Source organism: Amycolatopsis sp. NPDC051061, assembly GCF_040682935.1.
Taxonomy (GTDB): domain Bacteria; phylum Actinomycetota; class Actinomycetes; order Mycobacteriales; family Pseudonocardiaceae; genus Amycolatopsis.
In genome coordinates this window covers 111,548-169,218 of sequence record NZ_JBFBBZ010000009.1, presented here as the reverse complement: position 1 = coordinate 169,218, position 57,671 = coordinate 111,548, and the positions used below count along the sequence as shown (strand labels likewise).

Here is a 57,671-nt window from a genome sequence, read left to right as displayed (position 1 = left end):
CCAGTCGAAGCGCTTGGACGAAGACACCTACGGGATCCGGATCTTCGAGACGGCCGATGTCGACGCCGTGCTCCAGCGAGCTGACATCCAGCGCGGGTACACGCTCGTGATCTGGCGCAGGCGTCACGTCGTCGAGCCGTTCGAGCTGAGCGACTCGGAGGCGCAGGCGTACTGGAAGGCGACGTTGACCGTGGCGAAGGCGCTGGCCACGTTCTACCGGCCGCTGAAGATGAACTACGAGACGCTGGGGAACACCGTCCCGCATCTCCACACGCACCTACTGCCGCGCTTCGTTGAGGACCCCGCTCCGGGGAGGCCGTTCCCGCTGCTGCCGCAGAGTGGCGACGAATCCCAGATCGACCCTGCGCAACTCGCCAGCGACGCCGCAGCGCTTCGGGCTCTCCTCAGTTGAGCCGCGGGCCGTGAGGCGGAGGCTTGGTGAGAACTTTCTCTACAGGATCAAGGGGGCCCCTCCGGGGCCGCTCGGCCCCAGCCCTTTGCGCCGGCAAAGCCCTCGCGGGGGCGTGCGGCCTGGCGGCCGGTCCCCCGCGAGTCGTCCGGGGCGAGTAGGCCGAAGGTTCGGGTAAGCCGCCGATCGGAGAAGAAGTGTCCTCGCCGGACGGGCAGGTCTCCGAGATGGCCGGCAGGGCTCGCACGTTGCGTCCGTGGGTGGCCAGACGGCATCTCGTCGACCTCCCGGAGGGCTATCACGCCGCGTCAAGGGGGCGGTTTCGGAGCTCAGTCACCGAGGCGCAGAGGTGCCCCCTTGACCCGGCATGATCGGGCTGCGCCAGGTCGACGAGATGCCAAGAGGCCACCCACTTGTAAGTGAGCCCGTCGCGCTAAGCGTTCGCATCGCCAGCTTCACGGAGGACGTGATCCCAGTCAGTGGCGCTGAGCCACGACTTCTCCATCAGGTGGGCAGTCCAGCCAATCAACTTGGCCGCCGTACCGATCCGCCCGATAGGAATCTCGTATGCATTCGCGTCCGGTTCCGGGTCGCATGCGAGATGGTGAGCCTGCCACGCCGCCGTGTCCGGCATCTTGGCCAACTCATCAAGCGACCATCTCGTCTTGTCTTTCTTGGCTTCCCATACTTCCTCAACCTGCGCGACGATCCGGAGATTGACCCAAATGTGTCCATCGGCCGTGATCCGCTCACCGCAGACCTGGCAGAAGGCTTCGACCTTCGCACCGTTGAGCTTGAGGATCGGTTTGGTCGTGGTCACTCGGGGGCCTCCTCTGTGTTCGCCTAGGCGGAAGGTCGCCGGACGGTCATCAAGTGTGACAGTAGCGCTCCTCCTGGGTACAAATCCGGTACAGATGGCACCAACCAGCGACGACCGACGACGACCGCCAACGGGCACAAACCCGCAGCTCAGAGCCCCATACCTCGCCATCACCCCAGGCAGGACGCAGTTCACCAACTACCGGTGACGCCGCCGCGGGCACCCGAACCTCGGGTGCCCGCTCAGGACGGCGTGATCGTCCAGCTCGCCTCGTAGCCCTCCACCTTGAGGTACGCCGGCCCGCGGACCTCCCGGTCCACCTCGACGTCGCCGACCTCGTTGACCAGCAGGTCGCTTAGGTCCTCCGACCGGAGCCACAGCGCCACGTTGCCGCGGGTCTTCGCCGTGAACCGGACGCGCGTGGCCCCCTCCGGGACACGCAGGATCGCGTCGCCCTTGCCTGAGGCCGTTGCGCCCGGCGAGGCCGTTGGCACGCTCCGGTAGTCCGCGATCGTCGCCGTCCAAGCCGCGTCCGCCAAGACCGTCACCTTCGTCGTCGGGCGGTCCGGTTCCGTGTTGAGCCACGTCGTGCCCTTGTACGCGCCGATCGCGTTGACCAGGCTGAACTCGCCGCCGTCGGTGCTGATGATCACGTTCGCCGAGCACTTCGGGCAGTCGAACGTGAAGAAGCCGAGCTGGTCCGCCGGCCACGTCACCGCGAACTGGCCTTCGCCCTTGCCCGTGTGCGTCTCGGTCGGAACATCCCGCGGCACCGGCGCAGCGGAAGAAGTAGGTGTAGGCACCTCGGCCGAGGTCGAACCGGAAGCTCCGACGATCGTCCCGAACCCCGTCGCGGGAGCAGGCGCGCACGCGCACGCCGACGCCAAGACCAAAACCAGCAAGCAGGCGAGCCGGAGTTTCATCGTTCCCCCTCGGGACCACCACCGGCCCCCACGTGATCTTTCGGTGCTCTTTGCCGGAGCGTTACGTAACCGGTCACCCGAAAGCGCACAGCAAACCCTCGAACGCGCGAATGCCCCGTGTGACTGTCCACGAAGGACCCGGCCCGCGTGCTGTAATCGCGCGGTCACCGTGTGGAGAGGGTCAAGATGCGCCGCTTGCTCGCCTTCGTGCTGTCACTCACCGTGATCGGGGCGACACTGACCCCCGCGAGCGCCGCCGAGCGCAAGCTGCTCCTGCCCGGCCTCGGCTCCTACGCGCGGCTGGTCCGGCTCGACCACTCGATCTTCGGCCGCGGGCACATCATCGCCGCGCTGACCAGCGAAGACGCCAGTGGCAAGTACACGCCCGTCCTGGAGAGCACTGACGAGGGCGAGACGTTCCAGCAGATCGGTGCCGTCCGCGACCCCGACGGCCGGTACGGCATGTGCTGCGGCACGCTCTACGAGCTGCCGCAGCGGGTCGGCCGCCTGCGCGCGGGCACCCTCCTCTGGGCCGCCTCCTACCGGCAGGACGCCGGGGCGCAGCGGCGCGTCGGGATCAAGGTCTGGGCCAGCAAGGACGGCGGCCACTCGTGGGCCTTCCTGTCCGAGGCCGCCCGCTCGCACAACATCGACGGCATCTGGGAGCCCGAGTTCACCGTCGACGCCGGCGGCACGCTCTGGCTCCACTTCGCCGACGAGACGCAGGCGCCGAAGTACGCGCAGGTCCTCAACCGCGTCGCCTCGACCGACGGCGTGCACTGGGGCACCAAGCAGCTCACCCTGGCCATCCCGCCGGACCGGGTCCGGCCCGGCATGCCGATCATCCGCAGGCTGCCCGACGGCCGCTACTACTTCGCCTACGAGATCTGCAACTTCCGCGACCGCTACTGCGACCCGTACTTCAAGATCTCCCCCGACGGCGCCAACTGGGGCAGCCCCACCGACCCCGGCACGCGCGTCGACACCGCGAACGGCAACTACTTCCAGCACGCGCAGACGATCACGCTCTTCCCCGGCGGCCCGAACGGCGTCCGGATCGTCATGGTCGGGCAGATCTACACCGACGCGAAGGGCCGGCCGCTGCCGCAGAACGGCCAGGTGCTGCTGGCGAACGACGACTTCGGCAGCGGTACCTGGTACGAGCTGCCCGCGCCGGTGCACATCACCGGCATCTACAACAACTTCTGCCCGAACTACTCCTCGACGCTGCTGCCGGTCGACGACGGCCGGAACGTGCTCGAGATCGCCACCGAGGACAACTCCGGCTGCAAGGCCTACTTCGGCAAGGGACCGGCTTTCTGATCCCGCCCGGCCCGTAGGGTGGGGCGGACTCAGCAGCCCGGTTCCGAGGAGGCAGTTCATGAAGGGCATCGTGCTGGCCGGAGGCAGCGGGACACGCCTGCACCCGATCACCCAGGCGGTGTCGAAGCAGCTGCTGCCGGTCTACGACAAACCGATGGTCTACTACCCGATCTCGGTGCTGATGCTGGCCGGGATCCGGGAGATCCTCGTCATCTCCACCCCCGCTGACCTGCCGATGTTCCGCAAGCTGCTCGGCAACGGCGACCAGTTCGGCGTCTCGTTCTCCTACGCCGAGCAGCCCAGCCCGAACGGTCTGGCCGAGGCCTTCGTCATCGGCGCGGACTTCATCGGCGGCGACGACGTGGCGCTCGTGCTCGGCGACAACATCTTCTACGGCCAGGGCTTCTCCGGCCGCCTGCAGACGGCCGTGAGCGAGCTCGACGGCTGCGTCTTGTTCGGCTACCCGGTGAAGGACCCCGAGCGCTACGGCGTCGGCGAGGTCGATGCGGGCGGCAAGCTGGTCTCCATCGAGGAGAAGCCGGCGAAGCCGCGCTCGAACAAGGCGATCACCGGGCTGTACTTCTACGACAACCAGGTCGTCGACATCGCCCGCGCGCTGACGCCGTCGGCGCGCGGCGAGCTCGAGATCACCGACGTCAACCTCACGTACGTGCGCCAGGACCGGGCGTCGCTGGTCGACCTCGGCCGCGGCTTCGCGTGGCTCGACACCGGCACGCACGACTCGCTGCTCGAAGCCGGCCAGTTCGTGCAGGTGCTGGAGCACCGCACCGGCGTGCGCATCGCGTGCCTCGAGGAGATCGCGCTGCGGATGGGCTTCATCGACGCTGACGAGTGCTACGCGCTGGGCGAGAAGCTGGCGAAGTCGGGCTACGGCGACTACGTGAAGGCAGTCGCCGCAGCCGCGGGAGCTTCGGCCTAGAACAGCTGCTCGCGCAGCGTCGGCCCGGTGTACTCGGTCCGGAACACACCACGTTCCTGCAGGTGGGGGACGACCTTCTCGACGAACTCGTCGAGCCCGCCCGGCGTCAGGTGCGGCACGAGAACGAACCCGTCGGCCGCGTCGGACTGGACGTAGGTGTCGATCGTCTCGGCCACCGTCGACGGCGTTCCGACGAACTGCTGGCGCGCGGTGGCTTCGATCACCAGCTCGCGGATGGACAGCTTCTTCTCCTCGGCGAGCGCCCGCCATTTGCGCGCGAGGGCCAGAGAGTCCTTCTCGTGCCGGACGCGACCCCAGGTCAGCGGCTCGGCGTCCGGGTCCGGATCGACCTCCGGCAGCGGCCCGTCGACGTCGTAGCCCGACAGGTCGCGGCTCCACACCTGCTCGAGGAACTGGATCGCGGTGGCCGGCCGGACCTGCTGGAGCCGGATCTCGCGGGCGTGCTCCTCGGCTTCGGCGTCGGTGTCGCCGAGGACGAACGTCGCGGCCGGCATGATCAGCAGCTCGCCGTACTCGCGGCCGTAGGCGGCCAGCCGGCGCTTGACGTCGTGGAAGAACGCCTGGCCGTCCTCGAGGGTGCCGTGCCGGCTGAAGATGACGTCGGCGGCCTTCGCGGCGAACTCGCGGCCTTCGTCGGAGTCGCCGGCCTGGATGACGATCGGCTGCCCCTGCGGGGTCCGCGGCAGCGTGAACTGCCCGTGGATGTCGAACTGCGGTCCACTGTGGACAAACTTGCCGGGGTCGCGGGCGAAGACGCCGTTCTCCTTGTCCCCCACCAGGGTGCCGGGCTGCCAGCTGTCCCACAGCTCACGCACGGTGGTCAGGAACTCTTCGGCGCGCGCATAGCGGTCCTCGCGCTTGAGGAAGCCACCGCGGCGGAAGTTCTGGCCGGTCCACGCGTCCGGGGACGTCACGACGTTCCACGCCGCGCGCCCGCCGGAGAGGTGGTCGATGCTCGCGACCTGGCGGGCGACCTCGTAGGGCTCGTTGAACGTCGAGGAGAGCGTCCCGGCCAGGCCGAGGTGCGTGGTGACGGCGGACAGCGCGGCCAGCACGGTGGTCGTGTTGGGCCGCCCGACGACGTCGGAGTCGAGGATCTTGCCGGCGTGCTCGCGCAGCCGCAGGCCCTCGGCCAGGAAGAGGAAGTCGAACTTGCCGCGTTCGGCGGTGCGGGCGAAGTGCTCGAAGGAGGCGAAGTCGATCTGACTGCCCGACGCGGGGTCGCTCCACACCGTCGTGTTGTTGACGCCGGGGAAGTGCGCGGCGAGCTTGATCTGCTTGGTCATCTCAGGCTCCCGGGGTGACGGCGTAGGCGTTGACGGCCCGGCCGAGGCCGAGGTGCTCGCGCAGGGTCGTGCCGCGGTAGCGGTCCCGGAACGCGCCGGCCGCGCGCAGCGCCGGGAGCACCTCGCCGGCGAGCAGGTCGAGGTCGTCGGGCAGGACGGCGGGTCGCAGGTGGAACCCGGCGACGCCGGTCTCGGCGGCCCAGCGGGGCAGCTCGGCGGCCAGCTGCGCGGGAGTGCCGGCGAACGACAGCCCGGCGGGTTCGAACGGGACCAAGGCGTCCAGCTCGTGCTGCCGGTCACGGGCGCCCTGCTCGGTCTCGGCGAGCACGATCGACACCGTCGCGAGGACCTTCGCGCCGGGGAACCGGGCGGCTTCGGCGCGCACGGCGTCGAGGTGGTCCGCGCGGGTGATGACCAGGTCGGCGCCGACGGCGTGGGGCGAGTCGCCGTAGATCGCGGTCACGGGGTGGCCCTGCGGAGGCCGCGGGGTGATCGACGGGCCCTTCACGCTGAAGAACCGGCCGTCGAAGTCGACGTAGTGCAGCTTCTCCCGGTCGATGAACCGGCCGGACGCGGCGTCGCGGATGATCGCGCCGTCCTCCCAGCTGTCCCACAGCCGGGTGATGACGTCGAGGACCTCGGCGGTCTCGGCCTCCCCGTCCTGCGGTGAAGGAGCCGGGCGACGGCCGAAGTGCGCGGCCTCGGCCTCGGTCGACGACGGCACGGCGAGCACGCCGGCGCGGCCGCGGCTCGCGTGGTCCAGGGTCGCCACCGACGTCGAGATGTGGAACGGCTCGGTGTGGGTGGTGGTGACCGTCGGGACCAGGCCGATCCGGCTGGTCGCCGGCGCGAGGGCCGACAGCGTGAGCAGCGCGTCGAGCCGTCCGCGCACGACCTCTTCGCCGCCGGACTGCAGCGCCAGCGAGTCGTCGAGGGTGACGAAGTCGAGCGAAGCGGCTTCGGCCAGCTTCGCGTACCTCAGGTAGTGGCCGGAGGTGAACAGCGCGGCGGGCTCGGCCGCGGATATCCGCCAGGCGGCCGGGTGGTACCCGGCCCCGTCGATGGCGACGCCCAGGTGCAGCTCTGCGGAGACCATGCCGGGAAAACTCCGCCGGCGAGAAGTCGATTCCCGCTCCCACCAGTTGGGAAGGCCGAGCGGGGGTCAGAACTGGCGGCGGGCCATCTCCTCGAGCCGCGCGATGCGGTCGGCGATCGGCGGGTGCGTCGAGAACAGCTTGCTCAGGCCCTCGCCGGGGCGGAACGGGTTCGCGATCATCAGGTGCGACTGCGACACCAGCTGCGGCTCGGCGACCAGCGGCCGCGCCCGCGTGCCGGCCTCCAGCTTCCGCAACGCCGAGGCCAGGCCCAGCGGGTCGCCGGTCAGCTCCGCGCCGGACGCGTCGGCCTGGAACTCCCGCGAGCGGCTCACGCCCATCCGGATGACGGCGGCCGCGATCGGCCCGACGAAGATCAGCATCAGGCTGACCAGCGGGCTGCCGTCGCGGTTGTTGCCGCCGAAGAACAGGGCGATGTTCGCGAGCACGCTGATCACGCTGGCCAGCGCGCCGGCGACGCACGAAATCAGGATGTCGCGGTTGTAGACGTGGGACAGCTCGTGCCCGAGCACGGCCCGCAGCTCGCGCTCGTCGAGCAGGTCGAGGATGCCGGTGGTGCAGCAGACGGCCGCGTGGCGCGGGCTGCGGCCGGTCGCGAACGCGTTGGGCGCGACGGTCGGGCTGAGGTAGAGCTGCGGCATCGGCTGGCGGGCGACGTGCGCGAGCTCGCGCACGATCCGGTACATCGCGGGCTGCTCGACCTCGGACACCGGCCGCGCCCGCATCGCGCGCAGCGCCAGCTTGTCCGAGCTGAAGTACGCGAAAGCGTTCATCCCGAGGGCGAGGACCAGGCCGATGACCAGGGCACCCCGGCCGAACAGGCCGCTGATCGCGATGATGATCGCGGACAGCAGGCCGAGCAGCATCGCCGTCTTCAGTCCGTTCTGGTGCCCGTGCATTCGCGCTCGCCTCCGTCCGCTCGTTCCCGGTTGTTACCCACAGGAAACAACGCGATCGGGGGACGCGAAGTTCCTTCACGTGGCGCTCGCGCGGGCTAGGCTCGACGGCGAGTTGATCACGAGCGGAGGCGCCGGTGCGAGGTCGCCCGATAGGCCGGAGGGCTCTGTTCGCCCTGGTCACGGCGGGCGCCGGGGCCGTGGCCCTGCCGGGGGCCGCGCGGGCGCAGGACGTCCGGTCGATCGAGCTCGGCGGAGCGCCCACCGCGGTCGCCGTGAATCCCGTCACCGGGCTCGCGTACGTCACGGATCCCGAGGCCGGGACGCTCTCGGTCATCGACCCGCGCGGCGCCGCGGTCGAGGCGGTGCTCCGCGTCGGGGGCGCCCCCGGCGACGTCGCGGTCGACGCGAAGGCCGGCCGGATCTACGTCGCGAACCCGCCGTCCGGCACGGTCGTGGTGCTGGACGGCCGCACCCACGACCTGGTGAGCGTGATCGGCGCGGGCGCCGGCGCGTCCGCGCTGGCCGTGGACGAGCGAGCCAACCGCGTCTACGCCGTCAGCGGCGGCACCGGCATGCTCGCCGTGCTCGACGGCGTCAGCTGCACGCTCGCCGCGCTCGTGCCGGGCCCGAAGCCGAGCCTCGGCGGGATCGCGGTCGACACCGGCCGCAAGCTGGCCTACTGCGCCAGCACCGGCACGGACTCGCTCGAGGTGTTCTCGATCGACAGCGGGAAGTTCGTCGCCAGCGTGAAGGTCGGGGCGCGGCCGACCGCCGTCGCGGTGCACGTCGAGAGCGGTTCGGTGTACGTGGCCAACTCCGGCATCCACCACATGTCCATTGTGGACGCGGCGACGCGCACCGAGCGCAAGACCGTGTTGCTGCGCAGTGAATCGTCCGCGCTGGCCGTGCACCAGGGCACGAACACCGTGTACACCAACGGCGGGCAGAACGGGCTGAGCCGGATCGACGGCGGGAGCGGGACGCTGACCGGCGAGCTGTCGCTGGGCGTCAACCCCGGCGGCGTCGCGGTCGACCAGCGCACGCGCACGGTGTTCGTCACGGATCCCTTGCACGGCAGGGTTTCCGTCGTCCGGGATTTCTGAGCACGCAGCTGGGGTAACTCCAGGTATACGGTCGGAGACTATGAAACTCGGACTGCAGATCCCCGACTTCACCTGGCCGAACGGGGCGTCCGCGCTGGGCGCCGACCTGGCCGCCGTCGTCCGCACCGCCGACCACGCGGGCTTCGACTCCATCGCCGTGATGGACCACTTCTTCCAGATCGGCGGGGTCGGCCCCGTCGAGAACGACATGCTCGAGGCGTACACGACCCTCGGCTTCATCGCCGCGCACACCGAGCGCGCCAAGCTGCTGACCGTCGTCACCGGCGTCCTCTACCGGCACCCGGGCCTGCTGGCCAAGGCGATCACGACGCTGGACGTGCTCTCCGGCGGCCGCGCGATCCTCGGCATCGGCGCGGGCTGGAACGAGGACGAGTCCCGCGGGCTCGGCTTCCCCTTCCCGCCGGTCGCGGAGCGCTTCGAGCTGCTGGAGGAGAACCTCCAGTACGTGCTGGGGATGTGGGCCGACGGCGATGAGCCGTTCAAGAGCAAGCACTTCGACGCGGCACGGCTGCTGAACGTGCCGCAGGCGCTCTCGGACCCGCGCCCGCCGATCATGATCGGCGGCGGTGGCGAGAAGAAGACGCTGCGGCTGGTCGCCAAGTACGCCGACCAGTGCAACCTCTTCAACAGCCTCGAGCTGGAGCACAAGCTCGACGTCCTCAAGCGGCACTGCGAGAACGAGGGCCGCGACTACGACACGATCACCAAGACCGTCTACCACATCCTCGACATCGGCGAGAACGGTGAGAAGACCGGCGAGCTGCTGAAGGAGCTGGAGCGGCTGCACGGGCTCGGCATCGACGTCGCCCTCGGCATGGTCCCGCACGTCCACAACCCGGCGGTGCTGGAGAAGTTCGGCACCGACGTCATCCCGGCCGCCGGCAAGATCGGCTGAGCAACTCCCGATCGGCACCTTGCCCGAGCCCTCTCCGCCATTCGGCGGGGAGGGTTCAGCCGTCTTTGGCGACCGCTCGGGTCAGCGCCGCGACGCCGATGCCGGCGACGGCCAGCACGACCCCCGCGATCAGCCAGCCGGCCAGCGCGAGCACCACGCCGGTCGCCGCGAACAGGGCGAACTCCACCAGGAAGCGGGCCGGTTCCGGGAGCCGGCGGCGGCCCCGCGGCGCGATGAACAGGCCCCAGATCGCGGCGGCCACCAGCGGCAGCAGGACCGCGTCGACGATCGCCAGCGTCACCCCGCTGCCGAGCTGGGTGCCGGCCAGCGCCAGCCCGCCCAGCAGGGCCAGCTCGGTCAGGAAGCGGATCGTCAGCACCACGCCCGCGACCCCGCTCAAGCGGGGACCCGTTTCCGAAGTCATCGGGCCAGCCTAGAACCTCGGTCCACTGTGGACGTTACGGGTCCGAGCGGGCACCGTCCGTGATCTCTGCCACATTCCCGCGATCCAGGTTGCGGTTCCGAATCGGTCCACGGCGCCGCCACGGCTCGCTGTAACGACGGTCCACCCCTGCTCGACGTGTTAAGCGCACATCGCGACCGCGAGCCAAGGAGCCTGGGTAGATGACCACATGTCGACTCTGCGGTTCGACAAACACGGCCAGCGTCGTGGACCTCGGGGCCACTCCCCCCTGTGAGCGATTCTTGACCGCCGAACAGCTCGACGAGCCGGAAGCCACGTTTCCGCTCCACCTCCTGGTGTGCACCGACTGCTGGCTCGCCCAGATCCCCCCGCTGATCGATCCTGACGACACCTTCACCGAGTACGCCTACTTCTCGTCGTTCTCGACGTCGTGGGTCGAGCACGCGAAGCGGTTCGTCGACGGGTCCGTCGAGCGGCTGGGACTCGGCGAGAAGTCGTTCGTCGTCGAGGTCGCCAGCAACGACGGCTACCTGCTCAAGCACGTCGTCGGGCACGGCATCCGGTGTCTGGGCGTCGAACCTTCGGTGAACGTCGGGCAGGCGGCGCGCGACGCCGGCGTGCCCACCCTGACCGCGTTCCTCTCCGAGGAAACCGGCCTGCAGGTGCGCGAGGAGCACGGCCCGGCCGACCTCGTCGCCGCCAACAACGTCTACGCGCACATCCCCGACGTCCTCGGCTTCACCAAGGGCCTGCGGGCACTGGTCGCCGACGACGGCTGGGTCTCCATCGAGGTCCAGCACCTGCTCACGCTGATCGAGAAGAACCAGTACGACACGATCTACCACGAGCACTTCCAGTACTACACGGTCGAATCCGCGCGCCGGGCCCTCGCGACCGGCGGCCTGACGGTCGTCGACGTCGAACTGGTGCCGACGCACGGCGGGTCGATCCGGCTCTGGGCGCGTCCCGACGAGGTGGCGGGCGAGCCCAGTGAGCGGATGACCGACGTGCTGGAGCAGGAGAAGGCCGCCGGGCTGCACGAGCTGTCCGGCTACACCGAGTTCGCCGAGCGCGTCACCCGCGTGCGGCTGGACCTGCTGAAGTTCCTCATCGAGGCGCGCAACGACGGGAAGACCGTCGTCGGCTACGGCGCCCCGGGCAAGGGAAACACCCTGCTGAACCACTGCGGCATCCGGACGGACCTGCTGCAGTACACGGTCGATCGCAACCCGTACAAGCACGGCCGGTTCACCCCGGGCACCCGGATCCCGGTGCTGCCCCCGGAGCGGATCGAAGCCGACCGGCCCGACTACGTGCTCGTCCTCCCGTGGAACCTCCGGGAGGAACTGACCGAACAGCTGTCGTTCGTGGGTGCCTGGGGCGGAAAGCTCGTGTTCCCCATTCCCCGCCTGGAAATCGTCGAGGTGTCTTGAAGTGAAGGTCGTTCTCTTCTGCGGTGGCTACGGGATGCGGATGCGCAACGGCGCGGCCGACGACGTCCCGAAGCCGATGGCGATGGTCGGACCGAGACCGCTCATCTGGCACGTCATGCGCTACTACGCGCATTTCGGCCACACGGAGTTCATCCTGTGCCTGGGCTACGGCGCGGCGCACATCAAGAACTTCTTCCTGAACTACCAGGAAACCATTTCCAACGACTTCATCCTGCGCAACGGGCAGCCGGAGCTGCTGTCGACCGACATCGCCGACTGGACGATCACCTTCGTGCAGACCGGCATCGAGTCGCCGATCGGTGAGCGCCTGCGCCGCGTCCGCGACTACCTCGACGGCGACGAGATGTTCCTCGCGAACTACGCCGACGTCCTTTCCGACGTGCCGCTGCCGGACATGATCGACCGGTTCTCGAAGTCCGACACGGGTGCGTCGATGATGGTCGTGCCGCCGCAGTCGTCGTTCCACTGCGTGGAGATGGACGAAGGCGGGATGGTCGGCTCGATCACCGCGGTCAGCGAGATGCCGCTGTGGGAGAACGGCGGGTACTTCGTGCTGCGCCAGGAGGTCTTCGACCACATCCCGGAAAACGGCGACCTGGTTGCCGACGGCTGTGGCGAGCTGGCCAAGCGCGGCCGGCTGCTGGCCTACCCGTACCGCGGGTTCTGGAAGCCGACCGACACGGTCAAGGAGCGGGCGGCGCTCGACGACGCGTACACCCACGGGCAGCGGCCCTGGGCGCTCTGGGAGCGCCCCGCGGCGAGCATCGCGTGATCGGGCTCCGGCCGGGGCGGCTCGGCGGCGTCGTCGCGCTCGGCGCGCACTGCGACGACATCGCGATCGGCGGCGGCGGCACGCTGCTGACGCTGTGCGCGTCGCGGCCGGGCCTGAAGGTCGACGCACTGGTCCTCTCCGGCGGCGGCACGCCCCGCGAGGACGAGGAGCGCGCGGCGCTCGCGGCGTTCTGCCCGGGCGCCGAGCTCGACGTCACGGTGCTGAAGCTGCCGGACGGGCGCTTCCCGGCGCACTGGGAAGAGGCCAAGAACGCGCTGGAGGAGCTGCGGCGGCGGACCGACCCGGACGTCATCCTGGCGCCGCGCACCGACGACGCCCACCAGGACCACCGCGGGCTCGCGAAGCTGGTGCCGACGACGTTCCGCGACCACCTGGCGCTGGGCTACGAGATCGTCAAGTGGGACGGCGACCTCGGGGCGCCTTCGGTCTACCAGCCGCTCGACGACGACGTCGCGGAATCGAAGGTCCGGCTCTTGCAGGAGCACTACGCGTCGCAGCGACACCGCGGCTGGTACGACCGCGAAGCGTTCCTCGGGCTGGCGCGGATCCGCGGGATCGAAGCGGCCGCGAAGTACGCCGAAGCGTTTTTCGTCAAGAAACTCACTCTCGACCTGAAGGGCTGATCCGATGCGGGTGTTGCTGACGGGGCACAAGGGCTACCTGGGGACGGTGATGGCCCCGGTCCTCGCCGCCGCCGGTCACGAGGTCGTCGGCCTCGACTCGGGGCTGTTCGAGGACTGCCTGCTCGGGCCCACGCCGGCCGACCCGGCTGGGGTGGCCGTCGACCTGCGCGACGTCACCGTTTCGCACGTCGAGGGCTTCGACGCGGTCATCCACCTCGCCGCGCTGTCGAACGACCCGCTCGGCTCGCTCGCGCCGGAGCTGACCTACGACATCAACCACCACGCGTCGGTGAAGCTCGCGAAGCTGGCGAAGGAGGCCGGCGTCGGGCGATACCTCTACGCGTCGACCTGCTCGGTGTACGGCGCGGGCGGTGCCAACCTCGTCAACGAGGACGCGCCGCTGAAGCCGGTGACGCCGTACGCGGAGTCGAAGGTGCGCGTCGAGGCCGACGTCCACGAGCTCGCCGACGACGACTTCACCCCGGTCTACATGCGCAACGCGACCGCGTTCGGCTACTCGCCCCGGCTGCGCGGCGACATCGTGCTGAACAACCTCACGGCGCACGCGCACCTGTCCGGCGAGGTGCTGGTGCTCTCCGACGGCACGCCGTGGCGGCCTCTGGTGCACGCCCAGGACATCGCGCGCGCGTTCGCCGCCGCGCTGACCGCGCCCAAGGAGGCCGTGCACAACAAGGCGTTCAACATCGGCACCGAGGACAACAACGTCACCGTCGCCGAGATCGCCCAGGAGGTCGTCGAGGCCGTGCCGGGCTCGACGCTGAACATCACCGGCGAGGCCGGCGCCGACCCGCGCTCGTACCGGGTGGACTTCTCGCGCTTCCGCGAGGCCATCCCGGGCTTCGCCTGCGAGTGGTCGGTCAAGGACGGCGCCGTCGAGCTGATCGAGGCCTACCGCAAGTTCGGGCTGACCCGGGAGTCGTTCGAGAAGCTGTTCACCCGGCTCGCCTGGCTGAAGAGCGAGGGCGAAGCCGGCCGCGTCGACGACACGATGCGGCGGCGCTAGTGGGGGGCCCGCAGCTGCGGACGGGGGCGGAGCTGCACGCCCTGGTCGAGCGGCTGTACCCGATCTGCCGCAGCATCACCGGCGACGGTGTGCGGCAGACCTTGGACATCATCGGCGAGCACATCGCGCTGGAGCGGCACGAGGTCCCGACCGGCACGCAGGTGCTGGACTGGACGATCCCGCAGGAGTGGAACATCCGGGACGCGTACGTCGCTGCTCCCGACGGCTCGCGCATCATCGACTTCCAGGAGTCGAACCTGCACGTCGTCGGGTACAGCGTCCCGGTGCGGCAGCGGATGCCGCTGAGCGAGCTGCGGGAGCACCTGCACACGCTGCCGGACCAGCCGTCGTGGGTGCCCTACCGGACAAGCTACTACGCCCCGGCCTGGGGTTTCTGCCTGGCTCAGGAGAAGCTCGACGCGCTGCCCGACGGCGAGTACGACGTCGTCATCGACTCGACCCTGGCCGACGGCTCGCTGACGTACGGCGAGCACGTCGTGCCGGGCCGCGTCACCGACGAGGTCATCGTGTCGTGCCACGTCTGCCACCCGTCGCTGGCCAACGACAACCTGGCCGGCATCGCGGTGGCGGTTTCGCTGGCGCAGCAGCTGGCGGCGTCGCAGCCGCACTACACGTACCGGTTCCTCTTCATGCCGGGGACGATCGGCTCGATCACCTGGCTGGCCCGCAACGCCTCACGGATCGAGAAGGTTCGTCACGGCCTGGTGCTGGCGTGCGCGGGCGACCCGGGATCGTTGACGTACAAGAAGTCCCGCCGCGACGACGCCGAGATCGACCGCGTCGTGCAGCACGTGCTGCGCTCGCGCGAACACCGCGTGGTCGACTTCTCGCCGTACGGCTACGACGAGCGCCAGTTCTGCTCGCCGGGCTTCAACCTCGGCGTCGGCTCGCTGACGCGGACGCCGTACGCGGGCTACCCCGAGTACCACACCTCGGCGGACAACCCGAGCTTCGTTTCGCCGGCGGCCATGGAGGACACGCTCGGCGCGCTTCGCGACGCTTTCGGCGTCCTGGACCGCAACCGCCGGTACGTCAACCTCAGCCCGTACGGCGAGCCGCAGCTCGGCAAGCGCGGGCTGTACGACTCGCTCGGCGGCCGCAGCGACGCCAAGCAGGCCCAGATGGCCATGCTCTGGGTGCTCAACCTCTCCGACGGCGAGCACTCGCTCCTGGACATCGCCGAGCGGGCCGGGCTTCCCTTCGACATCGTCGACGTCGCCGCCCGGGCCCTGCACGACGCCGGTCTGGTCAAGGAGTGAGCGACGTGGCCAACCATCGCCGGGCCCCTCGCTCGCTGCTCCGGAACGGCGCCGTGCGCGCCATGGCCGGACGGCTGAGCTGGGGCCTCGGCGACCAGGCGGTGTCCAGCCTGACCAACTTCGCCGTCGGGCTGTACGTGGCCCGCTCGCTCGGGACGTTCGCCTTCGGCATCTTCAGCCTCGCCTGGGTCACCTACGGCGTGGTGCTCAACATCTCGCGCGGCCTGGCGACCGATCCGCTGATGGTGCGGTTCAGCGCGGTGCCGGAGGACCGCTGGCGCCTGGGGGTCGCCAGCGCGTCCGGCACCGCGATCGGCGTCGGCTGCGTGACCGGGCTGGTCAGCCTGGTCGCCGGGCTGGCCGCGGGCGGCCCGCTCGGCAACGCCTTCGTCGCGCTCGCCGTCGTGATGCCGGGCCTGCTGCTGCAGGACGCCTGGCGGTTCGCCTTCTTCGCTCGCGGCCAGGGGAAGAAAGCGTTCCTCAACGACGTCGTGTGCGGCGTCGCGCTGATCCCGGCGCTGTTCGTCGCCGCCGAGGTCGGCACGGTCGTCGCCTTCGTGCTCGCGTGGGGCGTCGCGGCCGCCCTCGCCGCGGTCTTCGGCTGGTTCCAGACCGGGATCCTCCCGCACCCGCGGGAGCTCGTCGGCTGGCTTCGCTCGCAGCGCGATCTGAGTGTCCGGTACCTCCTCGAGAACGTCAGCAACAGCGGCGCGTCCCAGCTGCGCGCGTACGGTCTCGGCGCCATCGCCGGCATCACCGCCGTCGGCGCGGTCCGCGGTGCGGAGCAGTTGCTCGGCCCGTTCCTGGCCCTGCTCATGGGGCTGTCCCTGGTCACCGTCGCCGAGGGCGCGCGAGTGCTCCAGCGGGCGCCACACCGGCTGAAGCACTTCTGCGTGATCCTCGGCGGCGGCCAGGCCGCCGCGGCGCTGTGCTGGGGCCTCGGCCTGCTGCTCCTGCTGCCCGACAGCGCCGGCCGCTGGGTGATGGGCTCGGTGTGGGACTCGTCGTCCCCGCTGATTCTCCCGGTCACCCTCGCCGTGGTCGGCGCGAGCTTCGCCACCGGCGCGGCGGCCGGCCTCCGGGCCCTGGGCGCGGCACCGCGGAGCCTGCGGTCGCAGCTGATCGCCTCCCTCTTCTACGTCACGTTCGGCATCACCGGCGCCTTCCTCGGCGACGCGGCCGGGTCCGCCTGGGGCGTCGCGACCGCGACGCTCACCGGATCGGTCGTCTGGTGGTGGCAGCTGCGGCTCGGGCTGCGCGAGTACGTGCCGCCGGTCCCGGCCGACGCCGGGGTCAACGAGACGACCGTGGTCTTCGCCCCGATCAGGGAAACGCACAACGAGATCACCGTGGTCTTCGAGCCGATCAAAGAGCCGATCAAGGAATGAGGACTCCATGACCACCGTCCCGCGGCTGAGCCTCGGCCTCCCGGTGTACAACGGCGAGGAGTACCTCGCCGAGTCGCTGGACGCCCTGCTCGGCCAGACCTACGAAGACTTCGAGCTGATCATCTCGGACAACGCCTCCACCGACGGCACCGACGAGATCTGCCGCCGCTACGCCGAGAAGGACGCCCGGATCCGCTACGTCCGGCAGCCGAAGAACATCGGTGCGACCCCGAACCACAACTACGTGTTCGACGTGTCCCGCACCGAGCTATTCAAGTGGGTTTCCCACGACGACCTCTACGCCCGCGACCTGCTCAAGCGGTGCATCGAGGCCCTCGACGAGCGCCCGGACGTCATTCTCGCCCACTGCGACCAGGCCATCATCGACGGCGACGGCCGCATCGTCCAGCCGCTCGAGTACACGCTGGACACGGCGTCCCCGCACGCCCCGGACCGCTTCCGCAGCATCCTGTTCGAGCCCGGCGGCGACGACTTCTACGGCGTCATCCGCGCCGACGTCCTCCGCCGCGTCAAGCCGCTCGACAGCTACCACCACGCCGACCGGACGTACTCGGCCGAGATGGCCCTGCACGGCCCGTTCCACCAGGTGCCCGAGCTGCTCTACTTCCGCCGCGACCACCCGGGCCGCGCGGAACGGGCCAACCCGACCATCCGGAGCCGGTGCGCGAATCTGGACCCGCGGCGCGCGAACCGGCTCCGGAACCCCACCGTCCGCCTGCTCGGCGAGTACGTCTTCGGGTTCGCGGACCTCATCCGGCGCGCGCCGATCTCGGCCGCCGACAAGCGCGAGTGCTTCGGGCACCTCGGCGCCTGGCTGACCAACCGCGCGAAGTCCGGTCACGGCGAGCGCGTCGAGGACCGCGCACCGACCGCCTCCGACGTCGCCACGGTCAACACGATCGTGGCCGGCCGCGAAGGCAGGCTCGCGTGAAGCGTGCCCCGCGCGTCGGCGTCTTCGGCCTGCTCGGCTCGGGGAACCTCGGCAACGACGGTTCCCTCGAAGCCGTGCTCGGCTACCTCCGCGCCGAACACCCGGACGCCGTCCTGACCGGCCTGGTGGGCGGTCCGGACGTCGTCCGCGAGCGGTACGGCGTCGACACCACGCCCCTGCACTGGAACCAGGCCGAGTACGAAACGGCGTCCGGCCTCCGCTCGATCGTCCTCAAGGGACTCGGCAAGCTGGTCGACATCGGCCGCACGGCCGCCTGGGTCCGCCAGCAGGACGTCGTCATCGTGCCCGGCATGGGCGTCCTCGAAGCGACGCTTCCGTTGCGCCCGTGGGGTTTCCCGTATTCGCTGTTCCTCCTCTCCGCCACCGGGCGGCTCTTCGGCACCAAGGTCGCACTGGTCAGCGTCGGCGCCAACGAGATCAGTGCGCGGGCCACGCGGGCGCTCGTCCGCTGGTCCGGCCGGCTCGCCGCCTACCGCTCCTACCGCGACGACATCTCCCGCGACGCCATGCGCGCCATGGGTGTCGACACCAGCCGCGACGAGGTCTACCCCGACCTCGCGTTCTCCCTCCCCACTCCGGACGCCGCCGGTGCGCCGGGCACCGTCGGCATCGGCGTGATGGCCTACTACGGCGGCAACGACGACCGCGCCGACGGCGACCGCATCTACCGCCACTACGTGGACACGATGAACTGGTTCGTCGCGTGGCTCGTGGACCGGGGCAGGCCCGTCCGGCTGTTCATCGGTGACCAGATCGACCGGCAGGTCGTCGACGAGATCATCGAGAAGACCGCTTCCCCGCTGGTGACGGCCGCTTCGGCGGAGACCCTGGACGAGCTGATGCACGAGATGGCGGCGGTGGACAGCGTGGTGGCCACGCGCTACCACAACGTGCTCTGCGCCCTGAAGGTCGCGAAACCGACCGTCGCGATCGGGTACGCGCCGAAGAACGACGTGCTGATGGCGGAGATGGGCCTCGACGGTTTCACCCAGCGGGCGAAGGACGTCGACCACGACCGGCTCCTCGAGCAGTTCACCGAGCTGGAGAACCGCTCGGCGGAACTGCGCCAGACGCTCCTGGAACGGAACGACATGAACGCGCAACGGCTCAAGGACCAGTTCGCCGCCCTTTCGGCGGCCCTCTTCGGGGGTGGGCGATGAAGGCCATTCCGGTGCCCGAAATCCAGGGCGTGTACCTGTTCGAACCGACTCCGCACGGTGACGAGCGCGGCTTCTTCAGCCGGACGTTCGACCGCGACGTCGTCGCGTCGGTGGGAATCGACCCGGACGGCTTCGCGCAGGACAGCCTTTCCCGTTCCCGCAAGGGAGTCGTGCGCGGGATGCACCTGCGGGGCGGCGCCGGCGAGGCGAAGCTGGTGCGGTGTTCGCACGGCGCGATCTTCGACGTCGTCGTGGACCTCCGACCGGATTCGCCGACATTCCGCACTGTCAAAACATTCGAACTTTCCGGTGAGACACAGGTTTCCGTGTACATCCCCGCGGGGTGCGCGCACGGATTCCAGTCACTCACGGATCCCTCGGACGTCGCGTACCGTATCGATCGCGCCCACGATCCGTCCGAAGACATCACGATTTCGTACAAAGACCCTGAATTGGACATTTTGTGGCCACTGTCGGTCACAATGGTCAGTGACCGGGATGAGCGCGCGCCGTCTCTCGGAGAGGCGTTGAAACCAACGAGGTGACCCCCATGGGAACGAACTTGCCCCGCTCCACGGAGGCGAACGAGCGGCTGCACCGGGTCATCCCGGGCGGTGCGCACACCTACGCCAAGGGCTCGGACCAGTATCCCGAAAGGATGGCTCCGGTCATCTCGCACGGCCTCGGCGGTCACGTCTGGGACGTCGACGGCAACGACTACATCGAGTACGGCTCCGGGCTGCGAGCGGTCAGCCTGGGTCACGCCCACCCGCGGGTCCTCGACGCGGTCCGGGCCGAGCTCGGCAAGGGCAGCAACTTCATCCGCCCCTCGATCATCGAGGCCGAGGCCGCCGAGCGGTTCCTGGAGAACGTGCCGACGGCCGACATGGTGAAGTTCACCAAGAACGGCTCGGACGCCACGACCGCCGCGGTCCGGCTGGCGCGTGCCGCCACCGGCCGCCGGCTCGTCGCGAAGTGCGCCGACCACGCCTTCTTCTCGACCGACGACTGGTTCATCGGCACGACGGCGATGAACGCGGGCATCCCGGACGAGACGACGGAAGCGGTCGTGTCCTTCCCGTACGGCGACCTGAAGGCCGCGGAGGAGCTGCTGCAGCGCCACGACGGCGAGATCGCGTGCATGATCCTGGAGGCCGCGGCGGCGGTCGAGCCGCCACCGGGGTACCTGCAGGGGCTGCGTGAGCTGACCAGCCGCCACGGCGTCGTGCTCGTCTTCGACGAGATGATCACCGGCTTCCGGTGGTCGGCCCACGGCGCCCAGGGCCTCTACAGCGTCACGCCGGACCTCTCGACGTTCGGCAAGGCCCTCGGCAACGGCTTCGCCGTGTCCGCGCTCGCGGGCAAGCGGGAGCTGATGGAGATCGGCGGCCTGCGCACCGACCGCGAGCGGGTGTTCCTGCTCTCCACCACGCACGGCGCGGAGACCCACTCCCTCGCCGCCGCGATGGCGGTGATGGACGTCTACCGCGACGAGGACGTCATCGGCCGGCTGCACGCCCTCGGCGACCGGCTCGCCGCCGGTGTCCGCGAGGTCGCCGCCGGGATCGGGGTCGGCGACCACGTGGTCGTCCGCGGCCGGGCCAGCAACCTGGTCTTCGGCACGCTGGACGAGCACGGCAAGCCGTCGCAGCCGTACCGGACGCTGTTCCTGCGCGAGCTGATCAGCGGTGGCGTGCTCGGACCGTCCTTCGTGGTCAGTGCCGCGCTCACCGAGGCGGACATCGACCAGACCGTCGACGTGGTCACCCAGGCCTGCACGGTCTACCGGAAGGCCCTCGACGCCAACGACCCGGCGCCGTGGATGGGCGGCCGCCCGGTGCAGCCCGTGTTCCGCAAGTTCTCCTGACGCGGCATCGGCGCCGGCCGGCCGGGGAGCCCGCCCGGGTCGCCCTTCGCCGTCGCCTCCCCCCACGGACGGGCCGGATTCACCCCGTAGGTCCGATGAGGACACTTGAGGGTGACTGTTTTCCGGCCCGTTCGTGCGTAACTTCCATCCATGGGCAGATCTCGTGTTGTACTCGTCGCCGCTTGCTCGCTCCTGATCGCCGTGGCTTGCCCGGCGCTCGCGCGGGCCGCCGACGGGCCCGGGCCGGTGTGCGACCACCAGCCCACGCAGTACGAGGAAGTGCCTCCCGGGGCCGTCCCCGTCGATCCGGGCGTCGACGGGGACCTTTCGACGAAGACGGCGGCGAACCCGCCGGGCACGACGTTCTGGCTCCGCCCCGGCACCCACACGCTCGGCACCGACCAGTACGGCCAGGTCGCCCCGAAGGACGGCGACGTGTACCTCGGCGCGCCGGGCGCGGTCGTCGACGGCCGCGGCGTCAACCAGGCGGCCTTCACCCAGCGGGCCCGGGACGTCGAGCTCCACGGGCTCACGATCCGCGGGTTCGCCGCGCTCCAGGACCAGGGCGTGGTGAACCACGACTCCGGCGACGGCTGGCTCATCGCGGACACGACCATCGAGGACAACGCCGGCGCGGCGCTGATGGCCGGGGCGCGCCAGGTCGTCCGGCACAGCTGCCTGCGCGACAACGGCCAGTACGGGCTCAACGCCTACCAGGCCGGTGACGGCATCACCGGGCTCGTGCTGGAGGGCAACGAGATCACCGGCAACAACACCGGCGACTGGGAGGCCAAGGTGCCGGGCTGCGGGTGCAGCGGCGGCGCCAAGTTCTGGGCCGTGAACGGCGCCGACATCCGCGGAAACTGGGTCCACGGCAACCACGGCGCCGGCCTGTGGGCGGACACGAACAACAACGACTTCCTCATCGAGGACAACCTGTTCGAGGCCAACGACGCCGAGGCGCTGTTCTACGAGATCAGCTACAACCTCGTGCTGCGCGGCAACACGTTCCGCGGCAACGCCGTGGTGCAGGGCCGCGCGTTCGCGTCGCGCGGCGACAACTTCCCGGCAGCGACGGTGTACCTGTCGGAGTCGGGCGGCGAGCCCCGCGTGCCGGCGCGGACGTCGGCCGTCGACATCAGCGGGAACGCGTTCGAGGACAACTGGGCCGGGATCACGTTGTGGGAGAACGCCGACCGCTTCTGCACCAGCCCGGCGAACACGTCTTCGGGCTACTGCACCAAGGTGACTTCGAGTTCGTCGTGCGCGGCGGGAACCATCGCGACCCGGCCGGCGTACGACGACTGCCGCTGGAAGACCCAGCGCGTGGAGGTCCACGGGAACACCTTCCGGTTCGATCCGGGACGGGTGGGGTGCACGACCCTCTGTGGGCGGATGGCGCTGCTGTCGAACTACGGGACCTTCCCGGACTGGTCCCCCTACAAGGGAACCGTCGTGCAGGAGGCGATCACCTTCCGGCAGGGCAACCGGTGGCACGACAACTCCTATGCCGGGCCGTGGACCTTCGTCGTGCATGACACCTCCAGGACGGTCGACGCTGCGGGCTGGCGGGCGGGGCCCTACTCGCAGGACGAGTGTTCTTCGTTCGACGGTGGGACCGCCGGCTGCTGATCGGAAGCTTGCCGAGGGGGTCCGACACTTTTCGCCGCGACGGTCGCCCCAAGCGGCATTTTTCGTTGCAGCCGAAGGGAAAAGTCGCGAACGGAGAATTCCGGACAGCGGCACTTCACCCGTTTCAGCGATGGCGTTCGCACGAGTGTTCGGTACCGTCGGAGACATGTCCACCATCCCTGCCCCGCTCGACCGCGACGCGATCGACATCGTCCTGTTCGATGCGATGGGCGTCCTCTACTCCTCCGCCGACGACGTCGGCGAGTTGCTCGTGCCCTACCTACGCAGCCACGGCTGCGTGCTGCGCCGGGACGAAATCGCCCAGCTGCATGAGGAATGCAGCCTCGGCAAGATGTCCTCCGCGGACTTCTGGGCGAACGCCGGCGCATCCGGCGCGTCGGACGAGGAGTACTGCCGGAACCACCGCCTGACCGAAGGCGTGGTCGCGGTCCTCGCCGAACTCGAGACGACCGGCGTGCGGCTCGGTTGTTCGAGCAACGACGTCAGCGAGTGGTCGAAGCTCCTGCGCGAGCGGTTCGGCCTCGGCGAGTACCTGACCGACTGGTTCGTCAGCGGCGACACCCGGGTGCGCAAGCCGGATCCCGAATCGTTCACCGGCGTATGCCGGCGTCTCGACGTGATCCCGAACCGGATCCTGCTCATCGACGACCGCGCGGAAAACGTCGCGGCCGCACGTGCCGCCGGGCTGCAAGCACTGCGGTACGGCACCGCGTCACTGTCCACAATGGATGATCTGCGGAAGGAGCTCAGACCGTGGTGAAGCGCGCGCTCGGCTCTCCCCGAAGACGGCCCACCGGCAGCCGCCGGTTGCAGAGGACAAGGAGAAGATCCTGGGCCGAGCCGGTGAGCGGGGTCCCGGTGCCGTACGACCAGTCGAGATCGTCGGCGCGCAGGCAGACGCCGGTCAGGTGGGTGCCGAAGTACTTCACCAGCTTCGGCTTGACCCCGCCGAGTACCACTTCCAGCCGTTCCCGGGGCACGCGGCGATCCAGCCCGAGAGCGGTCGTGATGTCGAGGCCGTGGATGACGTCGTGGCTCAGAGCCCCCTCCGGCCCGCCACCGGGCGGCTGCCACGGGTGGTCGGCGTTGTCCCGCAGCGAGGCGACGAGGGTGTTCCGCGAAAGCTCGACAGCCTCTTGGCGAGCGACGCGATCGGCCATCCGGTTGAAGCGGCCGCCGGACTTCACCAGCTCGCGCACGAACCGCCCGGTCGAGAAGCGGAAGGGCATGGTCACGTGCGCGACAACCTCGGGAACCCGCCAACCGGCACACAAGGTGGGCAAAGCCCAGTCGGCCGGCGCCAGCCCCTCAAGCACGGCGGCCAGCTCCCGCCGTTCGGCGGCGATCAGGTCTTGGATCATCGGACTCTCCTTCGCGGGTAGGTCACCCCACCGACGAACGGAAATCGCCCGGACCGACACCAAGACCGCAGCCGGCCGGACCGGGTTCACCAGCTGGTCGCACCAACCGGCCGACCAAACCTGCTTCATCGGCAAGCGAGTCCCAACGGCAACGACAACGGCAGCCGTCAGCTCTGCGCCGACCCTGGCGTCACAGCCGTTCGGCTACGCGATCCACCAGCCATGCCGTCGCCGGGACCGCCGCCAACGCGGCACAGAACCCACCCACCGCATCCGTCGGGTAGTGCGCCCCCAGCGCCACCTCGGCCCACCCCATGGCCACCCCGGCCAAAAGAGCCAGCCCCACCACCAAAACCACCGCGGCCACCCGGCCGAGCTCCAGCCGATCGGCCACCACCAGCCCGATCACCAAGGCCAACGCGGTAGCCAAAGCCGTGTGCCCACTCGGATAGGAGAGGAACTCGCCATGGATCGTGCGGCCGACGATCGGCTTCACCGCCGTCGTCACCGCCACCGCGACCACCACGCCGAGCACCGTCACCACCGCCGCCCGGACACGGTGGACCACGAAACACACCACCGCGATCAGCGCGACCAGGATCGTCGACCCCACCGGCTCACCGCCGAAGTCGAAGACCAGGGCCACGTACCGCCACGGCGGCTGGACCCCGTCGATCGACGGGAGCACCGCCGCGTCGATCCCGGTCAACCCCGAGTCGTGGAAGTGCAGGATGCCGAGCGCGACCAGGACCGCCGTAGCCAGGGCAGCCGTCATGGCCAGGGGGGCGCGCAACACGGCCGGCAGGGCCGCGGGCGCCTCACGGACCAGCTGCCTCACCCGCGCGCCTCGATCGCCGCCTCGTACCCGGTGATCAACCGGTCGAGCCCCACCGCCGGGGTGAAGTCCTTCTCGTACCGGACCCGGGCCGCGTCGCCCATCTCGCGGTTGCGGTCGCCGACCACCGCCCGCAGCCGGTCCGCCAGCGAGTCGGTGTCGTTCGGCGCGTGCAGGAGGCCGGTGACGCCGTCGTCGACCAGCTCCGGGAACGCGCCGTGGGACGCCGCCACCGTCGGGACGCCGGCGGCCATCGCCTCGACGACCACCAGGCCGAACGCCTCCAGCCACGTCGAGGGCGCCACCACCGCCACCGCGTCGGCCGTCAGGGCACGGCACTCCGCCTTGTTCTGCAGGCCCACGTACGACACGTCGGCGCGGCGGGCCGCCCAGGTCGCGACCTCGTCCTGCATCGGGCCCGTACCGGCGATGACCAGCGGGATCCCCAGGGCACCGCCGAGGCGGTCCCACGCCCGCATCAGCAGGCCGACCCCCTTCTCCTCGGTGACGCGGCCGAGGAACAGCACGTGCTTGCCGTCGCCGGTGCGGCGGACGCCGGGGTCGGTGACGAAGTTGTGCTTCACCGCCATCCGCTCGCCGGGCATCCCGGCCGACACCAGGAGGTCACGTTGAGCCGCCGAAATGCAGAAGAACCGCGCGATGCCCGTCCACCACCGGCGCCGGTTCGCGGCCGTGCTCGCTGCCATCGGGAGCGTCGCCACGCGTGAACCGCGGTAGCAGCCGTGCTTCACCGCCGGCAGCGGTGCGCCGCCGACGCACTCGGTGCAGATGTGGCCGTCGCGGTGGAGCGTGCCGGGTGGGCAGACCATGCCGTAGTTGTGCAGCGTCGCGACCGCGGGTACCCCCGCGTCCGCGCAGGCCGCGACCACCGATGGCGACAGCAGCGGGAACGTGTTGTGGATGTGCACGACGTCCGGGCGCGACGCGCGCAGCCGGGCGGCGAGCTCCTTCCGGACCGCCGGGTTCCACGGCACCGTCAGCGGCACCGCGGCCTTGCGGGCCACCGGCATGGACGCGATGTCGTCGCTGCGGCGTTCGAACAGCGACACCTGGTGCCCGCCTTCGGCGAGCAGCGTCACCTCGGCGTCGACGACGTTGTTCTCGCCGCTCGGCTGCTCGGACCGGTACCGGTTGTGCACCACGAGCACCTTCACGCGCTTGTCCCCTTCGCCGGGATGAATGCTTGTTCGTCGGACTGCGGCGTCCCGCGGACCAGCAGCGACGCGGCGATGGCCAAGTGCAGCAGGTACGGCGACGCGTCGCCGAGACCGGCTTCGGTGTAGGAGGCCGAAAGGCAGTAGGTGATCAGGAAGATCGCGCACGCGCGAGCCAGCGACGGCGGCCGCAGCACGGCCACCACGACCAACGTGAGGAGGAACCCCGCCACCAGCGCGATCCCGACGAAGCCCTGCTCGTGGTAGATCGCGAGCCAGCTGTTGTCGATCGGCAGGCCGTCGTAGGACTTGTCCGTCAGCCCGACCCCGAAGATGTACTCCGATGTCGTCCGCGGGGCCTCCAGCAGCGCGTCCCACACCTTCGCGCGGCCGGTCAGGCTGGAGAAGTTGTCCGCGCTCTGCCCGCGGAGGAACCACGCCTGCAGCGCGCCCGCCAGCACCACGCCGGTGACCCCGCCGACGCCGACCGTCCAGGCGAAGACCTTCCGCGCGCGGGCGCTGGTGAGCAGCATCGACAGGAAGGCCACGGCCAGTCCGGCGACCAGGCCGAGCGTCGCCGTGCGGGTGTGCGTGAGCAGCAGCAGCCCCAGTGCCGGCACCACGATGGACAGCGCGCTGCGCCACGTCGTGCGGCGCCCGAACCAGAGGAGGAGCGTGAGCCCGGCGATGACCCCCGCGTACTGGCCGATCTGCGGCGGCGTGAGCGGCCAGATCGCGCCCGAGAGCCGGCCGCCGTACTCCTCCGGCATCGCGTTGCCGGGCGAGACCACCAGGCCGATCGCCACCGACGCGAGCACGACGGCGTACGTGCGGATGTGGGCGCGGACGAACGTGAACCCGCCGTCCCACCAGCGGGTCAGCAACCAGAGCGTGGAGACGAACACCGTGAGCCGGAAACACCGGAACAACGCGCCGGCGCCCTCCTGCAGGTCGGCGCTGGACAGGATGCTCGACACCAGCAGCAGCGTCAGCAGCAGCAGGTACGCGCTCGGCCGGATCCGCAGGTGCTTGTTCAGCACCAGCGCGATCACGAACGCCGTCATCAGCGCGCCCATGGTGACCAGCTGGCTGACCGACCGCGGCAGCGGGATGACCGTCTTCGCGCCGGTCGAGCCGAGCGTGTTGAGGATCAGCAGCGCCCACGCCACGGCCGCCCACTTCGGCGTCGCCGACGCGGGTGCCACCGCGGCGTCGCCGCGGATGCCCGCGATGCCGGTGTGCGCGGCCATGTCAGCCCCCGGCCTGTGCGGTGTACGTGCTGCCGGTGTCCTGCGAGTACGGCGAGCCTTCCCACTCGCCGATCTCGAGGATGCGGTCGGTCGTGTACGCGATGAAGGTCCACGGGCCGGCGTAGCTGTTGTCGTGCCAGCGATTGTCCTGCTTGTACGTGATCGCCTCCTGGACCACGTCGCCCTTGTACGGCGACCAGTCCGGGTAGGTGCCGAAGTTCGAGAGCAGGCCCATCCGGCCGCACGAGGCCTGGCAGCCGACGACGGCGGGGTCCAGGACGAATTTGTTGTCGTGGATGTCGACGTGCTGGGTCTTCCAGCGGCAGTCGCTCAGCAGCGGCCCGCTCGTGATGGCCGGGTCCGCGCACGTCTTGACGGCCGGCACCAGCCGGGTGCAGTCGCCGGAGCTGGTGTTGGCCGGGCTGTTGCAGTACCGGTCGGCGTTCTCCCACAACGTGATCCCGGACCAGTTGTTCTCCAGGTAGTTGCGGGAGATCTCGATCTTCGCCGTCCGCGCCTTGACCCGCGGCTCGCCGCCGGACTCGGAGATGTAGATCGCCGGAGTCGGGAAGTTGTCGCCCTTGTCGGCGTACTTGCGGCCGTCGACCCAGTTGTTCTTGCGGATCGTGTTGTCGCGGATGATCGCGTTGTAGCTGATCTCGTAGATCAGCGCGGCGCTGTCGTTGTTCTCGATGAGGTTGCCCTCGATGAGGAAGTCGTTGTTGTTCGTGTCGGCCCACAACCCGGTGCCGTGGTTGTCGTGCACCCAGTTGCCGCGCACGTCCGCGCCGTTGACGTCCCAGAACTTGACGCCGCCGGTGCAGCCGCAGCCGTCGATCTTCGCTTCCCAGTCGCCGGTGTTGTTGCCGGCGATCTCGTTGCCCTCGACGACGAGCGCGGTGATCGGGGTGCTGCCGGAGAAGGCGTTGATCCCGTACTGGCCGTTGCGACGCAGGCAGTTGCCGCGCACCTGCTGGCGCGCGCCCGCCATCAGGCCGGCGCCGTCGTTGTCCTGGATGGTCGAGTGCTCGATCACCCAGCCGTCGCCGGAGTCGTGGTTGACCACGCCCTCGTCGCGGGGCGCGGCGAAGCCCTGGACGGTCAGGTAGGTGAGCTTGACGTTCGTCCCGTGGCCGGTGAACGCGTACTGGTTGATCTTCCGGCCGTCGACGACCGCGCCGGGGGCGCCGATGTAGATATCGCCGTCCTTGGGCGAGATCTGGTCGTACTTGTCGTCGCCGAGGATGTGCTTGCCCGGCTTGAGCCAGAAGGTCGTGCCGGTGCCGGCCGAGCGCGTCTTCGTGGCGAGGTCGCCGGGCACCGCCGGGTCGACGACGACCGCGCCCGCCGGGGCCGTCGCCGGACCGGCCGGCTCCTTGTCGCACACCGCCGCGACCGACCCGCTGGGGGCCGGGGTCGCCTGGGCGGGGCCGGTCGTGTCCGGGCCACTGGAGCACGCCGCGACCGTGAGGAGGACACCGAGCAGCGGAGCGGCACGGCGGAGTCGGAAGCGGCGGGCTGTCACGGGCGGGTCCTAACTGAAGCGGAGCATGGTGGCGAGGAGTCCGGCGGTGCCGGAACCGACGAGCGTGGTCGAGGGCTCCTTGCGGCCGAAACCCGCGGAGTACCAGCCGAGGGGCGGGTCGAGCTCACCGCGGTGGGCCGTCCACGACAGCTCGGGCGGCAGTTCCATGACCGCGGTGTGCACCGGGGCCACGGAACCGGTGGAGGTGCCCTGCCAGCGCAGGTGGGCGACGTTCCCCGCCAGCTGGACGGTGACCGCCGGGCCGAGGTGGAACGCCAGGCGCGCGGCCGGGCCGGGGTCGCCGAGCACTTCGTCGACGATCTTGAGCACGTCGCCGTCGAGCTCGACCGTGCGGCGATGGACCGCCGGCGCGTAGCCGTCGTGGGCCGCCGTCCAACGGGAGGGGCCTTCGTCGGGGGTGCGCACGTCGAGCACCTTCGTGACCGCGTGCCGCGTCCAGAGGAACGGCCCGCCGGACACCGACTGGTCGGTCCCGCCCAGCTCGAGGGTGTTGTGGCCGAGCGTGGAGCGGAAGTACGACCGCCACCGCGGTTCGCCGTGGTAGCAGAACGTGCCCGGGTCGGCCAGGACGTCGACGCCGTCGTGCCGGACTTCCACGGACAACGCGTCCGCGTGGGCGTGCGCGGCGATCGACAGGAAGCCGTGCGGCCCGCCGTCGCAGCGGACCCAGATCCGGCCCGACCGCAGGATGGTCATGCCCGCGTCGCGCAGGTGCGCGGGACGGCGGCCGGCGCGGACGCCGGTGGCCCGCGGGGTGCGCGAAGCGAGAGACGCGAGCAGCGGCGTGCGGACGTCGTCGCCCGGGATCGGCGGCCACCAGTCGAGGCGGCCGAACAGGGCCTCACCGGTCGCCGGCAACGACGCCCAGCGGTCGGTCTCGAGCCCGTCGACGATCAGGCCGAAGCCGTCATCGGCGTCGCCCTGCCGCGGCGGCCGCAGCCGATTGTCCACAATGGACGCCAACGCGTCGGTCATCCGGAGCAGGGCGTCCCACGTCGCATCCGGCACCGGCGTGCCCGCCGCGTCGGCCTCGACCGCGGCCGCGAGCCCGAGCTCCAGCACCAGGCCGTGGTACTCGGACGCCAGTTCGGCGTTCAGTCCCGAGTCGAAGGTGTTGCGGGCCAGCTGGACGTCCAGGGAGCGCATCGCCTCGGTCCGCCAGCCCGGCGACTCCGGGAACCAGCCGAACGCGCACGCCGCGGCCAGCAGCCCGGCGTCCTCGGCGATGACGTGGTTGTTCGCCGACGAGCCGTGGCTGCGCAGCGTCGAGAGCCAGTTCTGGTGGTGCCACAGCTGCAGCTGAAAGTCCGGGTTCTCCTCGAACAGCTCCGCGGCACCGGCCCAGCCGTGGAGCAGGCGGCGCGTCCAGACCCACGAAAGCAGCCGGATGCCCAGCTCGATGCCACTCACCCAGTGCGGCCCCCGCAGCGGCGGATTCTCCGCCCACCACGAACGCAGGTGGGCGGCCACGCGCGAGGCGTAGTCCGAGTTGCCGGTCAGGGCGTAGGCCGCGGCCAGCACAGTGAGGTGCTGGTGGCGCGACGGCTCCCAGATCTGCTTGATGTCGCCGACCGTGTCCTCCGACCGGTACGGCACGTCGAAGGCGTAGACGTCGGCAGGGGCGCGCCGGCCGGTCTTCGGGTCGAGGAACCAGTCCGGCGCCTCCAAGTCGGAGCGGACCACGCCGAAGTACTCGGCGCGGCCGGCCATCAGCTCGTCGGCGGTGGCGAGCAGCCGCTTGACGGCTTCGCCGGACACCTTGCCCAGCACGCCTTCCGGCAGCGCGGCGGTGAAGCGAGGGTGCGACGGCCAGTCGGGCGGCGTGGGCAGCGCGGTCCGCCACTGCCGCTGGACAACGGCATGCCGGGCACGACCGACGACCTCCGCCGGCCCCATCCGGGAGAGCCGGCGCAGGTACCAGCCGGGACCCATCATGTCCGGGCACCTGCCTTCCGCGACAGCTCCGGCGCGACACTCCTCATGCCGGGGCACCCGCCTTGCCCGGCAGCTCGATGCGGACCGGCGCCGCGTTGGAGACGCTTGCCTGCGCCGCCAACGTCGCCAGGGTCGTCGCGGCCAGCGACGCGATCGAGATCGGCATCGGGCCGCCCGTCCGCACTGCCGTCAGGAACGCGTCGACCTCGGCCGCCTGGCCCTTGTCGCGGCCCTTCGGGATCCGGGAGCTGGCCCACTTCTTGCGCGAGTACACCGACGCGCGCACGAAGTCGTCGAACTTGAGCACCTTGCCGTCGGCCGTGAGATCCAGGGTCTCCTTCGGAAAGCCGGACGAGCCGGTCTCCGCGTAGGTGATGACCGCCGTCGAGCCGTCTTCGTAGCCGAGCGTCACCTGGAGGTCGCCGGTGGCGTACACCGATACCGGGTCGGCGTCGAGCAGCCAGCTCACCGTGTCGATGAAGTGGCCGCCCTCGCCGGCGAAGCGGGAGCCCTCGGTGGCGGTCTGGTTGTACCAGCTGCCGTGGTCGAGGCGGCCGGCGTTGACCAGGTACCGGACCGACGCCGGGCCGACGCGCGGGCCGAACTGGCCGCGGGCCTCGTGCAGCAGCGGTGCGAACCGGCGGTTGAAGCCGACCTGCAGGCGGTCGTTGCCGGACTCCTCGATCGCGTCGAGGACCTTCTGGAGTTCCTCGGCGGACAGCGCCAGCGGCTTCTCGACGAACACCGACTTGCCCGCCAGCAACGCCTGGCGGGTCAGCTCGGCGTGCGAGCTGTGCCGGGTCACGACGAACACCGCGTCGATCGACGAATCGCCGAGGACGTCGTCGATGTCGGTGGAGGCGCCGGCGAAACCGAACTTGCGCCGAGCGTTGGCGCCCGAGAGCGCCGACGTCGTCGCGACGTGCCCGAGCTGCACATCCGAACGCTCGGTGAGGTGCGGCAGCAGCATCGACGACGCGTAGTTGCCCGCGCCGATGAAGCCCAGGCGCACGGGCTGCCCGGCCGGCAACGGCGCGGCCTTGTGCTCGACCAGCCCGACCCGCGCGGACGTGACCACGGGCTCCGTCCGAGCGACCGCGTCCGGGTAGCGGAACAGCACCGCGACGGCCTTCAGCTCGCCCTCGTTCAAGGACTTGTACGTCGAAACGGCGTCGGAGAAGTCCGAGACGTGCGTGATCAGCGGCTCGACGTCGAGGCGGTCGCGCCCGAGCAGGTCGAGGACGCACTCGAGGTTGCGGCGCTCGGTCCAGCGGACCTGGCCGATCGGGTAGTCGCGGCCTTCGAGCTCGTACGACGGGTCGTAGCGGCCCGGCCCGTAGGACCGGGAGAACCGGACGTCCAGTTCCTTCTCGTAGTAGGCGTTCCACGGCAGGTCGAGCTTGCACTTGCCGATGTCGATCACGCGGCCGCGGTCGCGCGACAGCTTCGCCGCCAGCTCCACCGGGTCGTTCGTGTTGCCGCCGGCCGCAAGATACGTCTGGTCGACGCCCGCGCCGTGCGTCAGCTCGTCCACGGCGGTGTCGACGATGCCGGACGCCGGGTGCGCGCAGGTCAGCGCGCCGAGGCTCTCGGCGAGCTTGCAGCGCTCCGGGTCGGGGTCGACGCCGACAACGCGCACGCCGGACGACGTCAGCAGCTGCACGACGAGCTGGCCGATCAGGCCGAGCCCGATGACCAGCGCGACGTCGCCGATCTGCGGCTCGCCGCGGCGCACGCCCTGCATGGCGATCGACCCGACGGTGCCGAACGCCGCGTGCCGCGGGTCGACGCCGTTGGGCACGCGCGAGTAGAGGTTCTTGGGCACCCAGTTGAGCTCGGCGTGCAGCGCGTGCTCGTTGCCGGCGCAGGCCACCAGGTCGCCGACCGCGACGTCGGTGCTGCCGTCGCCGACCTGCTCGACGATGCCGCACAGCGAGTAGCCGAGCGGGGTGTAGGAGTCCAGTTTGGACGTCACCTTGCGGTAGGTCGCCGAGAGGCCGTTGGTGGCGACGCTCTGCATGACCTTCGCGACCTGGTCCGGGCGGGCCTTCGCCTTGCCCACCAGGGACAGGCTGGCCTCGGACACCTTCATCATCTCGGTGCCGGTCGAGATCAGCGAGTACACCGTGCGAACGAGCACACCGCCCGGCTTGCACGCCGGCTCCGGCACCTCGAGCAGTGCCAGCTCACCGCTCTTGTAGTTCTGCACTACCTGCTTCACTTCGCTCCCGCTCCAGACATCGCGTTCCGGTACCAATACTCAAGAGTCAAGACGTGCCAGAGGTGCTTGCTGCGGTCCTCCTGACCGGCGGCGTCCTCGGCGACCATGCGCTGCAACGCCTCCCGCTGCAGGAAGCCGGACTCGACGAGCACACCCTCGTTGACGACTTCCCGCACCAGCGGCGCCAGGTCGCGGCTCATCCACGCCCGCAGCGGCGCGCTGAACAGGCCCTTCGGCCGGTGCACGATCTCGCTGGGCAGGATGTTCAGCGCCGCGTTCTTCAGCGCGACCTTGCCCGCGCGGCCGACGATCTTCTTGTCGCCCGGGATCTTGAACGCGGCGCGAACGACCTCGACGTCGACGAACGGCGTCCGCACCTCGGTGGACGCCGCCATCGTCGAACGGTCGGTGTAGGTCAGGTTCAGCCCCGGCAGGAACATCCGCGAGTCGGCCAGGCACATGCGGTTGACGAAGTCGTCCAGTGCCTGGTCGTTGTAGGTGTCCGCGTGTTCGGTCAGGACGTCCTCGACCGCGGGCGCGAAGTCCGGGTTCACCAGCGAGAGCAGCTCGGCCTGGTCGTACATCGTGTAGCTGCGCCGGAACGCCGTCTCCTCGGGCAGGCCCGCGAACGACAGGAACCGCTTGGCGAACCGCACCGACCGGTACCCGCGCTTGGCCGAAGCCACCGGCAACCGGTCCACAAGGGATTCGACCGGACGCCGGACCGCGCCCGGAACCTTGTGGTAGCGCAACGCGATCAGGTTCGCGAGGTGCTTGCGGTAGCCGGCGAACAGCTCGTCGGCGCCCATCCCGGACAGCATCACCTTGACGCCGGCGTCGCGCGCGGCCGAACAGATGATGAACGAGTTGATCGCCGCCGGGTCGCCGATCGGCTCGTCGAGGTGGTAGGTCATCTTCGGCAGCAGGTCGAGCACCTGCGGCGCGATCTCGATCTCGTGCAGGTCGACGCCGAATTTCGCGGCAACAACACGGGCGTACTTGAGGTCGTCCGGCATCGCCTCGAACTTGGCGTCCTCGGCGCGGAACCCGATGGTGTAGGCGGAGATCCCCGGCTGCGAGCGCGCGGCCAGCGCCGTCAGGTAGCTGGAGTCCAGCCCGCCCGAGAGGAACGTCGCCACCGGGACGTCGGAGAGCAGGTGCTTGGCCGTCGACTCGGCGATCACCTCGTGCAGGTCGACCTCGCCCTCGAAGGCGGCACCCTCTTCGGCGACCTCCCGCAGCGACCAGAACCGGCCGCGGTCGACCTGGCCGTCCGGGCGGCAGCGCAGCCACGTGCCCGGCTGCAGCTTCTCCGCGCCCTGGTAGGCGCAGCGGCTGTCCGGCACCCAGTAGTAGAGCAGCGACGCGATCAGCGCGGCGTTGTCGATCTGCAGGGACCCGCCCAGCTCGCCGGCCAGCGCCTTCAGCTCGGACGCGAACGCGACCCCGCCGTTCCGCCGCACGAAGAACAGCGGCTTGATGCCCAGCTGGTCGCGGACCAGGAACAGCTCGCCGGTGCCTTCCTCGAACAGCGCGAAGGCGAACATCCCACGCAGCTTCGGCAGGCAGTCCGTGCCCCAGCGCCGCCACGCCTGCAGCAGCACCTCGGTGTCGGACGTGCCGCGGAAGCGCACACCGGCCGCGGAAAGCTCGGCCCGCAGCTCGGGTGCGTTGTACAGCTCGCCGTTGTAGCTCAGCGCCAGGCCGTCGAGGACCATCGGCTGGGCGCCGGTCTCGGACAGGTCGATGATCGACAGCCTGCGGTGTCCCAAGTGGACGGAGCCACCGCCGACGGCGTGGTCGTAGCGGCCGGAGCCGTCCGGCCCGCGGTGGGCCAGCGTCTTGGTCAGCCGGTCGGTGAGCGGCCCGCCGTCCGGCCAGAGGTAGGTGCCTGCGATGCCGCACATCTCGAGTGGGTCCCCTTTTGGTTGCGGCGCATGGTGGTCAGGAGACCTCCGCGCTCTTTTCGGGGGTCTGGGTGGCGAAGCCCCCGGCCCGGGGCGAAGCCCCGGTTGTCACAGCGCTCTTTTCTGGCTCGAGTTCGGCGTTCAGTTCGCCTTTGTGCGCCGGTTCGCCGTGGTCGCGCTTGAACGGCGTCGGCCGCTTCGGCGGTTTGACCGGGGCAAACTTCTTCGTCGGTGCGTCCAGGTGGTCCGGGACGCTGACCTTGCCGGGTTCCGGCAGCGGCGCGGGAGACTTCACCGGTGGCGGGACGACCGGCCGGACCGGCGCGATCCGCCGCGTCGGCGGCTCCGCGACCGCGACGCGCTCGGCGATGCGGGCGGCCAGTTCGTCGATGCGATCCTCGTTCTCGACGACCGAGACGCGATGCATCGCGGGCGCCGCCTTCGCCCGGCCGCGCAGCGCCGTGTGCAGGCCGTCCCACAGCGTGCCGTCGGACTTGTCGCGCGGATCCGGGTCGACCAGCACCACGCCGACGATCGGGATCTGCTGGTCGGCGAGCTGCCGCGCCACGGTGTGCAGCCACAGCGTGTTCGCGTGCCCGGCCTTGACGACCAGCACGGTCTCCCGGCCGAGGTGCTCGAGGTCCGTCCACGCCGTGCCCGGCGAAACCGTGCCGACGCCGACCCGGCGTTCGTCCGGCTCGGCGTCCGGGTCGCCGGCACCGACGACGGTGACGTCGCTGTTCGTTTCCCCGGCCAGCTTGCGGACGTCCTCGCCCGGCAGGTCGTCGAGGACGCTCGCCTTGCCGTCGGCGGCGAGCTCGGTGGCGATGTCGAGGGCGAGCGCGGCGGCGACCTTCGGCGCGCCGAGCTCCAGCAGCGACACCGCGGGCCGGTCCTTCTTGATCGCGCGTACCAGCGTCGTCGCGACGCGTTGCCGTTCGGACACCGCCCGCGAGCGCTGCCACAGCCGCGCCGGGCCCCGGCGCTTCGACGACAGCTGGGCGAGCACGGACGCGCCGAGGTGCGTGGAGATCTCGCGCCGCAGCACCGGCCGGTCGCGCGACACCGCGCCGATGGCGGCGATCGCCAGCCCCAGCACCAGACCGAGCGCGAAGCCGATGCCGGAGTTGGTCGCGGTGGTCTTGAGGAACGCCTTCGGCAGCACGCGGGGCGCGTCGACGATCTGCGTACCCGCGGCGACCTGCGGGCTGCCGATGCCGGCTTGCTGGGCGCGGGAGTCGAAGTCCGAGACCTGCGACGCGAGGGCGGCACGGCGGCCGTACATGCCTTCGAGGGTGCTGGCGTTCGCGTTGCGGCCCTTGCCGGTCTCGTCGGCGATCTGCGCGTCGACCTTGGTCAGCTCGTCCTGGGCGTTCTTGCGCTGGTCGAGGATGGCCTTCGACTCCGCGGCCGCGGCGGCCTGGCTGCGCTGGACGTGGTCGGCGATGAACGTGTCGGCCAGCGCCTGCGCCTGCGCGACGGCCTCTTCGTTGCTCTTGGCCTTGACGGTGATCTGCATGACGTTGTTCGTCACGGGCAGACCCGCGTAGTTCTTCATGAACTCTTCGGGCGCCTCGGTGCTGTTGAGCTTCTTCAGGGCACCTTCGGCGATCTGGGTCGTCGACAGCACCGCGACGTCGGTGCGCATCAGCGTGCCGCTGTCGGTCGGCGAGTCGTCCTGGTGGACCACGATCACCTTGGCGACCGCGGTCGGCGGCGTCGGCAGCACGATCGCCACCAGCGCTCCGGCGATCAGGCCGAGCAGCCCGGTGGCCAGCCAAAGCCGCTTGCGACGGCGGATCGCGACGAACAGCCGCTGAAGATCGACCAGCGGGGCGGCCTGAGTCTCGGAGGTAGTCGTCACGCCGAACCTGCCAGGGCTTTCTCGGGGGCGTCTTCCGCCACGGGTTCGGCTTCCGGCCCGGACGGCCGGACGGGATGGGTGAGGACCGCGCCGACGATCTCCTGGCCCGCGTCGGAGCAGGCTTCGGCGAGCCGGACGAGCTCCCACGCGGTGCGGGAGCCGGCGCTGAGCACCACGAGGACGCCGGAGCCGGGACCGGCGTCCGGCACCGTCGGGCGCCCGGCCGCGAACTCGAAGATCCGCAGCGGCACGGACAGGCGGTCGGCCAGCTCGGCGAGCTGCCCGGCGGCGAGCTTGCCGGTCTCGTCGTCTTCGGCGACGAGCAGCAGGACGTCGGCGGGGCCGGTGGCCAGCCGGGCCAGCACCCGGCGGTAGCGGATGTCGCGGTTGACCTCGTCGGCCGACGTCGCGATCGGCGGCAGCACCCACGGCCGGTCGCCGCCGAGCAGCCGCCGCAGCTTGCCGTAGAGGCCGGTCGCCGGCAGGCGGTCGCCCTGCGGTGTCGTGACGTCGACGCCGGCCAGGATCGGCGAGCCGAGCGCCGAAGCGATTTCCGGCTCGCCCCGCAGCCGCCGGTCGGCGCGCGCGGCGAACAGGTGGCCGAACACGCCGGCGAGGAAGAACAGGACCGCGCCCCCGGCGGCGAGCTGCACCAGGGTCGGGGCGGCCGGCCCGGTCGGGCGCTCGGACGGCCCCAGTACGACGGTGTTGCCGACGCCGGTCGCGAGGTCGGCCTGGTTGAGGTCGTTGATGGCCTGCTCCAGCGACGTCCGCAGGCCTTCGAGCTGCGTGCGGACCTGGACGCTCTCCACGGTCAGGTCGCCGCCGACCGTCTTGGCGAGGTCGCTGATCTTCTGCGTGGTCAGCTGGACCTGCTGGCGCAGCGACTCGCGTTGCTCCTGAGCCAGCTGCACCGACGCGTCCGCGGAGTTGCTCGCCAGCTGCCCGGAGTACTTGACGAACTGCTGCGCGACCTGGTCGGCGAGCTGCTGGGCGTGCTCGGCGGTGTCGGTCGAGACGGTGACCGTCACGACGTTGCCGTTCGCCACCGACGCGGTGACCTGCTTCTTCAGGTCGGCGCCGCTCGGGTGCCACGGCAGCACGGCCGCGGCGCGGTCGAGGACGACCGAGCTGGTGGCGACGTCGACCTGCGTGAGCAGCTCGTCCGCCTGGCGCGGTCCCTGGAGCAACACGCTCGAGGACGTCTGGTAGCCGGGTGAGAACAGCACCGACGCGCCGGCACCCACCGCCGCGCCCAGGACGGCGAGGGCGGCCAGCAGCCGCCAGCGCCGGCGAAGGACCTGCCCGATCAGGGCCAGGCGCACCGTGTCGTCAGTCAACGGCGGTATCTCCATTCCTGAGACGGGTACGCCGAACGGGGTCACATGATCGCCCGGTTACCCGATCCGTCGTCGAGCCGCGAGCTTTGGTTACAGGTCCGGTGACTTCTTGACCCAACGGCGATCAAGACTTCACGGCGTGCTCATATGCGGCCAGCAAATTCTTCGCCGAGTTCTCCCACGAGAGCGCGCCGGCGACCCTGGCCTGCCCGAGCTTGCCCATCCGGACCCGCTCCTCCGGGTCGTCCAGCAGCTGCGAGACGAGCTTCGCGAACGCCGACTCGTCGTTCGCCGGGGCGTAGACCGCCGCGTCGCCCGCCGAAACGCGCGCTTCGCGCAGTTCGAACGAGACGATCGGCTTGCTCATCGCCATGTACTCCATGACCTTGTTCATCGTGGAGACGTCGTTGAGCGGGTTCAGCGGGTCCGGCGACAGGCAGACGTCGGCGGTGGACAGGTAGCGAACGAGGTCCTCGTCGGGGATCCGGCCGGTGAACTCGACCTGGTTGGCCAGCCCGAGCTTGGCCGAGAGCGCGACCATGTCGTCGAAGGCGTCGCCGGAGCCGACGAACACCGCGTGCCAGTCGGTGCGCCCGATCTCGTCACGCAGCTTCGCGAGCGCGCGCAGGGCGTAGTCGACGCCGTCCTGCGGGCCCATCACGCCGAGGTACGCCAGCAGGTGCGGCTTGCCCTTCTTCAGCTCGGGCTCGACGGGGACCTCGTGGAACCGCTCGACGACCGGGGCGCTGCGCACCACGAAGACGTCCTCGGGCCGCTTGCCGCCTCGGATCCGCGCGACCTGCTGGTAGCTCTCGTTCGTCGAGATCACGACGTCGGCGGCGCGGTAGGTGGCGCGTTCGAGCGCGCAGACCCCGCGGTAAAGGAGGTCTTGCCCGCGGTCGAACCGCGACAGGTACAGCTCCGGGCAGAGGTCGTGCTGGTCGAAGACGAACCGCGCGCCTTGGCGCTTGAGCACCTTCGCGACCAGGTACAGCAGGTCCGGCGGGTTGCAGGCGTGCACGACGTCGACCGGCCCGACCTTGCGCGCCAGCCGCAGCGTGTGCCACAGCGCGGTGCCGTATTCCTGCAGGTAGCCGGCGGGCCCGCCGGTCGCCGCCGTCAGCGGGTACCGGTGGATGTGGACGCCGTCGACGACGGCTTCGGCCTCGGTGTCGCGCTTCGTGCCCTGTGGGCAGATCACGTGGACTTCCCACCCGGCGTCGCGCAGGGTCGTGGACTCCTGCCAGACCCGCCGGTCGAAGGGGACGGACAGGTTTTCGACGAGGATGAGCGCTTTACCAGGCAAGGCCGGCGTATCCCTCTTCAAGGCGACGCTCGGCGGCGTCGGGCAGGCGGACGAGGTCGATGATCGCCCGGTCGCCGCCGTGCGGCAGGGCCGCCAGCACGTCCGGGTCCTTGGTGCCGACGAGCAGGACGTCGGCGTGGTCCATGACTTCTTCGACGGACCCGGCGAGCAGCTGCCCGAGGTGCGGCAGCCGGCCCTCGATGTACTCGCGGTTGGCGCCCATCAGCCGCGAGAGGCTGACGTTGGCGTCGTGGATCTTGAGGTCGAAGCCCTTGCCGAGCAGCTTCTCGGCCAGCTCGACCAGCGGGGACTCGCGCAGGTCGTCGGTGCCCGGCTTGAACGACAGCCCGAACAGCCCGACCTTGCGCTTGCCGGTGCGCGCGACCAGGTCGAACGCGCGCTGCAGGTGATCGGCGTTGGACGCGAGCACGTGCGACAGGATCGGCACGCTGACGTCGGCGCGGTGCGCGGCGTAGACCAGCCCGCGCAGGTCCTTCGGCAGGCAGGAGCCGCCGAACGCGAACCCGGGCTTGAGGTAGGCCGGGCTGATGTTGAGCTTGGTGTCGGCGAGGAAGACGTCGATCACCTGGTGCGAGTCGAGGCCGAGCGCCCGGCAGATCGAGCCGAGTTCGTTGGCGAACCCGATCTTCAGGCCGTGGAAGGAGTTGTCGGCGTACTTCGTCATCTCCGCCACCGGGATCGGCACGCGGAAGACCGGCCCGGGCAAGCCCTCGTACAGCGCCGCGACGGCGTCGCCGCTGGCCGCGTCGATCTCGCCGATCACGGTCTTCGGCGGGTCGAAGAAGTCGCGGACGCTGGTGCCCTCGCGCAGGAACTCGGGGTTCACCGCGACACCGAAGTCGACGCCGGCCGTGCGGCCCGAGGACTTCTCCAGGATCGGGACCAGCAGGTCCAGGCAGGTGCCCGGCAGCATCGTGCTGCGGAAGACGACGGTGTGCCGCTCGCTCTTGTTCGCGATCGCCTCGCCGATCTCCTCGGCGACGCGCTCGAGGTAGACGGTCGAGAGGCTGCCGTTCGGCGCCGACGGCGTGCCGACGCAGACCAGCGAGATCTCGCTGTCGGCGACGGCTTCCGCGACGTCGGTCGTGGCTCTCAGCGCGCCACTCGCGACGACTTCGGCGGTCAGCTCGCCGATCCGCTCCTCGACCACCGGGGCGTTGCCCGCGGTGATGAGGTCGATCTTGACCGGGTTGACGTCCACGCCGACCACCCGGTGTCCCTGTCCCGCCAGGCACGCGGCGGAGACACAACCGACGTAACCGAGCCCGAAGACACTGATCTTCACGCCAAACCTCCGCTTTTCCCACGCGACCCATGAGTTGGTCGGCGGGCCCCCCTGGATCGTTACCGCGGGGACGGCGAACGGGGTAAAGCGTGAGACGGCCGTTAGGCGTAACGGTTTTCGCGTAAAAATCGGATCTCGAATTGCAGGTTGCACGTGGGTGATCAACCCGGTGGGCGCGGTTTCGGTCAGCGGGTCCCGAGAAGGCGTTTCCGTTCCGGGGTGTAGGTCCACCACGGCCGCGGCGGGGCGCCGTCGGCTTGGTCGACCGCGGACATGAAGGTGTCGAGCACGCAGGGGTCGTGCCGGACGCCGTCGATCTCGCAGAGGCGTTCGTACAGTTCAACGGCGTCCTGCCCGGCCAGCTGCGCGGGCTCGGTGATGCCCAGCCGCGCGAAGTCGCGGACCATCGCGGGTCCGATGTTGGCGAGTTTCAGCAGTTCCTTGCTCATGCTCCCAGCACAGCAGCCGGGGCCGATCCGGTCTTGAACGGATCGGCCCCGGCTCGCGTGCGTGGGTCAGTTGTTGTTCACGAAGGTGGAGGCGAGGCTCTCACCCTTGCTCGTCGCGGCGGAGTGGTTCTCGATCGGCGAGACCGTCGAGTTCTTGAAGCAGATGTACGTCACCCCGGAGTCGGTGCCGCCGTTGGACGGGTCGGGGTTGATGCCGAGGTCCTTCGCGGTCGCGTAGGAGGCTTCCCCGATGATCTGCGTCGGCCCGGTGTCGCCGATGACCGCGTACTCGACCTTGCCGTTGTAGATCACGGCACAGGAGCCGCCGCCCTTCAGCTGCGACGACGAGTACTTCCAGATGCTGCTCGAGCTCGGCACGACGATGTAGGGCAGCTTCGCGGCGTTGAGCGGCTTGCCGTCGGACTGGTGGAACGCCGTGTCGTCCTGGTAACAGCAGTCGGTGTCTTCGTTGCACTGCGTGGAGCGCTGGCCGTCGCAGTCGATGTCCATGTCGGCTTTCCAGAACACCGCGCCGTTGGCGTCGCAGACGGCGACAGTCTTGCCGGAGACGTCTTCGTCGGTCTTGTACTTGCCGTTGGAGATCTGCTTGCAGCTGTTCGTCTTCGCCAGCAGCTGGGCCGCGGTCGGAGCGGCCGCCGTGGTGGCGGGTGCGGCGGCCGGGGCCGGTGCCGGTGCCGCGGACGCGAGGGCCGAGGGCAGCACGGCCGCGGCGAGCGCCATGGTCGCGAGCAGGATCAGTTTCCGCATTCTCGGTGCTCCCTTTAGTTAGGAAACTTTCCTTACGGCGGCGAGGCGACCAGGATGCACCCGGGGCGAAGGCGGGTACAAGACCTGACGGTGCGGGAGTTTCCCATCATGCGAGCGCGGTTGACGAAAAGGCTGCTCACCGTGGGAGGGCGCGGGAAATTGGTCTCGACCATGTGCCGATGACCGGGACCGGCCAGGTCGGCCGAACCAGGCTTAACGGACAGGGCGCCGGAAGACCCGGCTCACCCAGTTCCCGGCCCGCCGGTGCCCGGCGACGAGCACGTCGTCCAGCCAGTCGTCGTCGAGGTCGTGGCTGAGCTCCGTGCGCGCCTGCAGCCACCCGTCCTGGCTCGCCGCGCCGCCGTCGCTGGAGTACACGCGCGTCGCGCCCGCCTGCTTCAACCGCGTCAGCACTTTCTTGTCGTAAGCGCCGAACGGCAGCGAGTACCGCCGCACCGGACGGCCGCACAGGTCACCGAGGAGCTTCGGCGCGTCCGTCAGCTCGCGGCGGGCGTGACGGTCGTCGAGGCGGCGCCAGTCGCGCGGCTCCCAGCCGTGCGAGCCGATCTCCATCCCCGCGCGCGCCAGCTCGCGCAGGCCGGCGCGGTCGAGGTAGCCGCGCTGGCCGAGGCGGCCGGCGAGCGGGAAGAACTCCGCCGTCAGCCCGCGGTCGACCAGCCGGGGCAGGGCGATCTCGACGTCGGACTCGTTGCCGTCGTCGAAGGTGAGGTGGACGTGCGCCTTGTCTTGAATGGCCTCGAGCACCTGCTCGAACTGCTCGACCGTCACCCAGCGCTCGTCCTCACCGGGGTCGAGCTGACGAGCCGGCCGCCCGATCCCGTGCAGGGCGAGGTTCACCGTCACCGCTCTCACCGCCTGCCACTGCGAGTAGTCGATTTGTTACCTCGATTAATCGCCATGGCAAACGGGTGAGTTACAGTTTTTGCGGAAAATCAGCCCTTTCGGATTTCGAGGGTGCAGCACTTGGGGCCGCCGCCGGCTTTCCGCAGCTCGGAGATGTCGACGTAGACCGGCTCGTACCCCCGATCGGCGAGAAGTTCACCCAGTCGGGTGGCCTCGACGGGGAGGACGACGTTGCGGCCATCGGATACGCCGTTGAGGCCGAAACACTCGGCGTCTTCCTTCGTCGCTTGCACGGCGTCGGGGAACAGCCGCTCCAGGACGCGGCGCGAGCCGGCCGAAAACGCTTCGGGGTAGTAGACGATCTGCGCGCGGGCCGTGTCAGTCGCCTCGGCGAGCACGAACAACGCCGTGTCGAGGTGGTAGTAGAGCGGGTCGATCAGGTGCAGCGAGACGACCGGGACGCCGAGGACCTCCTGGGCTTCGGCGTGCGCGGCCGGGTCGGTGCGGAAGCCGGTGCCGGCGAGCAGCAGCGTGCCCGTCCAGGCGAAGTCGCCCTCGGCCTCGTTGATCTTCTCGGGCATCGTGATGTCGCGGTAGCCGTGCTCGACGAACCAGCGGCGGAAGTGCTCGGCCTCGGCGGCGCGCTGCGGCGCGCGGAACCGCGAGCCGAGGACGCGGCCGTCGACGACCGTGCCGGAGTTCGCGGCGAAGACCATGTCGGGCAGGCCGGGCTGGGCGTCGATCTCCTCGACGGTGTGGCCGAGGCGGCGGTAGGTGTCACGCAGCTCGGTCCACTGCGCGACGGCGAGGTCGGCGCTGACCGGCTGGGTCGGGTCCATCCAGGGGTTGATGACGTAGTCCACCGCGAAGTGGCGCGGGGGGCACATCAGGTATCGACGGGTGGTCGGTACGCGCATCTCCTGCATGATTGCAGGGTAAGGGGCGCCAAATATCGCAATCAATCGCTGTTCGCTGCGCGTATCTGTGCTAAGTGTTGCGTGTGAACACCATCGACCAGCGAATCGTTTCGTGCCTCGTGGCCAACGCGCGATCCAGCTACGCGGAGATCGGCAAAGTGGTCGGACTATCCGCCCCGGCGGTGAAGCGGCGGGTCGACCGGCTCCTCGAAACGGGCATCTTGCGGGGGTTCACGGCGGTGGTCGACCCGGAGGCGCTCGGCTGGGGAACGGAGGCGTTCGTCGAGGTCACGTGCCAGGGCAACATCACGCCGGCCCGGATCCGGTCGCGGTTGGAGCCGCTGCCGGAGGTGGTGGCGGCGTACACGGTGTCGGGAGCGGCGGACGCGATCGTCCACCTGCGGGCGGCGGACATCCACCACCTGGAGACGGCGCTGGAGCGGCTGCGCGGGCTGGAGATCGTGGACCGGACGGTGTCGACGGTGGTGCTTTCGCGGCTGCTGGAGCGGCCGCCGACGCCGGAGGAGTGAGGCGGGCGTGCCTCCGGCCCCCGGTTTCCAGCTTATCGGCGGGCACCGACAGTTCCGTCCCCTCGCCCGCACCGCCACCAATACCCTGACCCGATGACCGACAGCATCGTCAGCGAGCACACCGGTGGCGTCGCGCTGCTGACCGTCGACGCGCCCGGCAGCCGCAACGCGCTCACCCTCGACCTCTCCACCCAGCTCGTGGCCGCCGTCGAAGCCGCGGAACGGGATGAAAGCGTCCACGCCGTCGTCGTCACCGGTACGCCGCCCGCGTTCTGCGCCGGCGCCGACCTGACCGCGCTCGGCAACGCCGACGAGGCCGGCTTGCGCGCCATCTACGAGGGCTTCCTCGCCGTCGCGCGGTGCACGCTGCCGACCATCGCCGCGGTCGGGGGCGCCGCCGTCGGGGCGGGGCTGAACCTGGCGCTCGCCGCCGACGTCCGGCTCGCCGGGCCGCGGGCGAAGTTCGTCGCCCGGTTCCTCGAGCTCGGCCTGCACCCCGGCGGCGGCATGACGTGGATGACGCAGCGGCTGGCCGGCCCGCAGCAGGCCGCCGCGATGACGTTGTTCGGGCAGCCGCTCGGCGCCGAAGCCGCCGTGCGCGCCGGGCTGGCCCTCGAAGTGGTCGAAGGTGACCTCATCGCCGCGGCCCGGGAACTGGCCGCGCCCGCGGTCGCCGCGCCGCGCGAGGCTCTCATCGCCACCAAGCGCAGCCTCCGGACGACCGCGTCACTCGCCGCGCACGCCGACGCCGTCGACGTCGAGATCCAGCCGCAGCTCGCGTCGCTGGCCTCGCCGGAGTTCGCCGAGCGGCTCGAGGCCATGCGAGCCCGAATTCGGTCCCACTCCTGATCCCATCAAGTGGACGCCCCTACGCGAGACTCGAGTCACAGCGAAGACAGGGGTTTTACCGTTACCATCGGTAACACGTAATTGTCGGACCAGCACAGAAGAACCGATAGCGCAGCAATGAGGTCGTTCCGGACCCCGGGAGTCTAGGAACATCGTGCTCGAGCGCGAGCTAACCTCGTGGTAGGGCCTGGTGATCAGCCTGTCACGACACCGGGCAGGTGACCGATGGCCACAACGTCGGGAGAGAGGGAATCCCTGACCCATGAGCACGAGTGCGAACGGCAACGGCGCTGGTCACGGCTCACTCGCCGCAACCAGGCCGACCGAGATCAGCAAGCTGGACCGGGTCGTGATCCGGTTCGCGGGCGACTCGGGTGACGGCATGCAGCTGACCGGCGACCGGTTCACGTCCGAGGCCGCCGCGTTCGGCAACGACCTGTCGACGATGCCGAACTTCCCCGCCGAGATCCGCGCGCCGCAGGGCACCATTCCCGGCGTCTCGAGCTTCCAGGTGCACTTCGCCGACTACGACATCCTCACCCCCGGCGACCGCCCGGACGTGCTGGTGGCGATGAACCCGGCCGCCCTCAAGGCCAACCTCGCCGACGTCCCGCACGGCGGGACGATCATCCTCAACACCGACGACTTCATCAAGCGCAACCTCACCAAGGTCGGCTACGCCGCCGACCCGCTCGAGGACGACACGCTCGAGGCGTACCAGGTGCACCGGGTCGCCATGTCGACGCTGACCCAGGGCGCGCTCGCCGACACCGGGCTCGGCAAGAAGGACGCCGAGCGCTGCAAGAACATGTTCGCCCTCGGCCTGCTGTCGTGGATGTACCACCGGCCCACCGACGGCACCGAGCGGTTCCTGCGCGAGAAGTTCGCCAAGAAGCCGGACATCGCCGAGGCCAACATCCTGGCCTTCCGCGCGGGGTGGAACTACGGCGAGACCACCGAGTCGTTCGCGACGACGTTCCAGGTCGCGCCGGCGAAGCTGGCCCAGGGCACCTACCGCCAGATCACCGGCAACACCGCGCTGGCGTACGGCATCGTGGCCGCCGGGCAGCGCTCCGGCCTGCAGATCCTGCTCGGCACCTACCCGATCACGCCGGCGTCGGACATCCTCCACGAGCTGTCCAAGCACAAGAACTTCGGCATCATCACCTTCCAGGCCGAGGACGAGATCGCCGGTATCGGCGCCGCGCTGGGCGCGTCCTACGGCGGCGCGCTCGGCGTCACCTCGACGTCCGGCCCGGGTGTCGCGCTGAAGTCCGAAGCCGTCGGCCTCGGCGTGATGGTCGAGCTGCCGCTGGTCGTCATCGACGTCCAGCGCGGCGGTCCGTCCACCGGCCTGCCGACCAAGACCGAGCAGGCCGACCTGCTGCAGGCGATGTTCGGCCGCAACGGCGAGTCGCCGGTCCCGATCGTCGCGCCGCTGTCGCCGGCGGACTGCTTCGACGCGGCCGTCGAGGCCACCCGGATCGCGCTGAAGTACCGCACCCCGGTGCTGCTGCTCTCGGACGGCGCGATCGCCAACGGCTCCGAGCCGTGGCTGATCCCGGACGTCGAGACACTGCCCGACCTGGGCGTCGAGTTCGCGTCCGAGCCGAACGCCGACAACGACTCCGGCGAGTTCTGGCCCTACGTGCGCGACCCCGAGACGCTCGCCCGCGCCTGGGCCGTCCCAGGCACGCCGGGGCTGCAGCACCGCATCGGCGGGCTGGAGAAGGCCGACAAGACCGGTCACATCTCCTACGACCCGGACAACCACGACAAGATGGTCCGGCTGCGGCAGGCGAAGATCGACGGCATCGACGTCCCCGACGTCGTGGTCGACGATCCGAGCGGCGGCAAGGCCCGCGTGCTCGCGCTGGGCTGGGGTTCGTCGTTCGGCCCGATCGGTGCCGCGTGCCGGCGGGTGCGCAAGCTCGGGATGCCGATCGCGCAGGCCCACCTGCGTCACCTCAACCCGCTGCCGGCCAACCTCGGCGACATCATGCGCAGCTACGACAAGGTCGTGGTGCCGGAGATGAACCTCGGCCAGCTGTCCCTGCTGCTGCGCGCGAAGTACCTGGTGGACGTCCACTCGCACACCAAGGTCGCCGGGATGGCGTTCAAGGCCGAAGAGCTGCAGAACCTGTTCGCGGAGATCATCACCAGCGTTGCTACGGAGGCGGCGAAACAATGACCGCAATCGACATCGGGCTTCCCACCATCGGTGGCCTGGACCTTGTGCCCACCACCGAGGAGCCGCAGAAGGCCAAGGACTACAAGTCCGACCAGGAAGTCCGCTGGTGCCCCGGCTGCGGCGACTACATCGTGCTGAACACGATGCAGTCGTTCCTGCCGACGCTCGGCCTCAAGCGCGAGAACATCGTGTTCATCTCGGGCATCGGCTGCTCGTCGCGCTTCCCGTACTACCTCAACACCTACGGCATGCACTCGATCCACGGCCGCGCGCCGTCGATCGCGACCGGCCTGGCCACCACGCGGCCGGATCTGTCGGTGTGGGTCGTCACCGGTGACGGCGACGCGCTGTCCATCGGCGGCAACCACCTGATCCACGCGCTGCGCCGCAACGTGAACATCAAGATCCTGCTGTTCAACAACCGGATCTACGGCCTGACCAAGGGCCAGTACTCCCCGACGTCGGGCCAGGGCATGGTCACGAAGTCGACGCCGATGGGTTCGGTGGACACCCCGTTCAACCCGCTCTCGCTGGCGATCGGCGCCGAGGCGTCCTTCGTGGGCCGGGCCATGGACTCCGACCGCAAGGGCCTCACCGAGGTCCTGCAGGCCGCGGCGGAGCACCGCGGGTCGGCGCTGGTGGAGATCTACCAGAACTGCCCGATCTTCAACGACGGCGCGTTCGACGTCCTCAAGGACGCCGACGAGGCCGCCGCCCGGCTGATCCCGCTGCGCGCCGGCGAGCCGATCCGCTTCGGCCCCAACCAGGAGTTCGGCGTCAAGCGCGGCGAGTGGGGCGGCCTCGACGTCGCCAAGGTCGCCGACATCGGCGAGGACAACGTCGTGGTGCACGACCCGTCGATCCACGACACGTCGTACGCGTTCGCGCTGTCCCGTCTCGGCGACCAGAGCCTGAACCACGTCCCGACGGGCATCCTCCGCCAGGTCGAGCGCCCGACGTACGACGACGGCGCCCGCGCCCAGGTCGAGCAGGCCCGCGCGGCCCGCACGCCCGACCTGCAGGGGCTGCTGCGCGGCAAGGACACCTGGACGGTCGCGTAGTTTTCGCTTCTCCGAGGGCCGCCACGGTAAGCGCGTGGCGGCCTTCGGCGTTTCGGGGGTTGCCAGAGCTAGGACACCTGTCCTAAGTTTTGGGTCATGCGACCTTTCGTGTTCTTCGACGTCCGGACGGCCGATGTGGACGGCACCAAGCGGTTCTTCGGCGAGTTGCTCGGCTGGCAGACGTCCGGCGCCTTGCTGACCGACGACGGCGCGCCGTGGGGCGGCCTGACCGAACTGGCGCCGGACGACGACCGCGCGCCGCAGTGGCTGCCCTACGCGCCGGTGTCCGATGTGGACTCCGCGGCGGCGAAAGCCGTGGAGCTGGGCGGAAAGGTCGTGCGGGAGCGCACGGATCTTCCGGTCGGCTCCCTGGTGGTGGTCACCGATCCCGGCGGCGCGGCCATGGTCCTGTTCCAGGCGGCCTGAAACGCCATGAAGGGCACCCGCATGGCCTGAGAGCCATGCGGGTGCCCTTCATGGAAATCAGCTGAGCGGCCGGAACCCGACCCGCTCGGCGTCCTCGGCGGTCCGGAACCACACCTCGGCCACCATCTTCGGGAACTGCGCGGATTCTTCGGTGCAGTACCGCAACGCCGTCACGCTCGCCTTCACCTCGAACCCGTCACCCGGCCGGCCGCCACCGGGCCGCGGCATCGCCGAGCCGGGGCCGAACGGGCCGGGCGGGACCGCGTCCTCGGCCGCCTGCCGCGCGGGCGGCGGCTCCGGCGCCGCGAGGGCGGCCTGGTTCGGCTGCACCGACGGCTCGAACAGCGAACCGCTGTGGGCACCGGACAGGTCGGTCTCGCGTCGCTCGACGGTGCGCATCGACGGCTGGATCGGCTGCGGCGCATCGAATCCGCCCCGCAGCGCTTCCCGCGGCTGCCGCTTCGGCAGCACCTGCGTCGCCTCGGCCGGGGTCTCCGGCGGCACGTCCAGCTCGCCGTTCGCTCCGGAGTCGTCGCCGCCGAACGCGTACTGCGGCGCCTCTTCCGGCTCGGCCTCATCGGCCTCTTCGGACTGTTCGCCGACCGAATTCAGGTAGCGCGTGCGCTGCATCGGCTCCTCGAACGCCGACCGCTCGGACGGCAGTTCGTGGTCGAACCAGTCCGGCGCCGGCGCGTTCTCCGCCGGGGGCTGGAACAGCGAACCGGCGGCGGGTTCCGGGTCGAGCTGCTGCTCGAGCCGCGAGAGCGCCGGCGTGGCGGGCTCGGGCTCGTCCTCCGGCGTCAGGTATTCGGTCGCGGCCGTGCGGTAAGGATCCTCGTCGTCCGGCTCGGCGACCGGCGTCAGGAACTGCGTCTCCGAGGCGCGGTACGAACCGTCGTCTTCGGACTCCGGCTCCGGCCGGAAGGCGTCGTCGGGGTCCGGGTGCGTCCCCGGCGGCACCTGCGAGTCCAGCTCGGCGAAGTCCTGGTCGATGTCGTCGTGGACTTCACCGCGGTGGATCGGCGGCGCGGCGACCAGCGTGCCCGGATAGGACGTCTCCTGCCGCGACGGCGCCGGCTCGGGCCGCCGCTCGAGGCGCGGTTCCGGCCGGGCGAAGACCTCGGTGCCCGGCGCGGCCAGCCCCGCGGCGTTCGCGGGGGTGCGCGCGGCGTCGGCGTGGGCCTGCGCCAGCGAACTTTCCAGCTTGCGAACGCTCTTGCGGAGCGGCAGCACCAGCACCAGCCAGGTGAGCAGCACCCCGACGAAGAACGCCGCGAGACTCCACAGCCAAACCTGTCCGAAAATGGACATCTCTTTCCTGCCCCTGTTTAGTGCGTGCGCGCGACGAGGTAGTCGGCGACCGACTCGCACGCGTCCCGGGCGGGTGACGCGGGCAACGCGGCAAGCTCGGCTCGCGCGCGCTGAGCGTAGTCGGAAAGGGTGACGCGTGCTCGTTCGAGTCCACTACTCGCGCGCAGCAGCTCCAGGGCCTCCTGGACGACGGCGTCGTCGGCGATCGGGCCGGAAAGCAGCTCGATGAGCCGCGGGTCCGTGTCCGGGTCGGCCAGCGCGTACAGCATGGGCAGCGTCCGGACGCCCTCGCGCAGGTCGGTGCCCTGGGCCTTGCCGAGCTCGTCGGACGGCGAGGCGATGTCGATGATGTCGTCGGAGATCTGGAACGCGGTGCCGATGATGTCGCCGAACCGGCGCAGCGCCTGGATGTGCTCCTCGGCGGCGCCGGACATCATGCCGCCGAAGCGGCCGGAGGTGGCGATCAGCGAGCCGGTCTTCTGCGCGATCACGGTGAGGTAATGCGCGACGGCGTCGTCACCCGGCCCGGGGCCGACGGTCTCGCGCATCTGGCCGGTGACCAGCTCGCCGAAGGTCTCGGCGATGATCCGCGCGGCGTCGGTGCCGAGGTCGGCGACCAGGCGCGAGGCGTGGGCGAAGAGGAAGTCGCCGGTGAGGATGGCGATGGTGTTGTCCCAGCGCGCGTTGACGCTCTCGGCGCCGCGGCGCATGTCCGCCTCGTCCATGACGTCGTCGTGGTAGAGCGTGGCGAGGTGCACCAGCTCGACCGCGGCGGCGGCGATCACGACGTGGTCGTCCTGCTTCGGCCCGAACTGCGCCGACAGCAGGGTGAACAGCGGACGGAAGCGTTTGCCCCCCGCCTCGACCAGGTGCAACGCGGCGTCGTTGACGGCCTGGACGTCACTGCGGACGACCTCGCGAAGCAGCTTCTCGACGTCGGCCAGCCCGGTCGCGATCGCGCGCAGCAGGGTCTCGTCGGCGATCTGCAGGCCGACCGACGCGCGCAGGTCCTCGAGGGCGCCACCCGGCGCAGCGGGGAGGGATCCCGCCCCGGGGGCTGGGGAAGGCACAGACACGTCGGCTCCGCTCTACTCGTGCACCGGTCGGGTTACGGCCTTGAGCGTAGTGGCTACCCCGCGCGGTCGTTTACCCGCTGTCCTGCGGAAACGGTGACGAACATGACACCTCGGCGGCACTTGGTGCGGATGTCGTCCAAGCAGGTCGAGCTGACGGCGAGTTTGTCCGGCCTGCCCTGGACGAGGACGCGGTAGGCCGGCATGGGCAGACAGATACAGAGTCGCATCCGAATACCGGCGGACTATCCGACGAGTGGTTCAAGATCCACGAAGGAGTGGTCAACGGTTTCGGGCGCAACGGACGTCTCCGGCGGGCGGATATTCAGCTCGAGGAAGAGCAGGCGCTCTCCCCGGTCGTCAAGGAGGACGCGACATGCGCAACACCATCGCGAGGCTCGCCGTGGCCCTGTTGGTGGCGGGTCTCGCCGCGGCGCCGGCGCAGGCCGCGCCGCAACCGGGCGTGGCGAACATCGGCTCGGCCGAGTTCACGAAGTCCGGCTCGACGATCAAGGTCCCGATCCAAGGCCTCTGTTCGCTGGACGGCCCGACGAGCGCGACGGCCCAGGTGGTGGCGAAGACGGGCATCACCTTCGGCGGCGGCACGTCGTCCTGCACGACGGCGGTGACGGACCCGAACACGGACGCGACCACGACGACGTCCACGGCGACGGGCAAGAACTTCGAGCTGTCGGCCCTGGTGAGCGCGGGCGGCCCGCGCGTCAAGCTGTCGACGTTCACGGTGAAGTGCACGGCGACCCAGACACAGACGAACGCGACGTGGAGCTACGGCGGGCTGTCAGGCATCCCGAACCCGCCGAGCCCGGTCCCGGTCGGTTACACGGAACCGATCAAGAAGTCGAACGGAACGGTGCTGGCGAACGCGGTGTTCAACACGCAGAACCTCCCGGGCGACGGCAGCGTCGGCTTGACGATGCTGCGGATCGACTTCCTCCCGGCGTCGGAAATCACGGGACAGGTGGCGCTGGGCAACACATCCTGCGAACCGACGCCGTAGAGGCGGGGAGGGCCGCGGCCGAGGGGGCCGCGGCCCTCGTTTTCCCGGCTTTTGGGGTGTGGGAACCCTGGTAGTCTGCTGGCCGTCGGATACGCAGGGTGCCCGGGGCGGAGCACACTGCAAGCTAGGGGAGAGCTGATGACGACGGGGTTGAGTGATGATTGAGGGTCCGGCATACGACCCGAACGGCACACGGCGAGCACCGCTGAGGCCGATAACGCCGCGGGCGGGGTCTTATGGGGGGCATGAGGCGAGCTCGGGTGGCTCGGGGTTCCAGTACGACGAGGCGACGCTTCGTGAGTTGATGCACGAGTGGAATGACTTGGCGAACGAGTTTCAAGACGACCTGAGCAGAGCACGGGTCATCGCCACCACCGAGGGACCTGGTCTTGACTACGCCAGTGGCGGCAATGCCGAATTGATTCGCCAGTCCGGCTCAGCACTCACGTCCACACTCTATGAGCGCGCGGTCTACTGCCGGGCCATGGCTGCGAAAATTCAGGCAGCTCTGGGCAAATACGCTACCGCCGAGGAGACGCACTCGACGGAGATCAACCAGACCGGAGGCAGTCTGTGAAACGCGCCCTGCTGCTCGGACTAGGCGCGACCATGCTGCTGGCGACTGCGTGCACCACGACTGAAACCGGCACAGCTTCGCCCTCTTCCACCGACTCGAGCGCATCCCCATCCAGCGACCAGAACTCGCAATTGCCCGGTACCGGAGTGCCCGAGGTCGCATCCCCGATCGACACTGCGAAGTTCCAGCAGAAGCCTTGTACGACGCTTACAGATGCGCAGATCGCCGAACTCCTCGGTCCGGACGTGGCGCCGAAGGAAGACCCCACAGACGTCGCCGGCCCCAGCTGCTTCTGGCATCCGGTTTCGGTTACGCAGGCTGCCGTCTCGGTCATCTACGCCACTAAAAATCGACGCGGCCTTACTTCGATCTACCAGCAGAAAGATACAAAATTTCCGTTGTTCGTCCCCATGGAACCGATCGATGGCTACCCGACCGTGGCATATGGCCAGGCTGATCTGCGGGCCGCGGGCACCTGCGCGATCGCCATGGGGACCAGCGACGAAGACGTCGTCGACGTGTCGGTAGCCCTCTCCGAGGGCAATGTCGGCAAAAAAGATCCCTGCGCGGCAGCCCACGAAGTAGCGGCAACCGTGCTGAACAATCTCCGGGCCAGGTGAATCGATGGTTACCGAAGGACCACTTACCGCTGCTCAGATCTACGAGCAGGTTACCGGCGGTGAAGGATCACAGTCGCTGTCCAACGCCGAACGTGACGCCGGCCATCTAACGAACCGGATGGTTGAGCGGGCTCAGCGGATCAGCTCTCTCCGCGCCAAGACCATGTCCGGCTGGCAGGGCGGTGCCGGGCAGGCTGCCGCCGATGCCACCCTTCCCCTCGTCCAAGCCGCCGGTGATGATGCTGTTCATCTCAAGACTGCTCAGGCTGCTGTTGGTGCCCAGATGGATGCCTTTGGGACCGCCAAGAACTCCGTCAAGCCTGTTGCTCCTCAGCCTCCCGAGATCACCTCTGACGACGTTCTTCACGTCCTCAACGGCGAAGGCTTCGGGACCTACAACACCAAGGTTTCCGGCTGGCAAGCCGATAGTCAGGCCAACATCGATGCCTTCAGTGCCTATCACTCCGCCAGTGGCACCAATGGTGGGCAGATGCCCGCCCAGTACGCGCAGCTCGCTGACTCCGGTGCTCCCATTGGCATGACCGATCGCGCCGATCGCACGGCCGGTCCTACCGATACTGGCGAATGGGCTCGGAACCCGCGGCAGCCGCAAGTGCCCGCGCAGCAGAACCGGCAGACCGAGCAAAACCAAGTCCAGAACCACGTCACGAACCAAAACCAGGTTCAAAACCAAAACCAAAACCAAAATCAGTTCCAGAACCAGGTTCAGCAGCCCGCCACCAGCAACACAGACACCACCCACGCCAACAGCTACGTCCCCCAGCCCGTCACGCCTCCCGCCGCTCAGGGTGGGTATCAGTTCGGGCCCACCGGGCCGCCCGGCAGCAACTTCGGTGGTAACAACACCTTCGGCCCCGGCGCCGGCGGCTACCCGACTAGCGGGTTCGGGCCCGGCACCGGCGGGTACGGAAGCGGAACGAACACGGGTACAGGAACCGGCACCGGCTACCGGCCGGGCGCAGGAACAGGAACAGGGACCGGCGCAGGAACAGGGACAGGGCCGGGCACAGGCATGCGAAACCCAGGAGCCAGCACCGGCGCCAGGATCCCCGAAGAACGACTCGGCGGAACAGCAGCCCGAGGCGCCCCCGGCTCCCGGGGCGCCAACGGTATGCCCATGGGCGCCCCCGCCGGTGGGCGCGGCGCCAAAGAAGAAGACAAAGAAAAGAAATCCGCTCCCTACCTCCGCAACCCCGATCCGGACGAAACCTTCGGCGGCTTCATCGAAAAGCCGATGCCGCCGGTCATCGGCGAGAACCGGTCCAAGAAGTAGCCGATGCTCAACGCCGAATTCACCCTGAACACCCTGCTCACCGCCCTGCGCAACGTCGGCTGCGGCGATCCGCATCCCGTCCTCGCCAAGGGACTCAGGTACATTCCGCCGTCAACAAAAAAGGCAGCGAACCGCGAAGCCTTCGAAGAACTCAGCCACTACGGCTTCACCCAAGGCGACGGCTTCACGCCGGAGTTCGAGGACGTCCTGCACCTCATCGACAACCCGCAACAAGAGTTCTTCGCCTACGCCCGCGACACCGAAGAACAGATCGGCATCCTCGTCGCCGCACAGAGCAGAACCGCCGTCAGCGTTGTCTGCCGAGGCGAGACCGTCGAGCTCAAAGACGTCTCCCCCGACACCCACCCCGCCGACGCCCTGGTGAGACTCCTGCCGCCTTACCAACCCGCGGCCATCAAGCCCTTCTCGCTCCCCCAGGAAGACTTCAAACCACACGAAGAAAGCGACATCTTCGACGACGCTCCGGCCCGCAGCCGGGAAGCGCAAGAACTCGACGCCCTCTTCCAGCAACCCCACTTCGGCGTCGGGCAGCTCTATGCCGGAAACGCCACCGTCAACTACCTCGACCTCGATGCCGGACGCGTCGGGATCGCGCTCGCCGGCGGCTACATCAGCGTCCTGCCCGGCGAGGCGACACAACTGAGCCACAAACTAAAGGCCGCCACTCCCTGATGAAGAGAGAGTGGCGGCCCGGAAAAGCAAAACTCAGGAAGCGAAACCGCCCGCGCCGGCCCAGCCCAGCGCGAATGCCGGGACCAGGCCGAGGATCAGCGTCACCGCCGTGCCCAAAAAGATCGCCGTTCCCGTGCCGAAGCCCGGGACCGAGACCGAGGGGCCGTCCGCCGCCGGTTCGGAGAAGTACATCAACACGATCACCCGCAGGTAGAAGAACGCCGCCACCGCGCTGAAGACCAGCGCCACGACGACCAACGGCGCCATTCCGTCGGACAGCGCCGCCGAGAACACCACGAACTTGCCGATGAACCCGGACGTCAACGGGATTCCCGCCAGCGCCAGCAGCAAGAACGTGAAGATGCCGGCCACCAGCGGGGAGCGCTTCGCCAGCCCGGCCCACGCCGAGAGGTGCGTCGCCTCGCCCGAGGAATCGCGCACCAGGCTGATCACGCCGAACGCCGCCAGCGTCGTGAAGCCGTACGCCAGCAGGTAGAACAGCGTGCTCGACAGGCCGTTCTTCGTGATCGCGATCGCGCCGACCAGCAGGAACCCGGCGTGGGCGATCGACGAGTACGCGATCATGCGCTTGACGTCCGTCTGGGTCAGGCCCAGCACCGCGCCGATCACCATCGAGATGATCGCGACGCCCCAGAGGACGCCGCGCCACTCCCAGCTCGTCGAGCCGAACGCCACCGACAGCACCCGCAGGATCCCGCCGAACGCCGCGACCTTCGTGCACGCCGCCATGAACGCCGTCACCGGTGTCGGCGCTCCTTGGTACACGTCCGGGGTCCACGTGTGGAACGGGCCGACCGAACCCTTGAACAGCAGGCCGACCACCAGCAGGCCGAGGCCGGCGAACAGCAGCGTGTCCGACCGGTCCGAACCCGCCGCCGCGGCCGCGATGTCCGCCAGCTTCACGGAGTTCGCGTAGCCGTACAGCAGCGCGAGCCCGTACAGGAAGAACGCCGAGGAGAACGCGCCGAGCAGGAAGTACTTGACCGCCGCCTCCTGCGACAGCAGCCGGCGTCGGCGAGCCAGGCCGCACATCAGGTACAGCGGCAGCGACAGCACTTCCAGCGCGATGAACATCGTCAGCAGGTCGTTCGACGCGCAGAACGCCATCATGCCGCCGAGCGCGAACAGCGTCAGCGGGAACACCTCGGTCTGCATGACCGTCGCCGTCTGGGCGCGGTCCTGGACCGTGCCCGGCCGGATGCCGGCCTGCGCGACCAGCGCGCCGCCCGGCTCGACCACGCGGTCGGAGATCAGCAGCACCGCGCCGACGGCCAGGGCCAGCAGCGTGCCCCAGAGGAACAGCGCCGGCTTGTCGATCGAGATCGCGCCGCTGAACGTCTTCACGCCGCCCGCGGGCGCGTCGCCCGTGGCGTAGAGGAACAGGCTGACGCCGGCCGCGACGATCGCCGCCAGGCTCAGCCCGACCTGCACGCCGAAGCGTGCGCGCTTCGACGCGAACGCCTCGACCAGCACGCTGACGCACGCCGCCCCGAAGACGATCAGCATCGGCAGGACCGCCGGGTAGTCCACCGACGGCGTCGTGATCGGCGGCTCCGGCGCCTGGGTCAGGAGGATGTCGAGCACGGTTACTTGCCTCCCTGGACCGCGGACAGCGTCTGCTGCACCGTCGGGGTGACTGTGTCGAGCACCGGCTTCGGGTAGAAGCCGAGGAAGAGGACCAGCACGACCAGCGGCGCCAGGATCGCGATCTCACGGCCGCTCAGGTCGCGGATGGCCTTCTTCGCACCCAGCTCCGGCGCCATTGCCGTGGCTACAGCGCCACCCGACTCCACGCTGGTCGGGGTGGGAGGCCCCGTCGGGGCCGGCGACAACACAGCGTCACCGCGGAGGGGCCCCTGCATGACGCGCTGGTAGAGCCACAGAACGTACGCCGCGGCCAGGACCATGCCCACCGTGGCGAGGATCGTGTACACCGGCTGGTCCACAAAGGCCCCGATGAGCACCAGGAACTCGGAGACGAACGAGTTGGTGCCCGGCAGGGAAAGCGTGGACAGACCGGCGAGCAGGAACAGGCCCGCCAGCAACGGCGTCACCTTGGCCATACCGCCGTAGTCGGAGATCTTCGACGACCCGCCGCGCGCGATCACCAGGCCGATCACCACGATCAGCATGCCGGTCGCGAGGCTGTGGTTCAGCATGTACGTCGCCGAGCCGACCATCGCCTGCTCGTTGAAGGCGAAGATGCCCAGCGAGATGAAGCCGAAGTGGGCGATCGAGACGTAGGCGATGAACCGCTTCATGTCCCGCTGCCCCGCGGCGAGGATCGATCCGTAAAGGACACCGATCACCGAGAGCACCAGGACCAGCGGGGCGAGGGTCCTGCTCGCGTCCGGGAACATCGGCAGGCAGTAGCGCAGGAACCCGAACGTGCCGACCTTGTCCAGCACGCCGACCAGCAGGACGGCGACGCCGATCGGCGCCTCCCCCGCCGCGTCCGGCAGCCAGGTGTGGAACGGCACCAGCGGCGCCTTGATCGCGAACGCCAGGAAGAACCCGAGGAACAGCCAGATCTGCGTGCTCAGCGGCGCGTCGCGGACGACCGTCACCA

General features: G+C 69.8%; 53 protein-coding genes (1 of these 53 cut by a window edge). 27 read left to right on the top strand and 26 right to left on the bottom strand.

Going from position 1 to position 57,671, the window contains the following annotated elements:
• Positions 1–13 precede the first annotated feature (13 nt).
• Complete coding sequence (locus AB0N03_RS14865) at positions 14–412, top strand: HIT family protein (protein WP_364370811.1); 399 nt, start codon at positions 14–16, stop codon at positions 410–412.
• 430 nt (positions 413–842) lie between these two features.
• Here AB0N03_RS14865 and AB0N03_RS14860 read toward each other — a convergent pair whose 3' ends face one another.
• Entirely contained in the window at positions 843–1,229 is a 387-nt protein-coding gene (locus AB0N03_RS14860; protein ID WP_364370809.1) for a hypothetical protein, read from the bottom strand.
• A 242-nt stretch (positions 1,230–1,471) separates the two neighbouring features.
• On the bottom strand, positions 1,472–2,002 hold the full coding sequence (locus AB0N03_RS14855; protein WP_364370806.1) for a hypothetical protein: 531 nt from the start codon (positions 2,000–2,002) through the stop codon (positions 1,472–1,474).
• A gap of 336 nt (positions 2,003–2,338) precedes the next feature.
• On the opposite strand from AB0N03_RS14855, the gene AB0N03_RS14850 reads away from it, so the two are divergent.
• Together AB0N03_RS14850 and rfbA are read left to right on the top strand one after the other, a co-directional pair.
• The gene (locus tag AB0N03_RS14850; protein ID WP_364370803.1) at positions 2,339–3,475 is read left to right on the top strand and encodes a sialidase family protein; all 1,137 of its coding nucleotides are present in this window, start codon (positions 2,339–2,341) and stop codon (positions 3,473–3,475) included.
• Positions 3,476–3,533: 58 nt separating this feature from the next.
• Positions 3,534–4,415, top strand: coding sequence for a glucose-1-phosphate thymidylyltransferase RfbA (rfbA, locus tag AB0N03_RS14845; protein WP_364370800.1), 882 nt, complete (start codon positions 3,534–3,536; stop codon positions 4,413–4,415).
• Here rfbA and AB0N03_RS14840 read toward each other — a convergent pair.
• The 3 genes from AB0N03_RS14840 to htpX all read right to left on the bottom strand — a co-directional run bounded on the left by AB0N03_RS14840 (position 4,412) and on the right by htpX (position 7,736).
• Positions 4,412–5,722: an NtaA/DmoA family FMN-dependent monooxygenase gene (locus tag AB0N03_RS14840; protein ID WP_364370797.1), complete on the bottom strand. Its 1,311-nt coding sequence runs from the start codon at positions 5,720–5,722 to the stop codon at positions 4,412–4,414. The genes rfbA and AB0N03_RS14840 overlap by 4 nt on opposite strands.
• Before the next feature lies 1 nt (position 5,723).
• Positions 5,724–6,818, bottom strand: a complete 1,095-nt coding sequence (locus tag AB0N03_RS14835; protein ID WP_364370794.1) for an LLM class flavin-dependent oxidoreductase — start codon at positions 6,816–6,818, stop codon at positions 5,724–5,726.
• A gap of 66 nt (positions 6,819–6,884) precedes the next feature.
• Positions 6,885–7,736, bottom strand: coding sequence for a zinc metalloprotease HtpX (gene htpX / locus AB0N03_RS14830; RefSeq protein WP_364370791.1), 852 nt, complete (start codon positions 7,734–7,736; stop codon positions 6,885–6,887).
• Positions 7,737–7,870: 134 nt separating this feature from the next.
• On the opposite strand from htpX, the gene AB0N03_RS14825 reads away from it, so the two are divergent.
• The gene (locus tag AB0N03_RS14825) at positions 7,871–8,839 is read left to right on the top strand and encodes a YncE family protein (RefSeq protein WP_364370788.1); all 969 of its coding nucleotides are present in this window, start codon (positions 7,871–7,873) and stop codon (positions 8,837–8,839) included.
• A 40-nt stretch (positions 8,840–8,879) separates the two neighbouring features.
• Complete coding sequence (locus AB0N03_RS14820) at positions 8,880–9,755, top strand: LLM class F420-dependent oxidoreductase (protein ID WP_364370785.1); 876 nt, start codon at positions 8,880–8,882, stop codon at positions 9,753–9,755.
• 55 nt (positions 9,756–9,810) lie between these two features.
• Here AB0N03_RS14820 and AB0N03_RS14815 read toward each other — a convergent pair whose 3' ends face one another.
• Positions 9,811–10,179 carry a YrdB family protein gene (locus AB0N03_RS14815; RefSeq protein ID WP_364370782.1) on the bottom strand — a complete coding sequence of 123 codons (369 nt, stop codon included), beginning with the start codon at positions 10,177–10,179 and terminating at the stop codon, positions 9,811–9,813.
• 200 nt (positions 10,180–10,379) lie between these two features.
• Here AB0N03_RS14815 and AB0N03_RS14810 point away from each other — a divergent pair, with 200 nt between their 5' ends.
• From AB0N03_RS14810 to AB0N03_RS14755, 12 genes are all read left to right on the top strand, one after another.
• The gene (locus AB0N03_RS14810) at positions 10,380–11,612 is read left to right on the top strand and encodes a class I SAM-dependent methyltransferase (protein WP_364370779.1); all 1,233 of its coding nucleotides are present in this window, start codon (positions 10,380–10,382) and stop codon (positions 11,610–11,612) included.
• 1 nt (position 11,613) lies between these two features.
• Positions 11,614–12,405 carry a glucose-1-phosphate cytidylyltransferase gene (locus AB0N03_RS14805; RefSeq protein ID WP_364370776.1) on the top strand — a complete coding sequence of 264 codons (792 nt, stop codon included), beginning with the start codon at positions 11,614–11,616 and terminating at the stop codon, positions 12,403–12,405.
• Positions 12,402–13,049 (top strand): PIG-L deacetylase family protein, encoded by a 648-nt coding sequence (locus AB0N03_RS14800; protein WP_364370773.1) that lies wholly within the window; start codon positions 12,402–12,404, stop codon positions 13,047–13,049. The genes AB0N03_RS14805 and AB0N03_RS14800 overlap by 4 nt, the downstream gene beginning before the upstream one ends.
• Positions 13,050–13,053: 4 nt before the next feature.
• Positions 13,054–14,073 carry an SDR family oxidoreductase gene (locus AB0N03_RS14795; protein WP_364370770.1) on the top strand — a complete coding sequence of 340 codons (1,020 nt, stop codon included), beginning with the start codon at positions 13,054–13,056 and terminating at the stop codon, positions 14,071–14,073.
• Complete coding sequence (locus AB0N03_RS14790; RefSeq protein ID WP_364370767.1) at positions 14,073–15,353, top strand: DUF4910 domain-containing protein; 1,281 nt, start codon at positions 14,073–14,075, stop codon at positions 15,351–15,353. Before AB0N03_RS14795 ends, AB0N03_RS14790 begins: the two co-directional genes overlap by 1 nt.
• A 5-nt stretch (positions 15,354–15,358) precedes the next feature.
• Positions 15,359–16,741, top strand: coding sequence for a hypothetical protein (locus AB0N03_RS14785; protein ID WP_364370765.1), 1,383 nt, complete (start codon positions 15,359–15,361; stop codon positions 16,739–16,741).
• A 7-nt stretch (positions 16,742–16,748) separates the two neighbouring features.
• Complete coding sequence (locus AB0N03_RS14780) at positions 16,749–17,693, top strand: glycosyltransferase family 2 protein (RefSeq protein ID WP_364370762.1); 945 nt, start codon at positions 16,749–16,751, stop codon at positions 17,691–17,693.
• Positions 17,690–18,874: a polysaccharide pyruvyl transferase family protein gene (locus AB0N03_RS14775; RefSeq protein ID WP_364370760.1), complete on the top strand. Its 1,185-nt coding sequence runs from the start codon at positions 17,690–17,692 to the stop codon at positions 18,872–18,874. The genes AB0N03_RS14780 and AB0N03_RS14775 overlap by 4 nt, the downstream gene beginning before the upstream one ends.
• Positions 18,871–19,419: a dTDP-4-dehydrorhamnose 3,5-epimerase gene (rfbC, locus tag AB0N03_RS14770; protein WP_364370757.1), complete on the top strand. Its 549-nt coding sequence runs from the start codon at positions 18,871–18,873 to the stop codon at positions 19,417–19,419. Before AB0N03_RS14775 ends, rfbC begins: the two co-directional genes overlap by 4 nt.
• 5 nt (positions 19,420–19,424) lie before the next feature.
• A complete protein-coding gene (locus AB0N03_RS14765; protein WP_364370754.1) occupies positions 19,425–20,741 on the top strand; it encodes a glutamate-1-semialdehyde 2,1-aminomutase in 1,317 nt (438 codons plus the stop codon).
• Positions 20,742–20,891: 150 nt separating this feature from the next.
• Positions 20,892–22,373, top strand: coding sequence for a right-handed parallel beta-helix repeat-containing protein (locus AB0N03_RS14760; protein WP_364370751.1), 1,482 nt, complete (start codon positions 20,892–20,894; stop codon positions 22,371–22,373).
• 166 nt (positions 22,374–22,539) lie between these two features.
• Positions 22,540–23,154: an HAD-IA family hydrolase gene (locus tag AB0N03_RS14755; RefSeq protein ID WP_364370749.1), complete on the top strand. Its 615-nt coding sequence runs from the start codon at positions 22,540–22,542 to the stop codon at positions 23,152–23,154.
• On the opposite strand, the gene AB0N03_RS14750 is transcribed toward AB0N03_RS14755, so the two are convergent.
• The 16 genes from AB0N03_RS14750 to ddaH form a co-directional block, all read right to left on the bottom strand.
• Positions 23,141–23,755, bottom strand: coding sequence for a maleylpyruvate isomerase family mycothiol-dependent enzyme (locus AB0N03_RS14750; RefSeq protein ID WP_364370746.1), 615 nt, complete (start codon positions 23,753–23,755; stop codon positions 23,141–23,143). The genes AB0N03_RS14755 and AB0N03_RS14750 overlap by 14 nt on opposite strands.
• 190 nt (positions 23,756–23,945) lie before the next feature.
• The gene (locus AB0N03_RS14745; protein WP_364370743.1) at positions 23,946–24,593 is read right to left on the bottom strand and encodes a phosphatase PAP2 family protein; all 648 of its coding nucleotides are present in this window, start codon (positions 24,591–24,593) and stop codon (positions 23,946–23,948) included.
• Positions 24,590–25,765 (bottom strand): glycosyltransferase, encoded by a 1,176-nt coding sequence (locus AB0N03_RS14740; protein WP_364370740.1) that lies wholly within the window; start codon positions 25,763–25,765, stop codon positions 24,590–24,592. The genes AB0N03_RS14745 and AB0N03_RS14740 overlap by 4 nt, the downstream gene beginning before the upstream one ends.
• Positions 25,762–27,015, bottom strand: a complete 1,254-nt coding sequence (locus AB0N03_RS14735; protein WP_364370737.1) for an O-antigen ligase domain-containing protein — start codon at positions 27,013–27,015, stop codon at positions 25,762–25,764. Before AB0N03_RS14735 ends, AB0N03_RS14740 begins: the two co-directional genes overlap by 4 nt.
• Position 27,016: 1 nt before the next feature.
• Positions 27,017–28,540: a right-handed parallel beta-helix repeat-containing protein gene (locus AB0N03_RS14730; RefSeq protein WP_364370735.1), complete on the bottom strand. Its 1,524-nt coding sequence runs from the start codon at positions 28,538–28,540 to the stop codon at positions 27,017–27,019.
• Positions 28,541–28,549: 9 nt separating this feature from the next.
• On the bottom strand, positions 28,550–30,496 hold the full coding sequence (locus AB0N03_RS14725) for an alginate lyase family protein (protein WP_364370732.1): 1,947 nt from the start codon (positions 30,494–30,496) through the stop codon (positions 28,550–28,552).
• A 43-nt stretch (positions 30,497–30,539) separates the two neighbouring features.
• Complete coding sequence (locus AB0N03_RS14720; RefSeq protein WP_364370729.1) at positions 30,540–32,717, bottom strand: bi-domain-containing oxidoreductase; 2,178 nt, start codon at positions 32,715–32,717, stop codon at positions 30,540–30,542.
• Positions 32,714–34,624 carry an asparagine synthase (glutamine-hydrolyzing) gene (gene asnB, locus AB0N03_RS14715; protein ID WP_364370727.1) on the bottom strand — a complete coding sequence of 637 codons (1,911 nt, stop codon included), beginning with the start codon at positions 34,622–34,624 and terminating at the stop codon, positions 32,714–32,716. The genes AB0N03_RS14720 and asnB overlap by 4 nt, the downstream gene beginning before the upstream one ends.
• 37 nt (positions 34,625–34,661) lie before the next feature.
• Entirely contained in the window at positions 34,662–36,488 is a 1,827-nt protein-coding gene (locus tag AB0N03_RS14710; RefSeq protein WP_364370724.1) for a Wzz/FepE/Etk N-terminal domain-containing protein, read from the bottom strand.
• Complete coding sequence (locus tag AB0N03_RS14705; RefSeq protein WP_364370721.1) at positions 36,485–37,843, bottom strand: exopolysaccharide biosynthesis protein; 1,359 nt, start codon at positions 37,841–37,843, stop codon at positions 36,485–36,487. Before AB0N03_RS14705 ends, AB0N03_RS14710 begins: the two co-directional genes overlap by 4 nt.
• A 109-nt stretch (positions 37,844–37,952) precedes the next feature.
• Positions 37,953–39,134, bottom strand: a complete 1,182-nt coding sequence (locus AB0N03_RS14700; RefSeq protein ID WP_364370718.1) for a glycosyltransferase family 4 protein — start codon at positions 39,132–39,134, stop codon at positions 37,953–37,955.
• Entirely contained in the window at positions 39,124–40,440 is a 1,317-nt protein-coding gene (locus AB0N03_RS14695; protein WP_364370715.1) for a nucleotide sugar dehydrogenase, read from the bottom strand. Before AB0N03_RS14695 ends, AB0N03_RS14700 begins: the two co-directional genes overlap by 11 nt.
• A gap of 185 nt (positions 40,441–40,625) precedes the next feature.
• A complete protein-coding gene (locus tag AB0N03_RS14690; protein ID WP_364370712.1) occupies positions 40,626–40,889 on the bottom strand; it encodes a helix-hairpin-helix domain-containing protein in 264 nt (87 codons plus the stop codon).
• Between the two features lie 66 nt (positions 40,890–40,955).
• Positions 40,956–41,657 (bottom strand): glycoside hydrolase family 75 protein, encoded by a 702-nt coding sequence (locus tag AB0N03_RS14685; protein ID WP_364370709.1) that lies wholly within the window; start codon positions 41,655–41,657, stop codon positions 40,956–40,958.
• A gap of 213 nt (positions 41,658–41,870) precedes the next feature.
• Positions 41,871–42,530, bottom strand: a complete 660-nt coding sequence (locus tag AB0N03_RS14680; RefSeq protein WP_364370706.1) for a polysaccharide deacetylase family protein — start codon at positions 42,528–42,530, stop codon at positions 41,871–41,873.
• 80 nt (positions 42,531–42,610) lie between these two features.
• A complete protein-coding gene (gene ddaH, locus AB0N03_RS14675; RefSeq protein WP_364371003.1) occupies positions 42,611–43,438 on the bottom strand; it encodes a dimethylargininase in 828 nt (275 codons plus the stop codon).
• Positions 43,439–43,521: 83 nt separating this feature from the next.
• On the opposite strand from ddaH, the gene AB0N03_RS14670 reads away from it, so the two are divergent.
• The 5 genes from AB0N03_RS14670 (at position 43,522) to AB0N03_RS14650 (ending at position 48,495) form a co-directional block, all read left to right on the top strand.
• Complete coding sequence (locus AB0N03_RS14670) at positions 43,522–43,968, top strand: Lrp/AsnC family transcriptional regulator (protein ID WP_364370703.1); 447 nt, start codon at positions 43,522–43,524, stop codon at positions 43,966–43,968.
• Between the two features lie 93 nt (positions 43,969–44,061).
• Positions 44,062–44,817: an enoyl-CoA hydratase gene (locus tag AB0N03_RS14665; RefSeq protein WP_364370701.1), complete on the top strand. Its 756-nt coding sequence runs from the start codon at positions 44,062–44,064 to the stop codon at positions 44,815–44,817.
• 262 nt (positions 44,818–45,079) lie between these two features.
• Positions 45,080–47,008, top strand: coding sequence for a 2-oxoacid:acceptor oxidoreductase subunit alpha (locus AB0N03_RS14660; RefSeq protein ID WP_364370698.1), 1,929 nt, complete (start codon positions 45,080–45,082; stop codon positions 47,006–47,008).
• The gene (locus AB0N03_RS14655) at positions 47,005–48,069 is read left to right on the top strand and encodes a 2-oxoacid:ferredoxin oxidoreductase subunit beta (protein ID WP_364370695.1); all 1,065 of its coding nucleotides are present in this window, start codon (positions 47,005–47,007) and stop codon (positions 48,067–48,069) included. Before AB0N03_RS14660 ends, AB0N03_RS14655 begins: the two co-directional genes overlap by 4 nt.
• 96 nt (positions 48,070–48,165) lie before the next feature.
• Positions 48,166–48,495 carry a VOC family protein gene (locus AB0N03_RS14650; RefSeq protein ID WP_364370692.1) on the top strand — a complete coding sequence of 110 codons (330 nt, stop codon included), beginning with the start codon at positions 48,166–48,168 and terminating at the stop codon, positions 48,493–48,495.
• A gap of 57 nt (positions 48,496–48,552) precedes the next feature.
• Here the strand turns inward: AB0N03_RS14650 and AB0N03_RS14645 are convergent, their stop codons facing one another.
• The gene (locus AB0N03_RS14645) at positions 48,553–49,806 is read right to left on the bottom strand and encodes a hypothetical protein (protein WP_364370689.1); all 1,254 of its coding nucleotides are present in this window, start codon (positions 49,804–49,806) and stop codon (positions 48,553–48,555) included.
• 17 nt (positions 49,807–49,823) lie between these two features.
• Positions 49,824–50,876: a polyprenyl synthetase family protein gene (locus tag AB0N03_RS14640; RefSeq protein WP_364371001.1), complete on the bottom strand. Its 1,053-nt coding sequence runs from the start codon at positions 50,874–50,876 to the stop codon at positions 49,824–49,826.
• Positions 50,877–51,255: 379 nt separating this feature from the next.
• On the opposite strand from AB0N03_RS14640, the gene AB0N03_RS14635 reads away from it, so the two are divergent.
• The 5 genes from AB0N03_RS14635 to AB0N03_RS14615 all read left to right on the top strand — a co-directional run bounded on the left by AB0N03_RS14635 (position 51,256) and on the right by AB0N03_RS14615 (position 55,081).
• Positions 51,256–51,897 (top strand): hypothetical protein, encoded by a 642-nt coding sequence (locus AB0N03_RS14635; protein ID WP_364370686.1) that lies wholly within the window; start codon positions 51,256–51,258, stop codon positions 51,895–51,897.
• Between the two features lie 301 nt (positions 51,898–52,198).
• Positions 52,199–52,474 (top strand): hypothetical protein, encoded by a 276-nt coding sequence (locus tag AB0N03_RS14630; protein WP_364370683.1) that lies wholly within the window; start codon positions 52,199–52,201, stop codon positions 52,472–52,474.
• Positions 52,471–53,094 carry a DUF3558 domain-containing protein gene (locus tag AB0N03_RS14625; protein WP_364370680.1) on the top strand — a complete coding sequence of 208 codons (624 nt, stop codon included), beginning with the start codon at positions 52,471–52,473 and terminating at the stop codon, positions 53,092–53,094. The genes AB0N03_RS14630 and AB0N03_RS14625 overlap by 4 nt, the downstream gene beginning before the upstream one ends.
• A 4-nt stretch (positions 53,095–53,098) precedes the next feature.
• Entirely contained in the window at positions 53,099–54,388 is a 1,290-nt protein-coding gene (locus AB0N03_RS14620) for a PPE domain-containing protein (RefSeq protein ID WP_364370677.1), read from the top strand.
• A gap of 3 nt (positions 54,389–54,391) precedes the next feature.
• Positions 54,392–55,081, top strand: coding sequence for an ESX secretion-associated protein EspG (locus AB0N03_RS14615; protein WP_364370674.1), 690 nt, complete (start codon positions 54,392–54,394; stop codon positions 55,079–55,081).
• A gap of 33 nt (positions 55,082–55,114) precedes the next feature.
• Here the strand turns inward: AB0N03_RS14615 and nuoN are convergent, their stop codons facing one another.
• Complete coding sequence (gene nuoN, locus AB0N03_RS14610) at positions 55,115–56,686, bottom strand: NADH-quinone oxidoreductase subunit NuoN (protein ID WP_364370671.1); 1,572 nt, start codon at positions 56,684–56,686, stop codon at positions 55,115–55,117.
• Positions 56,687–56,688: 2 nt separating this feature from the next.
• Positions 56,689–57,671, bottom strand: the 3' portion of a protein-coding gene (locus tag AB0N03_RS14605; protein ID WP_364370668.1) for an NADH-quinone oxidoreductase subunit M. Its footprint extends 607 nt past the window's final position; 983 of the gene's 1,590 nt are visible here — the last part of the coding sequence; the start codon falls outside the window, past its right edge — the gene reads right to left on this strand; the stop codon is at positions 56,689–56,691.

Coding starts and splice junctions, on each gene's coding strand:
- AB0N03_RS14690 (WP_364370712.1), bottom strand. CDS start 40,889: ATGAGCAAGGAACTGCTGAAACTCGCCAACATCGGACCCGCGATGGTC.
- AB0N03_RS14795 (WP_364370770.1), top strand. CDS start 13,054: ATGCGGGTGTTGCTGACGGGGCACAAGGGCTACCTGGGGACGGTGATG.
- AB0N03_RS14725 (WP_364370732.1), bottom strand. CDS start 30,496: ATGATGGGTCCCGGCTGGTACCTGCGCCGGCTCTCCCGGATGGGGCCG.
- AB0N03_RS14850 (WP_364370803.1), top strand. CDS start 2,339: ATGCGCCGCTTGCTCGCCTTCGTGCTGTCACTCACCGTGATCGGGGCG.
- AB0N03_RS14815 (WP_364370782.1), bottom strand. CDS start 10,179: ATGACTTCGGAAACGGGTCCCCGCTTGAGCGGGGTCGCGGGCGTGGTG.
- AB0N03_RS14635 (WP_364370686.1), top strand. CDS start 51,256: ATGCGCAACACCATCGCGAGGCTCGCCGTGGCCCTGTTGGTGGCGGGT.
- AB0N03_RS14665 (WP_364370701.1), top strand. CDS start 44,062: ATGACCGACAGCATCGTCAGCGAGCACACCGGTGGCGTCGCGCTGCTG.
- htpX (WP_364370791.1), bottom strand. CDS start 7,736: ATGCACGGGCACCAGAACGGACTGAAGACGGCGATGCTGCTCGGCCTG.
- AB0N03_RS14750 (WP_364370746.1), bottom strand. CDS start 23,755: ATGATCCAAGACCTGATCGCCGCCGAACGGCGGGAGCTGGCCGCCGTG.
- AB0N03_RS14620 (WP_364370677.1), top strand. CDS start 53,099: ATGGTTACCGAAGGACCACTTACCGCTGCTCAGATCTACGAGCAGGTT.
- AB0N03_RS14810 (WP_364370779.1), top strand. CDS start 10,380: ATGACCACATGTCGACTCTGCGGTTCGACAAACACGGCCAGCGTCGTG.
- AB0N03_RS14760 (WP_364370751.1), top strand. CDS start 20,892: ATGGGCAGATCTCGTGTTGTACTCGTCGCCGCTTGCTCGCTCCTGATC.
- AB0N03_RS14765 (WP_364370754.1), top strand. CDS start 19,425: ATGGGAACGAACTTGCCCCGCTCCACGGAGGCGAACGAGCGGCTGCAC.
- AB0N03_RS14660 (WP_364370698.1), top strand. CDS start 45,080: ATGAGCACGAGTGCGAACGGCAACGGCGCTGGTCACGGCTCACTCGCC.
- AB0N03_RS14685 (WP_364370709.1), bottom strand. CDS start 41,657: ATGCGGAAACTGATCCTGCTCGCGACCATGGCGCTCGCCGCGGCCGTG.
- asnB (WP_364370727.1), bottom strand. CDS start 34,624: ATGTGCGGCATCGCAGGCACCTACCTCTGGCCGGACGGCGGGCCGCTC.
- AB0N03_RS14840 (WP_364370797.1), bottom strand. CDS start 5,722: ATGACCAAGCAGATCAAGCTCGCCGCGCACTTCCCCGGCGTCAACAAC.
- AB0N03_RS14650 (WP_364370692.1), top strand. CDS start 48,166: ATGCGACCTTTCGTGTTCTTCGACGTCCGGACGGCCGATGTGGACGGC.
- AB0N03_RS14655 (WP_364370695.1), top strand. CDS start 47,005: ATGACCGCAATCGACATCGGGCTTCCCACCATCGGTGGCCTGGACCTT.
- AB0N03_RS14755 (WP_364370749.1), top strand. CDS start 22,540: ATGTCCACCATCCCTGCCCCGCTCGACCGCGACGCGATCGACATCGTC.
- AB0N03_RS14615 (WP_364370674.1), top strand. CDS start 54,392: ATGCTCAACGCCGAATTCACCCTGAACACCCTGCTCACCGCCCTGCGC.
- rfbA (WP_364370800.1), top strand. CDS start 3,534: ATGAAGGGCATCGTGCTGGCCGGAGGCAGCGGGACACGCCTGCACCCG.
- AB0N03_RS14705 (WP_364370721.1), bottom strand. CDS start 37,843: ATGGAGATACCGCCGTTGACTGACGACACGGTGCGCCTGGCCCTGATC.
- AB0N03_RS14645 (WP_364370689.1), bottom strand. CDS start 49,806: ATGTCCATTTTCGGACAGGTTTGGCTGTGGAGTCTCGCGGCGTTCTTC.
- AB0N03_RS14835 (WP_364370794.1), bottom strand. CDS start 6,818: ATGGTCTCCGCAGAGCTGCACCTGGGCGTCGCCATCGACGGGGCCGGG.
- AB0N03_RS14820 (WP_364370785.1), top strand. CDS start 8,880: ATGAAACTCGGACTGCAGATCCCCGACTTCACCTGGCCGAACGGGGCG.
- rfbC (WP_364370757.1), top strand. CDS start 18,871: ATGAAGGCCATTCCGGTGCCCGAAATCCAGGGCGTGTACCTGTTCGAA.
- ddaH (WP_364371003.1), bottom strand. CDS start 43,438: ATGCGCGTACCGACCACCCGTCGATACCTGATGTGCCCCCCGCGCCAC.
- AB0N03_RS14735 (WP_364370737.1), bottom strand. CDS start 27,015: ATGGCCGCGCACACCGGCATCGCGGGCATCCGCGGCGACGCCGCGGTG.
- AB0N03_RS14780 (WP_364370762.1), top strand. CDS start 16,749: ATGACCACCGTCCCGCGGCTGAGCCTCGGCCTCCCGGTGTACAACGGC.